Source organism: Paenibacillus sp. FSL R7-269 (assembly GCF_000517865.1).
In the GTDB taxonomy this organism is placed as follows: Bacteria; Bacillota; Bacilli; order Paenibacillales; family Paenibacillaceae; genus Paenibacillus_AQ.
In genome coordinates this window covers 1-57671 of record NZ_ASPS01000028.1, presented here as the reverse complement: position 1 = coordinate 57671, position 57671 = coordinate 1, and the positions used below count along the sequence as shown (strand labels likewise).

Here is a 57671-nt window from a genome sequence, read left to right as displayed (position 1 = left end):
AACACCGTACTGAATAAGCTTGCCGCTACAGGCCTGCCAATCTATGTCTCCGAGCTGGATATTACCGGTGATGACAACACCCAGCTTGCCAGATACCAACAGAAGTTCCCTGTGCTCTGGAACCATCCTTCCGTTAAGGGCGTAACCCTGTGGGGCTACATCCAGAATCAGACCTGGGCATCGGGTACCCATCTGGTGAATTCCAACGGCACAGAGCGCCCTGCCCTGAAGTGGCTGAAGCAATACTTGGGCGGCTCGTCAGCCCTGATGGAAACCACTGACGCCCAGGATATCACTGACAGTGTGATCCTGCCGGACAGTGTGGTTGAGCCAGACCCTCAACTGGATCTCCAACCGGTGCTGGAACCCGTTCCGGCTGAATAAGCTGAAGCAGGCACGCGGTATGTAACATTACTTAAGGGCTGCTCCCGTGGCACAATGCGCCGGGAGCAGCCTTTTTTTGACTAGGATTGTATTGTATGTGAAAAATCGAACACCTTGGGCATGCGAGCGGAAATGAGGTGCATTAGTGCACCTGAATCTAGCGAAAGTCGGCTGCGAGCGGAAATGAGGTGCATTAGTGCACCTGAATCTGGCGAAAGTCGGCTGTGAGCGGAAATAAGGAGCATTAGTGCACCTGAATCTAGCGAAAGTCGGCTGCGAGCGGAAATAAGGTGCATTAGTGCACCTGAATCCGGCGAAAGTCGGCTGTGAGCGGAAATAAGGTGCATTAGTGCACCTGAATCTGGCGAAAGTCGGCTGTGAGCGGAAATAAGGTGCATTAGTGCACCTTATTTAGTTGGATACAGCTCAAATGTGTTGGTGCAGAGGTCTGTTAGGCCAATCGTATGTGAAAAACCAAACACAAACACAAACACAAACACAAACACAAACACAAACACAAACACCACCAGCACCACTCACCCGCACAAGTAAGTTATCCCCGTACCCGCCAAGACATCCGCCAATCTCACCCCCCACCCCCATCCGCTGGAGGAAGGGACAAATGCCCCTCCCTATACACCTTCCTGTACTGTGAAGGCGTGTAGGAAGTAACCTTCTTGAATATCTTCGAGAAGTACAACGGGTCGTGGTAGCCGACCGAGTAAGACAACGACTTCACCGACAACCGCGACTCCGCCAGCAGTTCGCAGGCCCGCCGGATGCGCACGGTGGTCAGGTAGCCGGAGATGGAGGTGCCAGTCTCTTTTTTGAACAGCCGGAACAGGTAACTGCGCTCAATAGTCACATATTCCACCACATCCAGCACCGATAAGGAAGACTTCCAATAGTTACTCTCGATATAGGCCTTCGCTGACCCTACATAGTCCTTCTTGAGACTGGCCTGCTCGCTCGGATAATACTCCATGTAATACGACAGCAGCAGATGAAGCACCGCATCCGAGCGCTCCCGTGCATACGGCTCCAGTTCATTGGCCTTAATCTGATCGAACATGGCCCTGAAATCCTGCGGCGCGGTCGTTACAACGGGCTGGTCGGGTGAGATACGAAGCATAGCAAGTAAGCGTAAGGCCTCCGGCCCGCTAAATTCAATCCAGCAATACGCCCACGGGTCCTGCGGATCAGGATAGTAATACACCTCCGTCTGCGGAAAAATCATAAAGCTCTCGCCCGTCTCCACAGGGTGTACCGCCTGGCCGGTCTTCAAGTAACCTCTGCCGCTTACGATATAATGCAGCGCATATACATCACGGACGCCGGGTCCCCATCTATGCAGATTGGAGGGCTTGTACCCGTTCCCTTTTACCATTGGACCCTCATTGAGTCCGTATTCCATAGAATTCATAGTCAGCACCTGTATCTTTCAGCATGTTACTTATACTATATGACGAATACAACAAATAAACAAAGGAAGCGTATTCAAAAATGACAACGCTTTCTTAAGAATGTGAGCTTACGGCGCCCCGCCGCTTGCAGGTAAACTAAAGGTACGAGGGAGGAGCGCATATGGAATTGGAAACACAGCCAAAAAGTCCCGGAACCGGCGGCGGCCGGCGGTCGTTTTTATGGAAGCGGTTTAAAAAACAGAAAGTACTGCATTTGTTCGTCGGGCTAGGCATGATCTATCTGCTGATCTTCGCGTACACTCCGATGTTCGGCATCCTAATGGCGTTCAAGGATTACAGCATCTCCGGCGGCATCAAAGGAATCTTTACCAGCGATTGGGTCGGGTTGAGGTATTTCGATGAATTCGTCCATGACTATCAATTCGGCAAGCTGGTCCGCAACACGCTGGTCCTTAGTCTGCTGAAGGTCCTCTTCGCCTTCCCGGCGCCGATCCTGCTGGCGATCATGCTGAACGAAGTGAAGCACATGGCCTTCAAGCGGTTTGTGCAGACGATCAGCTATCTGCCGCATTTTATCTCCTGGGTGGTCGTGGTTGGCGTATCCTATGCCTTCCTATCCGCCGATGTCGGTGTGGTCAATAAGGCGCTGATGGCGATGGGCTTCACGGATGAGCCGCTAGCCTTCCTGACCAGTCCAAATTACTTTTGGGGGCTGGCGGTAGGGAGTGCGGTGTGGAAGGAGATGGGCTGGTGGACGATTATTTTTCTGGCGGCGATCTCGGGGATCAGTCCTTCGCTCTATGAGGCTGCTGAGATTGACGGTGCCGGAAGGCTGGCGCGTATCCGTTATATCACCCTGCCGGGAATGAAGGGAACCATCGTTGTTGTGCTGGTACTGACCATCGGGAGCATTCTCGGCGGCGGACTGGTTGGTTCAAACTTCGAGCAGGCCTACCTGCTCGGCAACAGTATCAATAATCCAACCTCAGAGATTGTCCAGACCTACGCATTCAGGGTGGGGTTAAGCGACGGGCGGTTCTCCTATGCAGCGGCGATCGATTTAATTCAATCGGTGATATCTGTAGCGCTGATTTTCTCCAGTAACTATATCGCTAAGCGGGTATCGGGCTCCAGTCTGTTTTAGAGAGAGGAGGGAAGGCTATGCTGAAGAGTCAGCGGCAGAAGGATTTTGTTTTTGACAGCGTGATCTATGTGGTATTGTTCATTATTATGCTCACGATGCTGTACCCGTTCTATTACGTGTTAATAGCTTCATTTAATAAAGGCTCAGACTCACTGCTGGGCGGGGTGTATCTGTGGCCCCGGAACTTTACCCTGGAGAATTACCGGGTGTTCATGGATGATCCCAAGTGGGTGAAGGCTTTCCTGGTCTCCGTACTGCGGACGGTGTCCGGCACCTTGCTCGGACTGCTGCTTACCAGCATCGTCGCTTACGGCTTGTCACATCGTGATCTGTTGTTTAGCAAGGTCTATTTCACAGTGATCGTATTCGCCATGTACTTCTCCGGCGGACTGATCCCTTATTATGTAGTCTTGCGTTCACTAGGCTTGTTAAATTCCTTTGCGGTGTACATCATCCCGTCCATGCTCAGCACGTTCTTCCTGCTCATTGCGATCTCATTCTTCCGTGAAATTCCCGCTGAGCTAAAAGAATCTGCGCATATAGACGGGGCCGGTGAGCTTACGATATTCTTCCGCATCATCCTGCCGGTCTCAACGCCGGTGCTGGCGACTATGGCCTTGTTCATGGGGGTCGGGCAATGGAATTCCTGGCTGGATTCGGCTTATTTCGTCCAGTCCGAGGAGCTGCGTACGCTGGCCTTCCGCATGATGGAGGTCATCAACAAGAGCAACTCTCCGATGGATTCGCTGGCGGTAGCCAACAGTGCCTCGGCGGGTGTGACCAGCTTCTCCTTACAGGTCACTTCAATGGTCGTTTCCATTGTTCCCATTATCTGTGTGTATCCGTTCCTGCAGAAGTATTTCGTTTCTGGAATCATGCTGGGTTCGGTAAAAGGCTAGGCCAGTGCTTCAGTGTTCAAATGTTCCATCGCTCATACAGCTCATTAATTCAATCATGGAGGGATTAGCTTGAACAAAAGCAGAAGCTTCAAGATCGTCGCAGCCGCACTCTCAATGGCCGTAGTGTTATCCGCCTGCGGCGGTAACGGGGGAAATACCGCCCAGCCCGCCCCGTCCGGCAGCCCGGACGCCGCAGCAGGCGGGAATGCACCTGCCAAGCCCGGACAGGTGAAGGAGTTAAGCCTCTTCATTGATGCGTCGTGGTACCCGGTTACGGAATGGAAGGGTCCGGTCGCCGACATGATTACCGAGAAGACGGGGGTGAAGCTGAAGGTTACGGTCGCTACCGATGACAAACAGCTCCCGCTGATGATTGCCTCCGGTGACCTGCCGGACCTGGTGTTCACCTCATCCAATGTAGACCGGTTATCCGACTCGAAGCTGTCGTATTCCTGGAATGAACTGATTGAGAAATATGCGCCGGATTTCAAGATTGACAAGACCCGGATTGCCATCCACACCATGGATGACGGCAATTTCTATACCGTGCGGAATTCCTTTGCAACCCAGGAGGAGATGAAGAATAGTAAATATTCGTTAGGCAGCGACGGCAACCCGGGCATCGCGGTCCGGGAGGATATTCTGAAGGAGCTGGGGAATCCGCCGATCAAGACCCTGGATGATTTCGTCAAGGTGCTGGGCATGGTCAAGGAGAAATATCCCGAGATGGTCCCGCTGATCATGGACAAGGACTGGATCGAGCAGTATTTCCTGGCCCAATTCGGTACGGAGACTCTGCTCGACGGCTGGTATGAACAGGACGGCAAGGTGGAATATGCGATCAGGCAGCCCAAGATGCTGGACTTCTTCAAGTTCATGAATAGCCTGTACCGTAACGGCTATATCCTGGCTGAGAATTTCGCACTGGCCAATGACCAGATTGATGATCAATATGCTACGGGCGGCAAAGCCTTCGCCCATAGCCACACCGTATCCACCGCAGATACCGATAACATCAAGATCAAGAGCAATCAGGGGAACTTCTCCTTCAAGATGCTGCCAAGCGTATTGTCGAAGGATGCCAAGGTAGTCAGCTCAGGACTCGGCTTCTCCGGAACCTTCATCACCAAGAAGAATAAGGACCCGGAGGCCTCCATCAAATTCATGCAGTATCTGGCCAGCGACGAGGGCAAGAAGCTGACGATGTTCGGGGTAGAGGGCGTGCACTGGACCTGGAATGAAGAAGGTCACCCCGATTTCAAATACAATCCGTCCGATGCCGATTTCGTGAACAGCAACGGAATTAAGTGGTGGTATCTGTATAACGATGGAGTTACGGAGGGCATGCTGTCCTATGTTCCTGAGCTGCAGAAAACTCAGGCGTTGATGGATCTGAAGTCGATCCGCATCTACAAGCCGGAGATCGGCCTGATCCAGACTCAGCCGGATTCACAGGAGAAGACCATTAAGACCAAGATCGATGAGATGGTCAAGAATGAGAAGGTCAAAATCTATCTGGCTGAATCGGAGGAAGCCGCAGTAGCAGCCTATGAGAATATGCTGAAGAACGCAGAGAACATCGGCCTGCAGAAGCTCACCGACTGGGCGAATACAACCTATCAGAAGAAAAAAGAATTGTTCAAGTAAGCGGATTCCTGCCGGTAGAGACCTGTCTCTACCGGGTTTTACATGTTCATGGTAGGATTAGAGAACATAAGTCGGGCACCGGAGGGACAGACTGCCGTGAGCATTGTACGCAAAATGATAGTAGGATATATCTTTCTGATTTTTATTCCAGTAGTTACGTTTGGCTACTATTATTATAGTAAGATCTATGACTCTGTAAGCGGCCAGTTTGTGGAGAGCCGTCAGAAGATTCTGGAGCAGGCCTATGCCAATATGAAGGCAGACCTGGCCCGGATTGATTCCACGCAGCGGATGCTGCAATACAATCCATATGTAACCGATTATCTGGACGGCAGCTATGAGACGGACGCAGAGAGTGTATATGCCTACAACCGTTATATTAATCCGGTGATTATACAATCGCTTAATATCAGTCCTGAAATTGAGACGTTCAGAATCTATCTGACCAAGCAGGGCGTGCTGCCCATTACTGACCGTCTGCTCGAACTATCGGCGTTGGTTGAACAGGGTGCCGAGGCTACCCGTATGCTGCGGCCGGGACAGGGCAAGTGGATGATTCCCGATCCCCAGGTGGAAGCTCCCCCGCTGGTGTTCTATCAGAATATATATAATAATGACTTTACCGAGATTGTGGGACTGCTGGAGCTGCGGGTCGGCAGTGAGCTGATCCGCAAGTTCTATCGGGCGACAGGCGGAGGGGATTGGACCGCGCTGCTTCTGCCCGCAGAGGGCAAGCCGCTGGAGCGGGAAGGCATTCCCGCAGCAGTGGACGATGCCACCTGGAGCAGACTGGCCTCGGGAGAAGCACAGACCTATTTTATCAACCGGGAAGTCATTGTTAATCAGTTATATATGAAGGAACTGGGCGTACGTGTTGCCGTAATCGGCAAGGTATCCGAGGTGTTTCGCTCGATCCGGAGCCAGGAGCTGGTGATGATAACGACATTCGCAGTACTGCTTGCGTTATTGTCGTTCGCGTATTACACTCTTGCTTCAACGATTACGAAGCGTGTTCTCCGGCTCGCCAGACATATGCGCAATCTGAACGACGACAACCTGAAGCAGTCGGTCAGCAAGGAGGATAAGCCGGGCCGCAAGGATGAGATCAGCTTCCTGACCGAGACCTATAATTCGATGCTTCTGCGCATGGATGAGCTGATCAACAATGTCCACCGGGCCGAGCTGCGCAATAAGGAAGCCGCTTACAAGGTGCTCCAGGCCCAGATCAAGCCGCATTTTCTCTATAATACGCTGGAGACTATCCGCATGCTGGCCGAATCGAACAATGACAAGGAAGTGGCGGAGATCTCTTACTGGTTCGGTAAGCTGATGCGTTACAGCCTGTCCGCCCAGGACGATCATACCGTGCTCTCCCAAGAGCTTGAGACCGTAGTTTTCTACCTCAATATTCACAAAATGCGGTTGCAAAAAAGACTCACCTATGAGGTCGATATCGCTGTGGCTGCCGAGGCCCTGATTTGTCCAAGATTCATCCTCCAGCCCCTGGTCGAGAATAGTATTATTCACGGAGCTGCCGTGACACTGCGGCCGGTCCATATCCTGATTCAGGCGAAGGAGACGGCGGAGGATATCCGAATCAGCGTGTCGGACAGCGGCATGGGTATTCCTGAAGAACAGGTGCGGCAGCTTCGCGCCCGGTTATCCCGCGGGGAGGAGCTGAACACTCAGGAAGAGACAGAGGGAGGCGTGGGCCTGTATAATGTCAGCGAGCGGATTAAATCATTTTATGGCGGGACCTCACGGCTGATTCTTGAGAGTGAGGAGGGCAAGGGGACCTGCCTGACCATCATCCTATCGAAAGGGGCGGCAGAGCAAGCATGAGAATTCTGATCGTAGACGATGAGCCGATTATCCTTGGAGGGCTGGTGAAGGTGATTGGCGGAGCCGCGCCGGCCGGAGCTGAGATCCGCGAGGCCGGCGACGCCTTCGAGGCGCTTCAGATCATGAAGGAATATATGCCGGATGTGACGGTAACGGACTTGCATATGCCGGAGAAGAACGGGTTCGAGATGATGGAGGAGGCGAAGGAGAACGGTTTATGTGAGCGCTTCATTATTCTTACCGGACATGATGACTTCGAATATGCCCGCCGGGCGCTCCGCTACGGGGTAGTGGATTATCTGCTGAAGCCGGTGGATAAGGAGGAGGTAGCCCGGCTGCTGAGTCAGGTGAAGCGGAATCTTCCCTCCGTGGACAGTACGGACTGTCCGCCGCATGCCAAGCGGATTCTTGCCTACACCCGGCTGAATTATATGAATGACCTGTCCCTGGATCATCTGGCCGAGCTGATGGACCTTCATCCGAATTACATCAGCAGCCTGTTCAAGAAGGTCACCGGCGATACGTTCGTCCATTACCTGAATACCACCAGGATCAAGGAAGCGCAGAAGCTGCTGAGCCTCCACCGGGATCTGCCGGTAGTCGAGATCGGACGCCGGGTCGGGTATGAGAACAAGCATTACTTCAACAAGGTGTTCAAAAAATACACCGGCAGCACCCCTGGGGCTTACCGGCAAGATCACTAAAGCTGCTTCTGCGTAATCATCCGCCAATGATTTTACACCCCATTAACATGCTTCATACGTTCGCGTGATATAACTGAAACAATCGGTTATAAGAGGAGAAGATGAGATGAAGCTAAGCAAAGAGGAGAGATCGTGGATTCTGTACGACTGCGGGAATTCCGCGTATTCGATGGCCGTGACTACGGCGCTGCTGCCGATTATCTTCGGGATGTTCGATAATGTGGGCAGCAGCATGGACCTGGGGTATTTCAACTCGATCGCCAGTATTCTGGTCGCGGTCCTCAGCCCGATTCTCGGCACGATTGCGGATTATAAGGACCGGAAGAAGCGGTTCTTTATTTTTTTCGCTGCGCTCGGTATCCTTTCAACCGCCTCATTGGCCTTTGTGTCCCCTGCCAGCGGGCAATGGCAGCTGCTTGTTGCCTTTTACATTCTGTCAGCGGTCGGCTTCGCCGGGTCTAATATCTTCTACGACTCCTTCCTGGTGGATATTACGGAGGATGAACGGATGGACAAGGTGTCAACGCGAGGGTTCGCCTACGGCTACATCTTCAGTTGTATTCCGTTCGGCATCAGTCTGCTGCTGATCTTCCTGCTGGGAATGGACAAGGCCATCGGCTACCAGATCGGGTTCATCATTACGGCGCTCTGGTGGGGACTGCTGACGGTGCCGATGATCCGGGATGTGAAGCAGAGATATTATATCGAGCCTGAGCCGAAGCCTGTGGCCCGGAGCTTCAAACGCATCGCTGCCACCTTCGGGAATATCCGCCAGCACCGAATCGTCTTTGTGTTCCTGCTTGCTTACTTCTTCTATATTGACGGAGTAGATACGATTATCAAAATGGTTGTGCCTTACGCAACCTCCGTCCTCGGCACAGAAGCCCTCGACACCTTCACACTGCTGGGAATTCTGCTCATCATCCAGATTATTGCCTTTCCCTGCGCGATTCTCTATGGCAATCTGGCCAAAACCTACTCCGCCCGGGCCCTGATTATTGCCGGGATATTCACCTACGTTATTTCCTGTATCGCAGCGTTCTTCATTACTTCGGTGTGGCATATCTTCCTGCTGGGTGCGCTGATCGGCTCGGCCCAGGGCGGCATTCAGGCACTCAGCAGGTCCTATTTCGCCAAAATCATCCCGAAGGAGAATTCCAATGAATTCTTCGGGTTCTATAATATTTTTGGCAAGTTCGCGGCGATTCTTGGCCCTGCCTTAATGTCTCTGACCACTACCTTGGTAGGAGATGCCCGCTATAGTATTTTGTCGATTATCCCGCTCTTTCTGATCGGCTTCTTCATCTTCATCACATTGCCAAAGGGGACATAGTATGGAATCCACTGGTTTGCCACCGCAACCACCCTCTGCAGCCAAGCATCTGATCGTCATCTCCTATGATGCCTTCTCTGAAGATCACTGGGAGATGGCCAGCCGCCTGCCCAATCTGTCGAAGCTGATCACCAGCGGTGCTTACAGCAACCGTCTCAGAAGTGTCTATCCCACGCTAACTTACGTTGTGCATACTACCATCGTTACCGGCGTCTACCCGGATAAACACGGTATCTATCACAACAATCCGCTGCAGCCGTTCGTGCCGGAGGAGGAGCAGCGCTGGTTCTGGTTCCGTGAGGCGGTTCAGGTGCCAACAATCTATGATGCCGCGCGTAAAGCGGGGCTGAGTACAGCGGGACTTCTGTGGCCGGTAAGCGGAAAGTCCTCGATTCAGTATAATATTCCAGAGATCCGTGCGTTAAAAGGGGAGAACCAGGCGCTTAAGGTACTGCGAAGCGGCAGTCCCCTGTACTGCGCCCGGCTGGAGCTGAAATACGGACGAATCAGGCAGGGCATCGCCCAGCCGCAGCTCGATAACTTCACCACGAAGTGCGCCGCCGATACGATCAAGCGGCATAAGCCGAACCTGCTGATGATGCATCTGATCGACCTGGATGACACCAAGCATCTGTGCGGCACGGACAGCGGGGAAGTAGACGATGTCATCCTGCGGATGGACAATCGGCTGGGTGACATCATGCAGGCTGTTGAGGATGCCGGAATCCGGGAGGAGACGGTGATGATGGTACTGGGCGACCATGGTCAGTTCAATGTGCGCTACAAGATGCATGTGAACAATCTTTTGCAGGCCAAAGGACTGATCTATGAGAAGGACGGCGTGATGCAGTGGCGGGCCTACTTCCAGAGCGGCGGCGGTTCAGCTTATCTGCATGTGCAGCCCGGAGATGAGGAAGCGCAGCAGCTGGCCTTGGCGGCGGTGGATGAATACAGGCGTGACGGAGCACCGGGAATTGAGAGTGTATACACGGAAGAGACGCTGAAGCAGCTCCATGCCAGCCCGGTGGCAAAAGTCATGCTTGAAGCACAGCGGGGCTACAGCTTCGATGAAGCGCTGGCGGACACGCTGGTCACCGATTTGCAGGCGGAGGGCATTCGCTATGCTACGCACGGCTACTCCCCGGATGCAAGCGGGTACCGCTGCAATCTCGTCATCGCAGGCGCAGGGATCAAGCAGAGCTATCCCATCGGTGATCTGGAGATGGTCGACATCGCCCCGACGATGGGACGGATGCTGGGGCTCCGGTTCGGGCCGGGGGACGGGCGTGTGCTGGAGGAGATTTTTGAGGAGTAGCGGGGGGATAGTAATGGTAGTGTGAGTGATGAATAGAGCAACTTCCATCGGTCCGATCAGGATGTCCGCACACGCGGCAGCCGGGTCGGGCTTTTTTTATCGTTGGTTGTATCGGCGAATAGGATGATAGCTTGCTCATGCGGTGTTGCGGGGTGGGGTGCGTGTACCCGTAGGCCAAACGTATGCGGAAAAGCAAATACAATCTGCTGGCGCTTAGTAGAGTAGCGTTAGCCTTAGGAAACAGGCGGATTTCCTCCACTTGCTGATGAACGAATGAGCGCTTCCCGGGTAACAGTTGTATAAACAACACTTAATTTCAGCCCATCCAGCCGCAGAAGCCCAAACAAACTATTTTAGTTGTAATATTTCCGCTTATTTCCTTATATTTGCCTAAAGCGGGCTGATTAAGATACGTTTTTCCACCTGTTTGCCGCTAAGAGGGGGGCGCCGCCCCTGAACATTAATCAACGGCACGACTGTAATTAAAATTTAAATTACCGTTGACATTTTGCCTATGATCAAATATATTATCCATAAGAATAAAAGTTTCCTTAGAGAAACAATTGTGTATATGAGAAACAATATACACAATAGATTCATTAATTTGCTATAGAGATTGAACTTGAAAATATACGTAAAGGGAAAAGTGGCGGAGGGGAATTTTAGAACTGGAGGAGCGGTAGCGTCCGCCTTTGTATTTGGATTTCTACCGCGAAGAGCGGTTTTAATCAGGAAATCCAAATTGGGCAGCGGCCTGAAGTCCAAAACTTCTCTGGAGTCACGGCCAATCCCAAACCAAAAAATCATTAGTTTATTTTAGTCAGTTAGGCTAAATAGGAGATGGGGTGCTGACATGATTCAGATTAAGGGTTTAAACGTTGATTATTTCGGCAACTCGGCGCTGGAGGGTGTGACGCTCGATATCCCCTTCGGGCATTCGGTAGGCATTATCGGGCCCAATGGCGCTGGGAAGTCCACTTTCATTAAGGCGCTGCTGGATGTGATCAAGAAGAGAAGCGGAACGGTAAAGGCAGAAGGGAAGGACATTGCCCTGTACAGACGGAATATTGCCTACGTGCCGCAGAAGAACGATATTGACCTGACTTTTCCCATTACAGTTAAGGATACGGTGCTGACCGGAACTTATCCGAACCTGAAGCTGTTCCGGCGTCCGGGTAAGAAGGAGAGGACTTTTGCGGAGCGCAGCATGGCGATGGTGGAGATCGGTGACCTTGCTGATAAGCAGATTAGCAATTTGTCCGGCGGGCAGCTGCAGCGGGTGTTTATCGCCCGGGCGCTGGCCCAGGAGGCCAGTGTGTTTTTCCTGGATGAGCCGTTTGTCGGCATTGATATGGTTAGTGAGCGTATCATTGTGAACCTGTTCAAGCAGCTCCGTGAGGAAGGCAAGACCATCCTGGTGGTGCACCATGATCTGCATGAAGTTGAAGAATATTTTGACAAAATCATTCTGCTTAACAAGCGGCTTATCGCCTTCGGAGATGTGCAGGATACCTTCACCACAGAGAATATCCGCAGAGCCTACGGTACATCCTTGGGCAACGTAATGATCCAGGGTGCAGGAGGTGCTTCTCATGATTGAGTCCTTATCCAGTCTGCTGAATATTCCAGTTTACGCCCTGAACGCCGGGTTATCTGCAATTATTCTCGGGATTGTCTCAGGGGCGTTGGGCAGCTTCATCGTTCTGCGCAAAATGTCGCTGATGGGCGATGCCTTATCTCACGCAGTGCTTCCGGGCGTCGCCCTGTCTTATATTCTGGGCATCAACATCCTGCTGGGCGCTTCGTTGTTCGGCCTGTTAGCCGCTATTCTCATTCAATTCATCACCAGCCGCAGCAATATCAAGAGCGATACCTCTATCGGTATCATTCTCAGCTCCTTCTTTGCACTCGGGATTGTCCTGATTACGTTCGCCCGAAGCGGGCTGGATCTCACTCATATTCTGTTCGGTAACATTCTGGCTGTCCCGCAATCCGAGCTGCTGCAATCCTTCATCATCATGCTGGCGGTGCTTGCCATTATTACACTGCTGTACAAAGAGCTGCTGATCAGCTCATTCGATCCAGTGGTAGCGAAGGCTTACGGGCTGAAGACCGGCTTCTATCATTATCTGCTGATGATGCTGCTCTCCGTAGTGACCGTCTCCTCCTTGTCTCAGGTTGGGATTGTACTGGTCATCGCGATGCTGGTCATCCCGGCAGCCACCTCGTATCTGTGGTCCAATTCCTTGCTGCATATGATCGTATTAGCCTCCTCAGTTGGGGCAGCCTCGGGGATCATCGGCGTATACGTGAGCTTCCGCTACAATCTGCCGACAAGTGCAACAATCGTGCTGGTAGGCGTCACCTTGTTCAGCATTTCATTCATCATATCGCCCAAGAATAATTTTCTGCGGAAAGGACTGAAGCAAGCATGAGACTGTTCAAAATAATATCGGCATCCTTACTCATTCTACTACTCGCCGCATGCTCCAACACCAGTAAGGGGGGAGCGGATGACGGCAAGCTGCAGATTGTGGCCACGTATTCGATCATTGCAGACATGACCCGGAATATCACCGGAGATAAGGCGGAGGTCTACAGCATGGTACCTATCGGCACAGACCCCCATATGTATGATCCGCTGCCTGCAGATACAGGCAAGGTTTCCAGCGCGGACCTTATTTTCTATAATGGATTGAATCTGGAGACCGGCAAGGGCTGGTTCCAGGATCTGCTCAAGGTGACAAAAAAGGAAGCTGCCGCGTTTGCCGTCTCCGAAGAGGTCACGCCGATGTACCTAACCGAGAAGGGGAAGGAGTCCCAGGTTGACCCTCATGCCTGGCTGGATATACAGAACGCGGTCAAGTATGTGGATGTCATTACCGCACGTGTGATCGAACAGGACCCGGACAACAAGCAATATTATCTGGATAACCAGACCGCGTACGTGAAGGAGCTGACGGAGCTGGATCAGTATGCCAAGGAAGCTGTGAGCAAGGTCCCGCAGGAGAAGCGCGTCCTGGTCACCAGTGAAGGAGCCTTCAAATACTTTTCCCAGGCCTATGGCTTCGAGTCTGCCTTCATCTGGGAGATCAACACTGACAGCCAGGGAACACCGGAGCAGATGAACCGGATCATCGGCATTATCAAGGAGAAGCAGATTCCGGCGTTATTCCTGGAGACGAGTGTCAATCCCAAGACGATGGAGACGATTTCCCGCGAGACCGGGGTGCCGGTCCATTCCAGGATTTTCACAGATTCTCTGGCTAAGGAAGGGGAAGACGGAGACACCTACCTGAAGATGATCAAGTGGAATATCGATCAGGTGATAGAGGGCTTGTCCCGATAGGCTGCAACAAATAACCCGCCAACGTGGATGGATTGCTTATCCAGTCTTGGCGGGTTATTTCCGATATTGTGCATAGTTCAAGCGCTGACAATCCCGAGCACGAATCCGTCATAGCCCTTGCTGCCTACCGTCTGTATAGCAGTAGCATCTATGCGCGGCTCCTCTGCGAGCAGCTTCATGAATTGCCGGATGCCTTGAACCCGGTCATCCGCACTGTCCGGGTCAATTACCTCGCCGTCACGCACTACATTATCCGCCACAATGACCGCACCCGGCCGGGCCAGCTTCAGCACCCACTTCAGGTAATGCGGATTATTCGGTTTGTCGGCATCAATGAAGATGAAGTCAAACGGCTCACATCCCCGGGCTTCCAGCAGTGCCAGCGAATCCAGCGCCGGACCTTCCAGTACTTCCGTCTTGTCTGCCAGCCCCGCCATTCTAAGGTTATCCTCAGCCACTACAACATGCTTGTGCTCGAATTCCAGTGTGACCAGTCTGCCCGTCTCCGGCAACGCCCGCGCCAGCCAGATGGTGCTATAACCGCCCAGCGTGTCGATCTCCAGAATGTTGGATGCTCCCTTCATTTTGGCCAGCAGATACAGCAGCTTCCCTTGATTCGGAGCGACATCAATCGCCGGTAAGCCGGCCCCTGTATTCGCATCCAGCACAGCGTCCAGGACCGGATCAGCCGTCAATAACCGGTCATTGAAATAAGCGTCTACGTTGCTCCATTTGTTCTGTTCTTCCATGTGAATCCCTCCATTAGTTGTTTTTTTGTATTGTTGTATTGGAACTGCTTTAAATATAAGGGATTATCATTCATAATACTAATATATGATAATGTCATAAACATAAGTATTGGTTATGAATATGACCTATGAATAGGAACGTATTTATTAACATTCATCCACTCAGGCTTTTCTATTATGCAGCCGGGCTACAGCGGTTTATTGATATCTGCCGGGAATGATGAACAATAATAATATATTTCTTTTCGATTAAAATATATTGATAAACGATAAATATTATGCTAAATTAAACTCACCATAACAAGTGAGGAGTATGTGTAATGAACCGTAAGCCAGGCTCAACCACGTTTCTGAAGGCGGTGCTTATTGTGTTCGCGCTGGCCGCGCTGGCCCTGTGTATCTTCGCGGTCCCGGCTATCGGTGACTTCGCAGCGGAGCTGTATCCCGGCCATTCGTATATCCAGGTGCTGGTGATGACAGATCTGTATGGGGCGGCTCTGCCGTTCTTCATAGCACTGTCTCAGGCATACAGACTGTTAGGCTTAATCGACCGCAATGAGGCTTTCTCGGAGGACTCGGTACGGGTGCTGAAGCATATCAAGCATGCGGCAGTGTCGATCAGCGGAATGTTCACCTTAGGGCTGCCGCTGTTCTATCTGATGGCGGAGAAGGACGATGCCCCGGGCATTATTGTGATCGGGCTGGTCCTTATTTTCGCCTCCATGGTGATTGCAGTATTCGCGGCGGTACTCCAGAAGCTCCTGAATGAAGCGATAGCATTGAAATCTGAGAATGATCTGACAGTCTGAGGTGGCGACCATGGCGATTATCGTTAATATTGATGTGATGCTGGCTAAGCGGAAAATGAGTGTAACAGAGCTTACAGAGCGGGTGGGAATTACGATGGCGAACCTGTCCATTCTTAAGAACGGCAAGGCCAAAGCGATCCGTTTCTCAACGCTTGAGGCAATATGTAAGGCGCTGGATTGCCAGCCGGGAGATATTCTGGAATACACACCGGAGGCTACAGAATAATGGGCGCCGGGAGTGGGGAGGGAACGGTATTGAGAGCCATGACACGGCTGCTGCACTTCGCGTACCATCAGGCGATGAGCTGTATCTTTCCTGTAGCGATCTTTGGAACGTTAATCCTGACCCGGACAGCAGAGCTGCCGTTCATCCACCGCTATGATCTGATTCTGCTGATCCTGCTTATTGTACAGTATCTGATGTACCGGAGCGGGCTGGAGACGCTGGATGAGATCAAGGTTATCTGTGTGTTTCATGTGATTGGACTGGTGCTGGAGATGTATAAAATAAGAATGGGCTCCTGGGCCTACCCGGAACCCGGCTATACGAAGCTGTTCGACGTTCCGCTGTACAGCGGATTCATGTACGCCAGCGTGGCCAGCTTCATGTGCCAGATCTGGCGCAGGCTGCAGATGGAGTTGACCGGCTGGCCGGGTCTGGCTTCGGCGGGACTGCTGGGCGGCGCGATCTATCTGAACTTCTTCACCCACCACTTCATTCCCGATTTCCGCTGGTGGCTGACAGCCCTGGTAGTAGTGGTATTCTGGAGAACCTGGATCATTTACCGGGTGCAAGGCAAGACGTACCGGATGCCGCTTGTGCTGGCTTTTGCCATTGTGGGGTTCTTCATCTGGCTGGCCGAGAATATCGCGACCTTCCTGGGGGCATGGCAATACCCGGACCAGCACGAGAGCTGGCACCTGGTAGGCTTCGGCAAGATCAGCTCATGGTTCCTGCTGGTGATTATCAGTGTGATTATTGTTGCCCAGCTTAAGCATGTGAAGGCCGGCCGGAGCGGGTCCAGATAGCCAGTCCGTCCAGCGGATAACGGAAGGATGGTCCAGTTCCTCCGGTAACCGACGGGATTAGCGAACATTGTTCCCCGTTGGAATCAAGGGAGAATAGCTGCTCAATGTGATAGACACCGGGAGACGGAGCTGACTCATAGAGTCTCAAGGCGATCCCGGCCGCCGCTTGAGCCGTGATGGAGGCTTCATGCAAGCCTGTAATGCCGTATTCTCTGGAGGCGGGTCGGCCGTCCTTCGTCCCGTAGGCATCGACTTTGACCGCATAGCGCTCGGAGCCGAAGCGGAAGCGGGTGAATGCCTGGACCGCGAGATTGCGGAGCGTCCGGTTACGCAGCAGACGGGAGAGTCCGGTGCGGCGCAGCAGCGCTGCGGCTGAGGTCATGCTCCGTGAATCGAAGCAGAGCCGGGTCGAGACAGAAGGGACATTAAGGGTCTGAGGCAGAGTGATCTGATCCGAAAAAGGAAAACGGTAGGCTCTATGCGTCCGCAGTGCAAAGCCGAAATCCGCTGCTTTAGCCTCTGTGAAGCTTGAGGTGGTGCGCGGTCTGCCGTGCTCGGTGATCTCGAAGTCGGCTCCGAGGTTGTCCACCGTCCACTCCATAGCTGCCTGTCCATGGCTGTCACCCAGTCCCAGCATGATTGAGATGTCGATCTGCTCCGTATGGTCCAGCTCCTGGGCGGCCCGTGCCGCAAGCAGGTTCGTTAGCCCCGGCGCGAGGCCGACACTTAGCACTGCCGCCCCCTTGAGCTTATGCTTCACAGGGTCGAGCCTTTGCAGCATGGTCAGGAAGTCTCCGCTTGCCGAGACATCTACATATTGGGTGCCGCTCTGGAGGCAGGCTTCGGCCAGCCGGGTGTCCTGCTGATCCAGACACATAACGACCAGCTTAACCTTCTCCAGCAGCTCTGGGGAAAGCGGCATCTCCGCCGACAAGCGCAGCGGTTTCACGTATCCGCCCGTACTGCGGGAGAATTCCTCGGCCCGGTGCAGGTTTCTTCCTGCTGCGTAGACCTTGCCGGGGTGCTGTGCCCCGAGAATCCGGCATATCTGTGATCCGACATGTCCGTAACCGCCGATTACTACTATATCTGTTTTCATGATTATTCCCGTCCTTCGTGGTGGATTGCAGGATCTGCGGTATAATTAACGTTATGTATCATTATCCTGCTAAGGCGGGCAGCGGACTATCCCACATTTGTGGGATTTCGGGGAGGACAGAAGATGAACAAGGGAGTACATAGCCTATTACAGCTTGACCCTGCCCGGGGCGGCCCGGTGCTGAATTCACAGCAGTACCGCGAAGCAGTGATTGCCAGGCTCCGCCTGCTGGTTCCATTCGCTGCAGCCTGTTGTACGACAGTAGACCCGCATACACTTTTAACGACAGGGTCGGTTACGGAGCAGGGACTTGAAGAGGTTCATCCGCTATTGTTCGAATATGAATATCTGCATGAGGATTATATGAAGTATGAGCAGTTAGCGGCGTCGGATATTCCGGCAGTCTGCTTAAGCGGAGTGACCGGGGGAAGCCTGGAGAAAAGCGCGCGTTACCGCAAGGTGCTGCAGCCCGCCGGATTCGGGGATGAGCTGCGCGTGGCGCTGCGCACAGGCGGGGTCTGCTGGGGGTTCCTGACCCTATTCCGTCCGCTGGGTCAGCCGCCGTTTGAGGAGCAGGAATGCGCCTTGCTGGCTTCGGCAGCTCCACTGATTGCTGAACGTCTGCGCGCGTATGCCTCTGTCCTGCCGGTATCCGGAGCGGAGCGGGCAGTGCCGGAGGATAACGGTATTCTGGTGCTGAGTGAGCGGCTGGTCCCGGTTAGTGCGAATGCAGCAGCCCGTTATTGGCTGAAGCAGATCTGGAACCTGGATCAGCTGGAGGAAGGCCGGCTTCCCGGACCGGTGCATGCCGTTTGCCTGCGGGTGCTAGGCGCGGAGAAGCCCGCCGGAACCGGGATTTCTCAGGCAAGAATAAGTCTCCAGGCCGGAGACGGGGCGTATCTGACGGTTACCGCAAGTCTGCTTGGCGGTCCCCAGAGACAGCTCGCCGTATCCTTGGTGAGTGCCCGCTCCGGGGATGTCTTCCGGCTGCTGGCCGAAGCCTTCGCCCTGACCGCACGGGAGAAGGAGCTTGCGGAGCTGCTGGCGCTGGGGTTATCGACCAAGGAACTGGCAGAATCGCTGCACATCTCTGCCTACACTGTACAGGATCATTTGAAATCCATCTTCGCCAAGACAGGCGTGTCCAGCCGCAGAGAGCTGATCAGCCGGTTGCTTCCGCGATAACAAATAAGGGGAATCTCCACAGCCGCCTGGCTGGAGATTCCCCTTGCTTCATGTTTAGACTTTTACAGATCTGGAACTGCTTCGAATGAACTCTTACTGGCGTAGTGTCTTCAGCGCACCGCTCCAGGCCAAGACCTGATCCAGCATAGCGTTGACATTGGCAGCATGCAGGTCAGCCGGCTTGAACACCGAGCCGTTCTCGAAGTCGGTGAACAGTGAGAGCAGCGGGTGAACACGAACGTCGGCGACAGACAATTCGCCGAGGATTCCGCGCAGATGCTCAGCGGCGCGTGCGCCTCCGGCGGATCCGTAGCTGACGATCCCGGCAGCCTTATTGTTCCATTCTTCACGGGCAGAATCCAGTGCGTTCTTCAGTGCTCCGGATAGACTGTGGTTATATTCCTGAACGATGAATACAAATCCGTCCAAGGTAGCCAGCTTAGCTGCCCAAGCCTGGGCTTCGGCGTAGCTGTCGCTTTCCCCAAACATCGGCAGCTTGAAGTCGGCAATATCAACGATTTCGTAATTAGCATCTCCACGGGCATCAGCGATCCCCTTCACCCATTCGCCTACCTGCGGGCTAACGCGGCCCTGGCGTGTGCTTCCAAGAATAATTCCGATATTAAGTGTTGTCATTGTAATTCCTCCTCGAATTTGTTTTCCGTAATTTGTTTTGCTTAATATTCTTTTATTATAGCTGATAACTTTAATAAAGCAAGTGAAATTTTGAAACCTAGTTAAATTTTTAGCTAAAAATTAAAGCGGCCTAATTACCGTCCCGAATCAAGGGGGAGGTAATGGACCGCTATAGGTGTTATATCTCTGTTCCAGCCAAGGTTAATATGTCACTTTGCATAACATTATATAGTTGTTTCTAGGCTCAAAAACAAAATTTTCAGCTAAATAATTGATTGCCATGATGAAAATAGCTTAAAATACACTCAACAAGTTAGTTATTCTGACATATAATTAAGGAATCTTAAGTATCTATAATAGATGGAGAGGTGGGGCAGCCATGATAGAGGAAAAGAAACGGCAGGCAGAGCTTGAACTCCCGCGTGATTGCACCTTCTCGCCTGAAGACTGGCGTATTCTGGCCCAGTACTGGTATCCCGTGGCTACGGCAGCAGAGGTACAGGATCAGCCGGTGGCAGTGAAGCTGCTGGATATGAAGCTGGTATGCTACCGCAGCGGAGGCAAGGTGGTTATTGCCCGGGATTTGTGTTTTCACCGGGGAGCGCCGCTGAGTAAGGGCTGGGTGGAGAACGGGGAGATTGTCTGCCCGTATCACGGGTTCCGCTATAACTGTGAGGGGAAATGTACTGCGGTACCGGCGCATCCAAGCGCCAAAATCTCGCCCAAATTGAAATTGATCGTCTATCCGGCCATCGAACGCTACGGTCTGATCTGGACCTGCCTTGCAGATGCGCCGGAGCAGATTCCCGCCTTCCCGGCCTGGGATGATCCCGACTATATTAATATTCTGATCCCGAGCTTCGATATTGCCGGTTCCTCCGGGCGGCAGATGGAGGGCTTCCTGGACGTATCCCATTTCGCCTACGTGCATACAGCAACCTTCGGTGACCGCAATAATACAGAAGTCCCGCAGTACAAGGTGTGGCGTGAAGGAGAGACGGAGCTGGTGGCTGAATACTGGAGCACAGTCAGTAACTATGGCAAAGGGCAGGAGAATCCCGCGCCGGAAGGCTTCCAGTGGCTGCGGGAGTTCCGGGTATTCGCCCCGTTCGCCGCTTCGCTGACTGTCTACTTCCCGGATGAGGGCAGGCTTAAGATTCTGAACTGTGCTTCTCCGGTGTCGGCCCGTTATACCCGGCTGTTCTGTCCGATCTCGCGCAACTTCGACAAGAACGCCCCGATCGAGGATACCATCAAGTTCAATCTCCAGGTGTTCCAGGAGGATGCAGAAATGGTGGAGTCGCAGACACCGGAGGATCTGCCGCTGGATCTGCAGGCTGAAGCCCATATTCCGGCAGACCGCACATCCATTGCCTACAGACAGCTGCTAAGCAGCCTTGGACTGGGGCAGAATTATACGTCCTGATTCATTATTTCAATTACTTAGGCATTATGAACGAACACGCCCGGCAGCAGAGAGCAGAATCTCGGCAGCCGGGCGTGTTCTGTTGTGTCGATTGGGTGGAGGCTGCCTGCGTAACGTAGTGTTAGCGGCAGCAGCTAGACCGTATAATTTTCCAGCGAAAGGCTCCAGCTTCCGTCCACAAGCTCAATTCTGTGCAGGCTGGCATAGGAAGCCGGGAATTTACTGTCGCGGTTATTCCAGTCGATCCCTTTGATTATGTGATAGATGATATTTATGACACCACCGTGTGTAACAATAATTAGGTTATCATCAGAGCCGCTATCCGCATGCTCTTCGCAGAGCCGGGTGAAGGTCTCTTGAATCCGAGTGAAGAATTCTAGCGGACTCTCTCCGCCGGGGTAACGCTCGTCCATCCGCAGTCCTGAGAAGTACAAGCCGGGGTATCGTTCATTCACGATTTCGTTCGGCATACCGGCAATCACGCCATTGTTCATCTCCCGCCAATCTATACTGCGCTCTAAGGGTAACTCCAGCTCTCTTGCCAGCTCGCCGGCTGTATCCAGCGCCCGCTGCAGATCACTGCTGACTATACGATGTATAGGGAATGAAGCCGAATTCTCTCTCAAAAAACAGCCCAGTTTCTCGGCCTGTCTGTAGCCTTGGGTCATCAGCCCCCGCTGACTCCATCCGCCGCGATATCCTTCGTCATCCTTGCCGTGTCTTACCAGATAAATCGCCAACTGCTCCTCGGCCTCCTGTTCTATGATGCGTTAGTATAATTCCTTTGAAGATTCCTTCAAGAAGGATATCCTGCTAAGTCTATCACTTACTTTCCAGAATGTTCAAGAACAGAAGTTACAACCGAAGCAACGCAGCTTGACAATACCCGGACATAGCTTGCTTGGAAGGTTCGGAAACTACTTGCGGTGCGGCACGAAGACAACACGCTGCTGACTGCCCGGCGGAGTCTTCCATACTTCTTCAATCTGAGATAGCGGGTAAGCGATAGGGTTCGCTGTGAGCTGGCCCTCTGCAATGGCATGGATCAACGCCGGGAATTCCGCCAGATATCCGGCTGGCGTGACGGACCCCTGGCCGCTGCCGATGATCTGGAAGTTGGCAGAGCGGAGTGCAGCGGAAGGAATTGCAGCGTCCGCGCCAGCCATGGAACCGATCTGAATCCAGGTTAACAGCCGGCTGCGGTCGGAACGGCGGGTTAATATCGGGAGCATAGCGAGTGCAGCAGGCTCACCCCACAGATAGTCGAGAACGATATCAACTTCGGCTGAGGCTTCGCCGAGGCTCCGGGCCACTGTCCCGGGATCTCCGGCAAGCGATATGACTACGTCCGCACCCTGCTGTGCAAGCGAACGGAGAAGTTCGGGGTTCCGCCCGGCAGCGATGATCTGACTGGCTCCCATAAGCTTGGCGATCTGAACGGCCATTTGCCCGGAGTTGCCGGTAGCGCCAAGAATGAGGACCTTGAACCCGGACTTAGCCTGAATCCGGCGGCGGAGAGTCACCCAGGAGGACATGGCCGGATTCATTGCGGCGGCGATGAGCACGGGATCAGCATCTGCGGGTAGCGGGACAGCGCGGCGAAGATCGATGAGGGTCTGGTCTGCGAACGACCCCAGGGCATTATCGGTGGCTACAAAATAGACCAGCTTGCCATCCGGGAGCCGTCCCACCCCGTCGATACCTGGGATTAGCGGAAGTTCATCCGTACTTGTGTAGTGAGATCCATTGGCTTGTGCCCGGACCCTGAGATGCAATCCGGCAGCGAGCACATCCACCAAAGCTTCGTGTTCTCCTGAAGGTACGGGAGCAGCAATCTTTTCGTATTTCGGACCTGAATCGAATGATCTTACAATAGCAGCGTACATAAATAGGCCTCCAATTTACCAGGATATTTATCCAGGTGAGTAATTTTTGTTTGTGAAACAAACTAAAAAGTTTGCAATACAAACAATATAGTTTGTATTACGTACAAAGTCAACGGCTGTTGTGGTACAATAGGAGCAAACAGGTCTGAAATATACAAAAGTGCGGAGTGAAATCAATGAGCAGTTATGATAATTCTTTTGATAAGCTGGATGATCTGTCGATGGTAGACAGCCTTGTGCAGCTATCCTTCCTGGTGCAAAATATCCTTGCCCGAATAGGAACGGAGCATGATCTGTCGATTATCCAGATCCGTCTGCTGGGGATACTGCGCGACCGGGAGCCGGGTATGCTGCAGCTGGCCAAGCATCTGGGCCTCGATAAATCCAGCATTACAGGGCTCGTTGACCGGGCACAGCGCCGCGGACTGGTAGAACGTACCGTATCACAGAGTGACCGGCGGGCATTCAATGTTAGGGCTACTCCGGCAGGCTGGAAGATCATTCACGAGGTCGGGGAGCAGATCGAGCGTCAGATTACGGCGATAACCGATGGTCTTACCGGGGAGGAGCAGGCGCAGATGATTGCCCTGGCCAGCAAGATTCTGGTCACTGCTCCAGGGGTGAGCCGCTGACAAACGGTAGGGTTCGTGACGATGAAGCACATAGGAGGGATTTCCATGGACCAGGAACTGATGGATGAACTGGCGTCTCAATTCAGGAATTCGCTGAAGGTGCTGAACGCGGTCGGTGCTGAGACCCGGCAAGCCATCCTGATGGCCTTGCTGCAAGGGCCGCAAGATCCGGGTATGCGTGTAGGCGAGATAAGAGGGGCCACCCACTTTTCCCGTCCGGTCGTGTCCCATCATCTTAGAATCTTGATAGAGGCCGGAATCGTTAGCGTCCGCAAAGACGGCACCCGCAACTATTACCGGCTGGACTCTGGAAGCAAGCTGATGGTGCTCAAAAGCTTGGTGAACGGGCTGGAGAAGGTTCTGGCACAATGCGAGCCCGAAGCAGGGATTCTCTGATCATGGAGAATCCCTGCTTTGTGGTATGCGAAAAACCGAATACATTTACTGCTGTGGGGGCGGGAGGGCCAAACGTATGCGGAATATTTAAGCTACCTTGTTCCAGTAAAGCATGCTATGCTATAATCACCCACCGACAGACAGTCGGTCGGTGAAATGATCTATTACAAATAGAGTTACGGTTACACCCAAAGTTAGTATCATCCCAGCTTCACCATAAGGAGACATGACCATGAGAGTTGTCAAAGAAGCGGAAGCCCGCAGAAATGAGATTCTGGATGCAGCCGGGGAGCTGTTCGGACAGAAGGGCTTCGACGGTACGAGCACCGGCGATATTCTGGGCAAGGTTGGTATTGCACGCGGGACGTTATATTATCACTTCAAGTCGAAGGAGGATATTATGGACGCGCTGATTGAGCGGACGAATGCCACGATCCTTCATGCCGCGCAGCAGGTTGCTGAAGATAAGAGCATACCCGTCATTGAACGGATTCTCCGTGCAGTTATGGCACTGAACATCAGCAGCGGAGTCGGCAGCAGCACGGAGATTATGGAGCATATCCATAAGCCGCAGAATGCGCTGATGCATCAAAAGGTTCAGAAGGCGGTCATCCGCAGCGTTCCGCCCATTCTGGCCTCCATCATCAGCGAGGGAATAGAGCAGGGGATATTCAGTACTCCCTATCCGTATGAATGTATGGAGATGGTTGTAGTCTATGCCACCACCATTTTTGATAATGACATGGTTGACATGACGGAGGAAGAGCGGATGTCACGCATTCTGGCCTTCATTGCCAATGTGGAGCGGCTGCTTGGTGCTGCGGACGGAAGTCTGATGAGCGTGATGCAGATGTTCGGCGGGGGTGGAGCGGAAGAAGGCAATGGAGGTGAATAGAGCCGGGACAGGATTCGGCAGATTTCTGTTTCTCTGGTCAGGGCAACTGATCTCAGCCATCGGCAGCGGGCTTACCGCGTTCGGGCTGGGGATCTATACCTTACAGCAGACCGGGCAGGCATCGGCTATGGCGCTGGTGACCCTGCTGGCATTCATGCCTTCCCTGCTGCTAAGTCCTGTCGCAGGCGTGCTGGCGGACCGCTATGACCGCAGGCTGCTGATGGTAATTGGGGACAGTCTCTCTGCCTTAGGTCTGATCTATATTCTGGTCTGCCTGCTGAATGGAGAAGCGCAGCTGTGGCAGATCTGCTTAGGCGTGACCGTCAGCTCGGTGTTCTCCTCTCTGCTTGATCCCGCCTATAAGGCTACGGTAACGGATCTGCTCACCGAAGAGCAGTATACGAAGGCCAGCGGGTTTGTGCAGATTGCCGGCTCCGCCAAATATCTGATTTCGCCGCTCATTGCCGGACTGCTGCTTACAGTGTCTGATGTGAAGCTGCTGCTGATCATCGATATCTGTACATTTTTCTTAACCGTACCGACTACCCTTGCCGTCCGCAGCGGTCTAGCCTCCAAGCAGGCGGAACAGGCACAGGCCTTTATCCGGGAATTCAAAGAAGGCTGGAGAGCAGTCTCCGGGAACCGGGGTGTGCTGGTGCTAGTGATTATGACCTCGGTCATGACCTTCTTCATCGGGTTCATTGAGACCTTGTCCATGCCGATGATTCTGGCGTTCTCCAGCAGTGCGGTCTTGGGGACGCTGGAGACGGTCATGGCCTCGGGAATGCTGGTGTCGAGTGTCATTATAGGGATGCTGCATATACAAAAGAATTTTGTGCGCATGCTGGCAGTGTCACTTTTTTGCTCAGGGATCAGTATCGCCGTCTTCGGACTGCGTGAGAACATCTTGCTGATCGGCGCTGCGGGCTTTATGTTTTTTGCCATGCTGCCCTTTACGAACACTGCCCTGGATTATCTGGTCCGCACCAACATCGACAATTCCGTTCAAGGGAGAGCCTGGTCATTGATCGGACTGCTCTCACAGCTCGGATTCGTCGCGGCCTATATGCTGGCGGGTGTGCTGGCAGATTACGTATTTACTCCCTTGCTGGTGAGCGGCGGAGTTCTGGCGGATAGTGTGGGACGGATTATCGGCACGGGCAGCGGGCGGGGGATGGGACTTCTCATTATTATTGCCGGGCTGCTGTTAAGCGCCGCTTCGGTCATGATCTATCGGCTCAAATCCATTACAAGTCTTGAGAGCAGGGGGTAACTTATGTTTTACCGAATCATCCGCAGAGATATCCGCGCAAGTAAGGGAATTACACTCACGACTATGCTGTTCGTAGCTGCTGCAGCCATGCTAGTCTCTTTGTCAGCCATTCTGGTCGTCAATCTGAGCGGGGCCATCGGTCATCTGATGACACAGGCGAAGACGCCGCATTTCCTGCAGATGCATTCCGGCCAGCTGGATCAAGCCCGGCTCAAGGCCTTTGCAGAGCAGAACAATAAGGTTGAAGATCATCAGGTGCTTGACTTCCTGAATGTAGAGGGCGCGAGAATTGTCATGGACGGCCATACGCTTGCGGACAGTGTTCAGGATAACGGCTTCAGCACACAGAGCGGGAAGTTTGATTATCTGCTTGATCTGGACGGGAAGGTGATTGATGTACGGGGCGGCGAGGTGTATGTCCCGATCAGTTATATGAAGGATGGCTCCGTCAAAGCTGGAGGGACGGTTACAGTGGGGGACACCACTCTCACTGTAGCGGGGTTCCTGCGGGATTCACAGATGAACTCGCTGCTTGCTTCGTCGAAGCGGTTCCTCGTCAGCCCGGCGGATTATGCGGAGCTGGCGGACTACGGAACCACGGAATATCTGATCGAATTCAGACTGAAGGACCTGTCGATGCTGGGGGCCTTTGAGACCGACTATACCGCAGCAGGACTTGAAGGCAACGGCCCGGTGATTACATATCCCCTGTTCAGAGTGCTTAATGCGATCTCCGACGGGCTGATGATTGCGGTGATCCTGCTGGCGAGCGTGCTGGTCGTTATTATTGCTTTTCTATGTATACGGTTCACCCTCATGGCTACCATCGAGAGCGATTACCGGGAGATCGGCGTCATGAAGGCCATCGGTCTGCGTGTCTCGGATCTCAAAAGAATCTATCTGGCCAAATACGCAGCAATAGCGGCTATGGGCAGCATACTCGGTCTCACGTTAGCGTTCAGCTTCCGGGGTCTGCTGCTTGAGAATATCAGGCTGTATATGGGTGAAAGTGCGCATCCGGCGCTTGCTCTGGCCTGCGGCATCCTTGGCGTACTGCTCGTATTCCTCATTATTGTTGCCTATGTGAACAGGGTGCTGAAGCGTTTCCGGAAGATTTCAGCTGTCGAAGCCATCCGGTTCGGGACAGCTCAGGAGAGCCGGAGGAGCTCCAGACGTTTTACCTTGAGCGGCAACCGGCTGCTGAACACGAATGTCTACCTGGGCGTTAAGGATGTCTTGTCCAGAAAAAGTCTATACGCAACCATGCTTGCGGTACTCGTCATCTCTTCCTTCCTGATGATTGTGCCCCAGAATCTCTATCATACGATCTCCTCTCCGAGCTTCATTACATACATGGGTATCGGTGAGAGTGATCTGCGCCTGGATATCCAGCAGACAGACCATATTGCAGAGAAGGCCGCAGATATTGCGCGGGTGATGGAGCAGGATGTGATGATCTTCCGTTTTGCCGTGCTGACCACTCAGGCGCTGAACGTGAAGCTGGACAATGGTGTCGTTGAGCGGATAAAGGTTGAGCTGGGCGACCATTCCATTTTTCCGGTTGCCTATGATGAAGGACATGGCCCGGTTGCAGCGAATGAGATTGCCCTCTCCGCCGCGAATGCCAAGGAGTTGGGCAAGCAAGCCGGTGATTCCCTGACCTTGCTCGTAGACGGAGAAGCGAAGGAGCTTACGGTGTCCGGGATTTATTCGGATGTGACCAACGGCGGGAAAACAGCCAAGGCCACCTTCACCACGACTTCTGATCAGGCCATGTGGGCCGTGATTTATGCGGAGCTTGCAGATTCCATGCTAATCAGCAGCAAGGTGAGCGAATATGCAGAGCGGTTCAGTTATGCGAAGGTGTCCGATATCGGGGAATATGTGACGCAGACCTTTGGCTCCACCATTCGCTCAGTCGGTAAGGCCGCATGGGCTGCTCTAGCCGTGATGCTGGTCCTGAATGTACTGATTACACTCTTGTTCATGCGGATGCTGGTAGCTAAGGACCGTTACCCTATTGCCGTGATGAAATCGCTGGGCTTCCGGAATTCCGATCTGACTGTACAGTATTATGCGCGTTCTATATTTGTACTGGTGGCCGGGATGGTTCTGGGCACCCTGCTGGCGAACACCCTGGGGCAGACTCTTGCCGGGGCCGTGATCTCCTCCTTCGGGGCTTCGTCCTTCAAGTTCGTGGTCCATCCGCTCTCCGCGTATCTGCTGTGCCCGCTGATTATGACCGGTTCTGTGCTGATAGGGGCGGTTATCGGCACATCGGGCATCGGCCGAATTCAAATATCCGGCAATATTAAGGAGTAGATCAAGAAGATGAAGAAGATTATTTCGGGTGAAAATATAACCAAACAATACGGTACCGGCGATGAGCGCCGCAAGGTGCTGGATGAAGTATCCGTAGATATTCACGAAGGTGAATTCGTCTCGGTGATGGGACCTTCAGGCTCCGGGAAATCCACGCTGCTGTTTGCACTGAGCGGAATGGACCGGATCGACTGGGGTCTGGTTACCTTTGAGGGCAGGGATCTGGGGATACTTGCCGAGGATGAGCTTGCGGATCTCCGCAGAACGGGAATGGGCTTCGTATTCCAGCAGCCGACGCTGATGAAGAATCTGAACATTCTGGATAATATCATTCTGCCATCGATGCGCGGCAACCGGCGGAAGGTTGCGGCGATTACGGATAAGGCGCAGCAGCTTATGCAGAAAGTGGGCATCGCTGAGCTGGCGAAGCGTGATATTACGGAGGCTTCGGGCGGGCAGCTGCAGCGGGCCGGCATCTGCCGGGCGCTGATGGGCAGTCCGCGGATTATTTTTGGGGATGAGCCGACCGGTGCGCTGAATCTGAAGGCTGCCGGGGAGATCATGGACCTGCTGTCCGGGATCAATGAAGAAGGGACGGCCATCATGCTGGTCACCCATGATGCCACTGTGGCGGCCAGGACGCAGCGGATTATGTTCATGTGTGACGGCCGGATCGTCGATGAGATACGCCTGCCTAGATACAGCGGAGGGACGCTTGAGCCCCGCATGAAATTAATCACGGCAAAAATGCGGGAGAATGGGATTTAATAGAAATGAACGATCTGCCCGGATGGTTCGTATTATAGTTATTTGCTAACACCAAGGAAGAGGTGAAAGGAAATGCTGACCATCAAGAATTTTACGAAGAGCTATAAAGGCGGGGCTAAGGCGGTAGATGATCTCAGCCTTGAGGTTGAACGGGGTGACATCTACGGCTTCATCGGCCATAACGGCGCAGGCAAGACCACGACCATCCGCGCTGTGGTGGGCGTGCTTGATTTTGAACAAGGGGAGATTGAGATTGACGGCATCTCGATCCGCAAGAATCCGGTAGCCTGCAAGGCGAGTATTGCCTACATCCCGGATAATCCGGACCTGTACGATCACCTGACGGGGATTCAGTACCTGAACTTCATCGGCGATCTCTTTAGTGTACCGGGGTCCACCCGGGAGCGGCTGATCGGGCAATACGGCGATGCCTTTCAGCTCACAGCGAGTCTGGGCGATCTGATCTCCTCGTATTCCCACGGTATGAAGCAGAAGCTGGCCATTATCTCTGCGCTTATTCATGAGCCGAAGCTTTTAGTGCTGGATGAGCCTTTTGTGGGCCTTGATCCGAAGGCAGCGCATACGCTGAAGACCATCATGACGGATCTGTGCAGCAAGGGCAGCGCCATCTTTTTCTCCACACATGTACTGGACACGGCAGAGAAGCTCTGCAACAAGATTGCGATCATCAAGGGCGGACGGCTGATTGCCCACGGCTTAACGGAAGCGGTAAGGGGCGAGAACAGCCTGGAGGACGTATTCATGGAGCTGATCGATAATGATTAATGTCTGGAGATTAACGAAGCTGCAGCTGTTGTCCTCCTTCGGCCTCAATCAGGCGCTCCATACGAAAGACCCTGCACAGAGGCGCAAGGCGCTGCTGATCAGCCTCTTGGTGATAGCCGGTATACTCATGATCGGGGCCGTGTCATTCGGCTACAGCTTCATGATGGCACAGTCATTCGAGCAGCTCGGGCGGATGGAGCTATTGCTGGCCGTGATGATGGCGGTTACTTCGCTGGTAAGCTTCTTCACTACGGTCTATAAGGCAAGCGGGGTATTATTCAGTTATAAGGATTACGATATGATCATGTCCCTCCCGGTGAAGACCAGCCATGTTGTGGCAAGCCGGGTGCTTCAGCTCTATGTGATGAATCTGTTCTTCACGCTGCTGATCATGCTTCCAGCGGGAGCGGTGTATGCGATACATGTGAAGCCGGGTGTGCTCTATTATCTGTTTTTTCTAATGACGCTCTTCTTCATTACCCTGCTGCCGATTATAGCGGCTACGCTGGTGGGCTCCCTCATTAGCTGGGTCTCTTCACGGTTCCGGGCGAGCAAAATCCTGAATATGATCCTCACGTTCGCCTTCATCATTGTACTGATGCTGGGCTCGTTCACGCTCAATCAAGGGCAGCAGGCGATTGCAGATGTTGGAGCCGCCTTAGGTGATATGATCTTCAAGGTGTATCCTCCGGCTTCTGTGTATGTTGCAGCGGTCTGCTCGTACCGGGTAAGCGCCTTGCTCTTCTTCATCGCGGTGTCTGTGTTGGTCTTCATGCTGTTCTCGGTCCTGCTGGCGACCCGGTACAAGGCGATTCATACAGGGCTTATGACCAGCCGCGCTAGCCGTGGATATAAGATGAAGCCGTTACAGTCTAATTCAGCATTCAAGGCCTTGTATCTTAAGGAGCTGCGGCGTTATTTCAGCTCGGTCAATTATGTGCTGAACACAGGGATCGGGATGGTGCTGCTCCTGATGATGTCCATTTCCTTATTATTCGTCAGCTCAGAGCAGCTGGGAACTATACTAGACATCCCGCAGTTGTCAGACTCCCTCAGTACGCTGAGTCCGCTGGTTATTTCTCTATTCGTTGTTCTGAGCTGTACGACAGCCTGCTCTATTTCGCTGGAAGGCAATCATCTGTGGATCTTGACCAGCTCCCCCGTGCCCAAACCGGCGATTATATTCAGCAAGGTGGCGGTGAATCTCACCATTACGTTACCGCTGATTGCCATAAGCTGGGTGCTACTGACGTATACCCTGCATGCCGGGTGGATGGAGAGTCTATTCATGCTGGCCGTTCCGGTAATCTATGCCTGCTATTCAGCCCTGCTGGGCGTTCTTGTGAACCTGAAGCTGCCTAAGCTCGACTGGACAAGTGAAGTTGCGGCGATCAAGCAGAGTGCGTCGGTGCTGGTATCGATGCTAATCGGTGTCCTAACGCTGGCTGTTCCCGCCGTACTGTTCATGCTTCTTCCTGGGGTGGGCGGAAACCTCATCCTGCTGGGATACGGCGTGCTTCTAGTAGCGGTCTGCGCCGGAATGTACAGATATATCCAGATTAACGGGGAACGGTTGTTTCAGAAGCTGTAGTCCTGGTTGTTGTGAGCGCATCAAGTAGTCCCAATTAAGTTAGGAGATGAAAATGTGCAGACCCAACGTGAGAAGCTGGAGCATTATGTGAATGAGTACTTGAAGCTGTGGGATATGTTCGGCGTGATTCAGGTCATCAGGAAGGGCGAGGTGCTCTTCGAGCGGGCCTGCGGATATGCAAGCATGGAGTTTCGAATTAAAAATACGCTGGCGTCACGCTTCTCGCTCGCCTCTATGTCGAAGCAGTTTACGGCCTTTGCTGTCATGCTGCTGCATGACAAGGGCCTGCTGGATGTTGACCAGCCTGCACGCCTGTATCTCCCGGCAGAGTTGGCCATTGACGAGTCCATCACTGTCCATCATTTGCTGTCACATACCTCCGGTCTATATAACTTTTATAATTTTGAGAACGATTTCTTCGGCGGAGACTACCGGCTGGACTATTCCCGGACAAGGTTCTTCCGGCAATACATTAACAAGAAGCCAACCAAGCCAGCTGGAGCAGCGTACGATTATAATAACTCCAACTACAATCTTCTGGCCTGGATCATCGAGCATGTCTCGGGGGAGAGGTACGGGGAGTTTCTGCATCATCATATTTTTTTGCCTCTAGGGATGAGCAGAAGCACAGTGGATGACGGCTGCGCCGTGATTGAGAATAGGTCCAGCAATTACATCAAAGACTTCGCGGAAACCGTAAAATGCCCGTATTATAACGAGAAGTTCAGCATCGGTGCTGCTGCGGTTGTTTCGGACTGCGGGGATTTGTACAAGTGGTATGTCTGTCTTCGTGATCGGCAGCTCTTGTCGCCTGCGGCCTATGAACGATTCTTCCATGAGAACGAGAACAACTACTGCTACGGCCTCGAGCATCACCTAATATGCGGGCAAGACCGGTATTCCCATGGGGGCGATCAGCTGGGGATCTGCACGTATATGCAGAATTTTTTCGCGGAAGATCTGTGCATTATCATTCTCTCGAACAATGAGGGCATCAATCAGTACAGACTGGGTAATGCGCTCGCGGATATTATGCATGATGTGGAGGTGGAGGCTCCGGCCCGGCATCCTGAGCTTCAGCTCAGTGAGGAATGTTTAAGGGCGTACTGCGGAACCTATCTCGCAGACAAAATTGAGATCGAGCTGACCGGCGGGAAGCTGTACTTCACCAGATTCACCGGCAACGTTCATATCGAGCTCTACCCGGTAGGCGAGGGAGAATTTGTCCAGCGCCATTATGACCAGCTCCAGCCCTACAGGATCACTGAGAATGCGCAGGGGGAGAAAATTTTTCTCGGATATGCACGATTTGCCCCTTGAAGTTACCGCGGCGTCAAGTGATAGGATAGGGATGAGATCACAGGAAGGAGGCATAAATGAACAGGACTGTTGTTAGCATACAGCAATTGTCGGAGCAACTGGGGCTGACGAGCCGCACCTTGCGGCATTGGGAAGCGGTAGGATTGTTTCAGAGTAAGAGAGAGGTATCTTCCGGCTGGCGTACATATGATGAACATGCGCTTAAGTGTATCAGGATCACAGCGCTGCTGCGGAGAATGGATATTCCGATCAGAGAAATACAGCCTATTCTAGATAAGGATTCTGTATCTGCACTTAAGCAGGTTATACAGAACAGGATAATGGCTCTACAGGTACACCAGGAAGAACTCGGACGGATGGGACAGCAATTACATCAGGTACTCGATTACCTGAATACTTCCAATAAGAGGACCTCCATTCAGGAGGAACTGCTTAGCGAAATGGAGAGGGTATTTATGAGTAATGTAACGGGACAGTCAACTTTCAAAGTGATTACATTGCCGGCGATGAGAGTAGCTTATCATATCGTGGTGGACCAATCTCCGGAAGACAAAGCGATGGGTCCTATCATGGATTGGCTGGAATCTGCTAATCTTCTGGGTACGGCCCGGTTATTCGGCGGGAATATGAAGCCTATGCCAAGCAGTGCAGGTAAACCCTATGGCTATGGAATGTGTGCGACAATTCCTGAAGGAATCAGCGTCCCTGAGCCTTTCAAGGAAATGCTCCTGCCCGGCGGACTCTATGCCCGATTGGATAGCAGTGACGACATTGGAGGCTCCTGGGAAATACTGATGGATCAGTTAGAGCATAGTCAAAAGTACCGCTCTGACCGCAGCAGACTCTGTCTGGAAGAGCATATCCGCAATGACAGCCCTGCGGGCAGTGGCAATCTATACGATTTGAGTCTGCTGGAACCTGTAGTGTTGAAATCATTGTAGCCAAATCCAGTAAAAGAAGGGAAGTAAATGAGCATTGAGTTCAGTAAGATCAGCCTGTTTGAACGTGGAACACTCCTGGAGCTGTTACAAGATGCCTATTCCTTTGACGGCAGGTATGAGCAGAGCTGTCTGGAGGATTGGCAGGAGTTCGACAACTTTTTCTTTGACAATCTGCAAATTGCGGATAACTATGGGTTCATGACTACGCTGCATGGTAAGGCGATTGGTTTTGTATCCTGGGACCCGAGGCAGATGCCCCGATACGCTGAAATCGGACATAACTGTATTGCGGCTGCCCACAAAGGCAAAGGCTACAGTACCATGCAGCTGCAAGAAGCGGTCAAGCGTATCCTGCGGAATGAAGTCGGGCAGATTCGGGTGACCACGAATGATGACCTGATCCCTGCCCAACGGATGTATGAGCGCGTCGGGTTTATTTTGCAGCAGAAGCGGGACATGGGGCCTGAGTCAGTGCTTAAGGGTGAACATTGGGATTACGTCTATAAGGTATAACGTCAGGAGGTACATACTTTGAAAAAGTCAGAGGTTACACTAAGTAAAGCTACGGTGGAGGATGCGGCGGATATTCATGCTATGCAGCTTCAGGCCTTTCTTCCGCTCTTGGAGAAATATCAGGATTATGAGACAAATCCGGCTAATGAGACGCTGGAGAGAACTATAGAACGGATGAATCAGGAATTTGTTGATTACTATATCATCCGAAACGCCGGAAATGCTGTAGGCAGCATGAGAGTCAAGAAGATAGATGAGCATCATTACTGGCTCGGTCAGATATGCGTATTGCCGCAAAGTCAAGGCCTGGGCATAGCCCAGCAGGCCTTCTCCCTAATTGAAAAGATCTATGCGGATGCGAAAACCTGGGGGCTGGCTACCGTCGTGCAGGAGGAGCGTAACTGCTATTTGTATGAGAAGTTGGGCTATAGAAGGACCCATGAAACCCGGGAAATCAATGATAAGATGACCTTGTGCTTTTATGAAAAAAGGTTAAATAAAGGTTAGCGCTCCAGAGCTATGAAATGCTGCATAAATTGCAACTCCGATTCATTGATATAGTAGGTTTTGCGAGGATTGTTGTATAAAAAGCAGGAATAATCCGCTCAGAAGCTTGGTAGATGCGGGAAAACTGCCTTTTGTACAACAATTTTGGTTTTCGGACTTTACAAAGAGATGAAAGTTGCAATATGTGCAGGATTGTGAATGGTAATCTGGGATGTCCGGGGGATGAGAACCCTGCGCGTCAGCGACTAAGCACGAACCTCACGGACTGGAAATCCGTTATTTCGGCGGATTACAGCAATTCCGCAGATGATGCGGACAGAGAATCCGTTAAGTAACCAGAATTGGCCTGATTTCAGCTCCCAAGGGTGGGATAAGGTCCTCTGAGTCCGCAGCGTGAAGAAAATCAGGCTTTTTCGGCGAATAAGGTCCTCTGTGTCCCCATAACACACTATTATTGTCTACATCCGCCCCGGCTTTGGCAGACCGGGCACATTGAGCGCTTCGCCCAGCGTATCGGTGAAACTCCGGGTCAGCTACATGTACTTGCCCTCCTGATGGCATCGTGTGTAACTAAGATGCTGATTTCAACAAGTGCTTGACAACTGAAACATTAAAAAGTAGAGTGAGGATATAAAATATCTTAACTTAAAGATAATATTTAGCCAAATATCTTAAAGTAAAGATATAATCTGAATGAATCAACTTAGGAGGCAATTCAAATGAACAAGCAAACCATGGGTATTCATCATATCACCGCTATTGCCCAGCATCCGCAGGAGAATATGGACTTTTATGCAGGAGTACTGGGGCTGCGGCTGGTGAAGCAAACGGTTAATTTCGATGATCCGGGAACGTATCACTTCTACTTCGGCAATGATGGCGGGAAGCCGGGGACGATTATTACCTTCTTCCCGTGGGCGGATGCGTATCAAGGTAAGATCGGCGGGGGCCAGGTTGGCGTTACCTCGTATGTGATTCCGGTCGGGGCGCTGGCGTTCTGGAGAACGCGGCTCACGGCGTTCAAGGTGGCTTACACAGAGATGGAGCGGTTCGGGGAGCAGTACCTGGAATTCGATGATCCGCACGGCCTGCATCTGGAGCTGGTGGAACGGGAGGCGGGTGAGCGTAATGAATGGACCTTCAGCGGAGTAACACCGGAGGTGGCAATCAAGGGCTTCGGCGGCGCAACATTGCTGTCCACGCATCCTGAACAAACGGCTGAGCTGCTGGAGAAGGTGATGGGACTTACATTCGAGGGGCAGGAAGACGATATCGCCCGCTACCGTTCGTCTGCGGATCTGGGCAATGTGGTTGAGCTGAAGGTAACGGCTGTACCGCGCGGTGAAATGGGGGTCGGCACTGTCCATCATATCGCCTGGAGAGCAAAGGATGATCAGGATCAGCTTGAATGGCAGGAAGTTGTGCATGATAATGGATATGGGGTAACGCCGGTGCAGGACCGGAATTATTTCAACGCCATCTATTTCAGAGAGCATGGGGAGATTCTGTTCGAGATCGCTACCGATCCTCCGGGCTTCGCTCATGACGAGACACCGGAGACGATGGGAAGCAGCCTGATGCTGCCTGCACAATACGAGCCGCACAGAGCACAGATTGAACAAGTTCTGCTGCCGGTTACTGTAAGAGAGCTTAACTAATCTGATCTGACAATACAAAGGAGGCACGAGCATGATCACTATAGATCCGCAGCAGGGCACCGAACGGGATAATTATAAGCTTTTGGTCGGGACGATTATTCCGCGTCCGATTGCCTTTGTAACCACCTTGTCGGAGGATGGGATCTTGAACGGTGCGCCATTCAGTTACTTCAATATCGTATCCTCCAACCCGCCAATGATCTCCGTTTCTATTCAGCATGCCGGGGGTCAGTCCAAGGATACTGCACGCAACATCAAGCAAATGAAGGAGTTTGTAGTTCATATTGTGGATCAACAGAATGTCGGACAAGTGAATATGACTGCTACGCCGTTGCCGCCTGATCAGAGTGAGGTCACCTTAGCCGGAATGACGCCTGTAGATAGTCTGCGCATTAAGGTTCCCGGCGTTCAGGAAGCGAAGGTACGGATGGAATGTGTCCTTGAGCATAGTCTTGAATTGCCTAACAATGATCTGATGATTGGCAGGATCGTGCAGTTTCATCTGGACGAGGCGATCTACGAGCAGGGGAGAATTAATCCGGTGGCATTAGGGGCGGTCAGCCGTCTGGCCGGGAATAGCTATGCGGGGATTGGGGAGATTTTTGAGATTGAGCGGCCGGTGTAACTGTACCCAGCCATTCTAATCCGGCTAGGACATCTGAACACTTAAGTCAGTGAGCTACTATAGTCTCTAATACACACAATAAAACCCTGGCGGAAGCGCCAGGGTTATCTGTGTCATATAAAAGGATTGCATCGTGTCAGGGAATATGTTAATGTTAATAAACTGTCGGCCATTTTATTATAAATGGTCAGAATTAATACATCTTATTTATATCTTAAGTATAGCAAATGGACATCCAGTTTGTCAAGCCGCCAGTGTGGGACTATTTCAGCAAGAAAAAGGAGTGTTCAGAGGATGGAAGAGACAAAGGTCTGGAAGCAGGAGCAGGAGTGGCTGGAGCAGGTGAAGGAGAAGCTGATCGCGGGGATCGCGGAGCTTATGCCTGAGGTCGGGCAGCTGAAGGAACAGGCCACGGATATCCGCCGGGGATTCTGGGAAGAGGTCACGGTCGATACGAACTCGCAGGAGGATTTCGAGGAGAGCTTCTTCACCATTACCCAGCAAGAAGCGGTTTTGTCTGAACGGGAACGCAGTCATGCGCGCAAGCTCCGGCAATGGAAAAACATGCAGCGGCTGCTGCCGTCACCTTATTTCGGGCGGATTGATTTTCGGGAGGAGGGACAGCAGACAGTAGAACAGGTCTATATCGGGGTCTCCTCCTTCGTAGGTGCGGACGGTCTGAGCTTCATCATCTATGACTGGCGTACCCCGATTGCGAGCTTGTACTACGACTATCCGCCGGGCCAGGCGGCCTTCGACACACCGGGAGGAGTAATCACCGGCACGATGGAGCTGAAGCGGCAGTACCAGATCCGCGGAGGCCGGCTCCAGCATCTGTTCGATTCGAGCGTGACGATCGGAGATGAGCTGCTGCAGCAGGTGCTGGGTCAGGGCGCTGACTCCCAAATGAAGAGCATCGTAGCTACGATTCAGGCGGAGCAGAATGCCATTATCCGTAACGATACGAGCCGGATGCTGATTGTACAGGGAGCGGCGGGCAGCGGCAAAACCTCGGCAGCGCTCCAGCGCGTAGCCTATCTGCTGTACAAACACCGCGTGCGGCTGACGGCCGATCAGATTGTACTCTTTTCGCCCAATCCGATGTTCAACAGTTATGTATCCACTGTGCTCCCGGAGCTGGGGGAAGAGAATATGCAGCAGACCACCTTTCAGGAGTATCTGGACAAATGGCTGGGAGCGGCGTTCCGTCTTGAGGATCCGTTCGATCAGATGGAATATGTGCTCACCGCCCAGCAGCAGTTGGGTTATGACGCCCGCCTTAAGGCTATGGAGTACAAAGCATCGGAATCGTTCCTCCATGCGCTTCAAGGGTATGCCTACTTCCTGAAGCAGGAGGGGATGCTGTTCAAGGATATTTGCTTTCGGGATCGTATACTCATATCGGGTGAACAGATCCGGACCAAGTTATATAGCTACGATCCTTCCATTCGTCTGCCGAACCGGGTGGAGCTGGTGCAGAAATGGCTGCTCACCGAGCTGGCGGCACTACAGAAGGAGGAGCAGGGGGCGGCGTGGGTAGAGGAGGAGATGAATTACCTCGACAATGAGCAATACGCTGCAATCCACCGTAAGCTGCACAGAGAGAAGGGCGTGTTCGACTTCGCGGAGAAATACCTCCGCCTGCAGGAGCTGCTGGTGCATAAGCGGGAGCAGGATGAAGGGGACTTCGATTATGCCGAGCGGGAAGAGGGATTGCTAAGCGAAATGATCGTGAAGGAGCAGTTCAGACCGCTGAGACGGGGGATCAGGAAGTTCACCTTCATCGACATGGCCGGGCTCTACCGCCAATTGTTCAGCGATGAAACGGCTTACAGGAAGATGACAGGTGAAGCGGAGGTTCCGGAGCTATGGACGGAGATCTGTGCGCAGACCCGGGAGATGCTGGACAGCGGGACACTCTATTATGAAGATGCGACCCCGCACTTGTACATGCAGGAGCTGATTGAAGGCGTGCGGACGAATACGCAGGTGCGGCATATTTTCGTGGATGAAGGCCAGGATTATTCGATGTTCCAATACGAGTTCCTCCGCAAGCTCTTCCCCCGCGCCCGCATGACCGTTCTGGGAGACTTCAGCCAGGCGATCTTCACACAGGCAACGAATCTGTATGGGGACCATTCACCGCTGCTTCATCTGTACGGGGAAGAGGAGACTAGCCAGTTCCTGCTGGTCCGCAGCTACCGCTCGACCTTCGAGATTGTGGAGTTCACCAAGCCGTTGCTGCCTGGAAGTGAAGGGATTGTGGCTTTTGAGCGGAGGGGCAGTAAGCCTGTATTATCTAAGCTGGCAAGTAAGGAAATGAAGGCAGAGCGCATCCTGGAGGATCTTGCTGGGCTTCAGGCTGAAGGCTATAGCTCTATCGCTATCATTACGAAGACGGCCGCCGAGAGCAGAGAAGCGTATGAGAGTCTGGCTGCTAGTAGAGGGGCGCATGAGCTGAAGCTGATCACGAAGAACACGCCAACTTTTGAAAAAGGAATACAGGTGATCCCCGCCTATCTCGCCAAAGGCGTCGAATTCGACGCGGTGCTAATCTACGATGCTTCTGCGCAGACGTACCATAGAGAGAGCGAGCGGAAGCTTTTTTATACGGCATGTACTCGGGCTATGCACCGGCTGCAGTTGTATACTTCGGGGGAGTGGACGCCGTTTGTGGGTGGGGTGGACGAGGAGTTGTATGAGCAGACAGTAGTTACGCTATAGATCTAAGAGAGCCTCTCCAGGTGCTGGAGGGGCCTTTGCATGTTGAGCCTGGTTCAACTATGAGAACGAAGCGAATGGCTCTGTGATATTTATTTCGTATCAAAAGGCTTACTTAAAGATATTTCACCTATTAATAGTGATTTGTTACGCTTAAATGAAGCTCTTCCGCAACCGCAATGAAGTATTGTAATTTTCGGATATCCATTGTTGTGGCCCTCTTTTCCTGCAGATAAAGGTAGTATAGCATAAGGGGTAGGATCGGCATGTATACTGCGAAGCAATTAGCTGAAGCGCTTAAGATTGAAACGCCCAGACGCGCCCCAATACGCGGAGTAATGTTGACTTTTGACTTTTGTTACACTAAACTGTAACCAATACAGCAAACTGTAACTATATTCCGCAAGGAAGGAGAGTCACATGAATACCTACACTGCGAAGCAAGTGGCTGAGGTGCTGCAACGTGAAGATCCGCAGATGAATCTGCGGACGGTCAGGTACTATACGCAGATCGGGATGCTGCCGCCGCTTGCGCTGGCCGGGAATAAAAGGGTGTACACCGACAATCATCTGCACTATCTGCGAGCCATTCTTGTATTATCCAAGAGCGGGGAGACACTGGCTTCGGCACAGGAGAAATTGGCGGGGCTGCCACTGGATGATGTGATCAAGCTCGGGGATAATCTGCGGCTGTACCAGTCGGATCAGATGCTCCACAGTGAGCTGCATGTCATCAGTGAAGAAGTAATTCTCTCGGTAAGTCCAAGGATCTCACCATCATTGAAAGAGAAGATGATCGCAGCCGTTACCCGGTTGCTTCAAGAGGAGGAACAGGAATGATTCAGGTCCGTCCAGCCAAATCTGCACTGGAGAACGAAGAAGGGATGAATCATCTCTGGCTTCAGATCGTGCCGCCCGGCGTTGCACAGAATATCAGCTTACAATTAATTCTTCCGGCAGGACTTCACCGGTCCCCTAATCTGAATGGTGCTGTTGAAGACAGCAGCGGGAGAATATGGATTAACCATACGCAGTCAGTAACTGACCTGTACATTGAAATCTTCACACGGGAGCCGATCCCCTGCGGTGAGTATAGCCTGGCGGCTGAATTGTCTTACACGTACGACAATGGCGTGTTCACTACTGAGAGGGAGGACATTCCGCTGCTAGTGGTGTCCGAGGAAGAAGCGGCTCAGATCCGTACGGATGAAGAGGTTGTACGCAGAATTAAAGAGCTGCGCTTCCTGCCGGACGGCGGCGGAGCCAATTCGTCTACGTCTATCGAATATACTCCGGCAAAGTTGATTCGCTTGGACTCCAGCCATATATCGGAATGGGAGAAGAAATACCGCGTGGAAGGCGCACTAGAATTGTAATTGATCTACAGGCAGGTGAACCTATGAACTACGAGAATGCCGGGGAGCTTTTACCGGAGAAGCTGCTTAAGGAAGTGAAGAAATATGCGGCGGGCAAGCTGCTGTATATTCCGCAGGACGATGAGAAGAAGGCGTGGGGTGAGGCTTCGGGCTACCGCCAGGTTCTCGTCAGACGCAACCAGCTGATCTACAATAAGTATCTTCACGGAACCCCAATCGCTGAGCTGTCGAAGGAATACTATCTGTCCCAGGAGACCATTAAACGTATTGTATACTCCAAAAAGGACACCAACAAACTGGATTACGATCCCACAGCACCATCCGCCGCTGCATACGCAGAAGCAGGGATGCTGGAGGAGTGGGTGCATACCTATGTGCTGTTCGGCCGCCGCAACAAGAATTTCTCGGAAGGCCTTGCACTGATGAACAGAACGTATGAGGGTCCGCTGTGGATCCCGCTCTCCTTGCTGGACAGAACGAGCGGACCGGAGAGCGGGATGAAGTGGAGGGTGGACCGGGAGGATTTTGAGCAAACGGTGATGCACTGGACCAAACAGATTCAAGCGGGTGAAGCCACTCCGCCCCTCATCGCGAAGGTTGCGCAAGGGAGAATGGAACTGAACTGCGGTAATCCGTTACTGGAAGCGCTCCATCGTGCTGGTGTAAGCGAATATCCTGTCATTGTCTGGATGACGGAATTAGCCGGTGACGAGCAATATCTGAAGCAGTATGCGATGTACACACCGTACTGAGCGGCTATGGCGGGAATAGCTTAAATTATTCTCGATATAGGAGGACTGCTGCTCTCACGGCTATAATGAAGACATCCCACAAGGAAAGGCAGACATTCAGGATGATATACGGAACGGCTGGTTGTGCAATGGAGTATGCCCGGCGGGGGGCTATCCACGAGTGGCTGCAGTTTTTTTTGCGGAATGACGGGAAGAATGTAGTGTTGGCAGACGGATTATTGCTGGAACCTCGAGTCTACACAGGTCCGGTGGCTGTGGATATCACGAGGTTCGGAATAGAGGAAGGCGCACCCTCGTATCTGACTGAATTAGATGAAAAAGCCCGTTTCTTCAGTATTGTAGAGACGATGACAGCCTATTACAGCAAGTGGGATATGCCTCCGTTAATTGTAAATTATGCTGACGGGAAGTTTGCTATCAATGACGGACGCCACAGGAATGTGGCCTTGCGCCGGATGAACATTACACATGCACCCGTGGTGTTCTGGACAAGCTCGGAGGCTGATCAGCGGTACATATCGGAATATTTGAGTGAAGAGGGGATGGAGGACATATGACTACCAAGTTGCCATTATTCATTATCACCGGAGCAAGCGGAGTAGGTAAAACCACGGTCATGCACGAGTTGAGGGAGCAGATGCCGGAATTTGTGCTGTTCAGTACAGATGACGATAATTTCGGGACGACAGGGAAGAAGCTGGAGTATCAGGACCGGTATAATGTGCTGCTGCATTGCGCGCGTGCGGTTGCGTTATCCGGGAGAGGAACGGTTATTTGCGGGACGATGATGCCTTGGGACGCCAAAAAATGTGATGTTTATGATGCGTTTAGTGAAGTACACTTTATTAACCTGCATTGTGACGATTCCACCCGAAATGCCCGCCTGCGGGGCCGGGAGGATAGAGCGATCTGGACCGAGGATATGCTCAGGCAGCACGAGGAATTCGCGCAGTGGCTGCTGGACCATGCCGATACGGAGTATGATCCGCCTATGCCTACTTATGACTCCACTTCTACACCTCCGCCAGCGCTGGCAGAACAGATTAAGGTGTATATCGGGTCGAAATGGAAGGGTATGTAAAAGCTTGAGGCCATCCCGGCAGGGATGGCCTTTGAACTATTTTAGGTTATCCCACAGTGCCTTGAAGGCACCGGGCTCAACCTCGAAGAATACAGGAGCGTTGCTGTAACGCACGAGTCCCTGGCCGAACAGGGTCAGCTCCACCCGGGTTTTGTCCTCCAGCTGGAGGTAGACCAGCTTGCGGTCTCCTTGGTCATAGATGCCTTGTTCCATGAGCGGATCAGCGGCTAGGGGCTTGGCGGTCATGAGGGCGCTCAGGAAGCCGTCAAGCGCTGCGCCTTCGGGCAGCGGCAGGTATTGCTGCTTGCCGTTATTCCAGCTGTCGAAGCTCTCCCACTGGGCGGAGGCGATGCGCCCGTCCAGGTTCAGCTTGCCAATGAGATCGGCACCGCTATGGACCGTAATTCCGTTCGTGTGTTCGTACAGCTCTGCGAACACCTGGCCGTCCACCACTGTATAGGACATGACCAGGAAGCCGGAATCATATCCTTTGACCGCATAGATATCCGTCTCCCCGATATTCGAGGCCAGTTCCGTATAAGCATCCTTGCCGCTCCATTCATCAATCCCGCTGGTCGTGCGTCCCAGCTTCTCTCCGCGCAGTGCAGCCGCATCGGCCGCTTCCATGCGGATCGCCGCCTGGGTATAGATATTGCCCTGGTAGATGACCAGGCCGATCATATCGGCCGCAGCACCGGAGCTTTTATCCGGCAGCTCGATCTTGGGAATAACGACTCCGGCAGAATTCCCTGCCGCCGGTGTGCCCGGATCTACCTGGGCTACTTGATTCGGGGAAGCCGTTCCACCCAGCTGCTTCATCATGCTTGGTCCAGCCAGCCCGATTCCGGCAGCAACCAGCACGCTTGCTGCAATATAGACTATTTTGCGCGGACGGCGTTTTTGTTCCATTTTACCTTCTAAGCCTTGCTTCATTTCGCTGCTTGAACTCATAGTATCCACCGCTTTCTTATATTGGGTTCGAAACTGATCTTCCTTCATTCCGCTTCTGCTCCTTCCAGTTCCAGTCTTAACAGCTGACGGCCGCGCTGAAGTCTCATCTTCACGGCCGACTCGCTGATCTGCAGAATTCTGCTGATCTCCTGGACGGGATAATCCTCGTAATAGTACAGATGAATCACAGCCTTATACTTCACCGGCAGGGCAAGCACAAGCTGCAAGACCGCCAGCTCCTCGGGGTTATCGGCCGTAACCGGCTCCACCCCTTCGAGCTTGACCTCGCGCTTGCGCCAGCCTCTGCCCAGCAGATTCTTGCAATGATTGGTGATGACCCGGATCAGCCAGGCCTTCTGGTGCTCGTCATCCTTGAATAAGGGAGCCTTCTCCATCAGCTTGATGAAGGTGTCCTGCGTAGCCTCTTCGGCATCCTGGCGGCTGCCCAGATGAACCAGGGCAATCCGGTACAGCATATCTGCATATTGTTCGTAGCTCTTCATCACAGGATGGCCCGGCCGGGTCATGGGTTGCTGCATGAGGTTATGCCCTCCTTTATCTATAACACCCTTTAGGACGGCATCCGGTCACATTTTGTTTCCGGGAATTTATGCTGCCTGCGATAATCATCCTGATACAGCAAAAAAAAGGCCATGATTAATGGCCCTATCCCAATTCTTTAGATTCCTCAGATCCCGGCGAACATATCATTCAAGCGGTCCCAGTTAGCCGCGACCCACTGATTCTCCTGACGGAAGCGGACGAGCGGCGGGAATTCATCCTGCCCGGGTACCGCAATCCATTCGGCTTCCTTCCACCAGGTTAATTTCAGCGACCGGATGAGTGTACTTGCAGGTAAGGGGGTATATTCACGGTAGCCCGTCACAAAGGCTCTTACCCGATCCAACCTGATCCCTCCCTCAGACAACGCACAGGATAGGATTGGCCGGGCTACATCGTACTCGGGGTAGACGAAATGCAGCCTGTCGAAATCCAGGATCGCCGCCACCTGATCCGTGCTGAACAGTATATTATCTACGAACAGATCCCGGTGACCCCAGCCCCGTTCGCAATCCGCGAAAATGCCGGTGTCCATCCGGTCGATGATCTTCCGCTGCAGCTCAAGCGCCGATATCGTATCCTCGCTCTGCCGGGCGGTTGCCTGAAGATAGCGTGCCTCCCAGTTTCTCACCATAGAGGCTTGGCTGCGGACCTCCCAGTACAGCTGCAACGAAGCAGGCTGCGTATTAAGCAGCTTGTGCATCTGACCGACTACTCTGCCCAGCGCATACATCTGCCGCTCTGTGGCCGAGCCGGGGGCAATATTGTGCCCGTCACACAGGGTCATCAGCACATACCGTTCCTGTGAAGGCGTTCTCAAGACATAATTCCCCGCGTGTGAAAATAATTTCGGAACAGGAAGGCCTTCCAGGTATAGATGGTCCTGATGGCTTAAGGAGACCTCCAGTCCGCGGGTAAGCGCTTCAGGGTAACGGATCTTGCTGTATTGCTTCACGAACAGACGGCCCTGATCACTCTCCAGCCTCCACTTCAGATTCAGGAAGCCCTGATCAATCTGGACCGCTTCAGTGACATGCATCCCGAAATGTTCTGTCATGGAGTCCAGGATCTCCTCCCGGATTCTTGCGGCTGTATCTGACATACCTATATCTCCTTACCTGACCGAATAAGAGACTGATTATGACTCCATTCTCGCCGGATTTGGGGGGATTATCAAGATAAATCTGCACCAGCCTGTTCGCCCAAAAGAGGGCAGTCCCGCCAGCCAATTTACGGCTTGCGGGACTGCCCTCTATACAGAAAATCTTATGCTTGCTTACACAAGTGTCAGCTTGAACTTGAAGGTATACGGACGGCCCGCAAGCAGCGTGAACTGTTCATGGGTTGGTGCACCCCAGCTGTCGTCGCCGCCGACGCCCATTTGCTTGTAATTGACACGCAGCACGGTCTTGTCAGAGGCTGGCAGCTTGTAGCCGTGGTCGCTGGCTTCAAGCTCGGCCGGAGACCAAGGTAGTGCATTGACTTCGAGCGGCACTGCGCCTTCTACAGACAATCCGTGTCCTTCACGACCAGCGGTAACGGAAGCGAACCGGACATCCGTCTTGTTGCCGCATTCCTGAGGGCGGAGGTAATCCGTGAACTGCTCACTGACCTTGCCTGTGTAGAGTCCCAGCGGAGCTCCGGTCTGGCGGTCCCAATAGTTCTCATGCGGCCCGCGGCCATACCAGGAGATCGTGTCCAGACTGCTGTCCAGTTCGAAGACCATTCCGAATTCCGGGATCTCCGGCAGGCTGCTGCTGCCCGGGTTCAGCTCCTGGACAATCTCGACAGAACCATCTGTGCGAATCTCGTAATGCACACGCAGAGTGGACTGCGGCTGCGCACCCAGCAGATAGTCGGCGGTTACGAAGCCGAGATTGCCTTCCACACGGCAGCTGAACCGGGCCAGCTGACGCTCATAGGAGGCTTCCTTCCAGACGGCGCAGCGCTCGGGATGCTTGTTGCCGAGATCGTTGTCGGTTACGGCCCGCCAGAAGTTAGGTCTGGCCGATGTCAGCAGATACTCCTTCCCGGAGGACTTCAGAGAAGTAAGCGCGCCGGTTGCAGTCTCGAAGGAGAGCGCAAAGCCGTTGCCCTCAAAGGTCAGGAAGCCATCCTGCTCGTTGACCTGTAGCGTATTGCCTGAACTATCCGGGTTGCCGGATGGAATGTACGGGGTTAACACGAACTGTTCCCAGGCAATTTCATGCGCGGCCTCAGACCAGGCGGTTGCGTTCTCTTGAACAAATGACACCGTTAGCACTGCTTCCTTGTCCGATTCAAGCAGCGCTGAATCCAGAGGAACCGTGAAGCTGGCTGCTTCGCCAGGCGCTGCGGAGAGCGGCAATTGTCCTTCCTGGGCCGCCTTGCCGTTCAGAGCCAGCGACCATCTCAGCTGATAGTCTGCCAGATCTGTGAACAGGAAGTTGTTACGGGCTTCGAAGCTTCCGTTCTTCAGATCAAGGGCAGTGATGGTGATATTCTGATAGCATTTCTTCACCTCGTAGAGCTTAGGCGTCACGCTGCGGTCCGCGAACAGCAGGCCGTTGCCGCTGAAGTTGCCGTCATGCGGCTTTTCCCCGAAATCTCCGCCGTAAGCCAGATAAGACACACCTTCAGGAGTGGTTGTGCGGATGGCCTGATCCACCCAGTCCCAGATGAATCCGCCCTGGATGCTGTCATATTTGTCGAACAGCTCGGTGTACAGATGCAGGCCGCCGCAGGAGTTGCCCATGGCATGGCTGTATTCGCACAGAATGTACGGCTTCTTCGGATTGCTGAGTGCGTACTCCACGACTTCATCCGGCTTGATGTACATCGTTGATTCAATATCGCTGGCCGCGTCCGAAGGTCTGTAATGATAAGTACCTTCGTAATGCACCGGACGGGTCGGGTCTGCATGCTTCAAGTGGTCATACATGGCCAGGAAGTTATCGCCGCCGAAGGATTCGTTGCCAAGCGACCAGATGATGACTGACGTGTGGTTCTTGTCGCGCTGCATCATGGAGTTACAGCGGTCAATGACGTTCGCGCGCCATTCCGGGCGGCTGCCGGGAACGTTGCCCTCATGCAGTTCTTTCTGCCCGTATTGCCAGGAGCCATGAGTCTCCAGGTTCGTCTCGTCGATCACATATAGACCGTATTCGTCGCACAGCTCGTACCATACCGATTGATTCGGATAGTGGGAGGTACGCACGGCATTGATATTATGCAGCTTCATCAGCTTGATGTCGGTGATCATATCTTCCTTGGAGAGCGCACGGCCGGTATCGCAGGAGAATTCATGGCGGTTCGTTCCCTTGAATACGATCCGTTTGCCGTTGATCTTCATCAGGCCGTCCTGGATCTCGAAGGTCCGGAAGCCCGTCTTGCAGCTGAGCGCTTCCAGCAGTTGTCCCTGATCGTCCTTCACCGAAATCAGCAGGGTGTAGAGGTTAGGCTTCTCTGCGCTCCATTTCAGCGGGTTCTTCACGGCTGCAGACAGCTTAAGCAGCTGAGTTCCCTCTTGTTCAAAAGCAAATCCGGCTGATACGGGCGCTGCCCATACCGGCTGCTGCTTGCTGTCGTAGAGCTGTACTTCTACGGAGTGTGCGGAAGTGACCCGGTTATAATAGTTCTCCAGGGTAAGGTCGACTTGCAGCTCCGCATCGGTGAAGCTCTTGTCCAGCTCGGTGCGGACGAAGAAGTCGGCTACCCGTACTGGAGGCGCAGTGTAAAGATAGACATCGCGGAAAATTCCGCTCAGACGCCAGAAGTCCTGATCTTCCAGCCAGCTCGCATCACACCAGCGGTAGACTTCGACGGCCAGCTTGTTCTCGCCGGGAAGCAGGTAGGCAGTGATATCGAATTCTGACGGTGTGAAAGTATCCTCACAGTATCCGGCGAGTTCTCCGTTCACCCATACATAGAAGGCCGATTCCACACCCTGGAAGCTGAGGAATACAGGTTGTCCGTCCCAATCCTGCGGAACGCTGAAGGAACGGATATAGGAGCCTACCGGATTGTATACCGTCGGAGCGAAAGGAGGCTTCAGATCCGGCTCGGACACTTCCCAAGGGTAGCGTACATTGGTGTATTGGGGATAATCATATCCCTGGAACTGCCAGTGGGAAGGAACGGCGATATCTGCCCAGCCGGCAGCGTCGTATCCGGTCTTATAGAAGTCCTTGATCCGTGCATCCGGTGTCTCGGCAAAAGCGAATTTCCACGTACCGTTCAGCGTCTGGTAACGGGATGAGGAGACTTTATCCCCTTGCAGGGCGTCGGCCGCTGCCGGGAAGGACATCATGGAGGCATGGGCGTCTATACGGTTCAATTGAAAAATCTCAGGATTATTGTTCCATTCGGGATATCCGTTGGCAGGCTGCTGATATGAGAGTTTGTTGCGCAAGTTAACATCTCCTTATATTGTTATATTCATATTATAGGATGGAAAATGTTCTGGGTATATATAATGATTTTCTTCATATATAATAAAATATGAAACAACAGATCAAATCGAGATTGCATCTGGAAGGAGACCGCTATGGATAGCACGATGATCTTTTGCGAGATGGAAGATATGCTTCTGCTGCCGCTGTATGCCACGACCATCGGGTATTGGGAGCATCAGGTGGAGATGATCCGGCCTGCGGGCTTTCCAGATTATCAGCTGCACCAGGTTCTAGGCGGCAAGGGTGAAGTGAATATCAGGGGCAAGACCTATACGGCGGAGGCTGGTGATCTATTCTGCCTCTACCCGGATGTTCCTCATTCCTATACTCCGCTTAGCCGGGAATGGGAGCTGGCCTTCATCTCCTTCAACGGGAGGGAAGCGGCCCAGATGCTGCTCTACGCCGGAATCCGCGAGTCCGGGGTCGGGCGTCTGCGGGCTGAGCCCATTCTTGCACCGCTGGAAGAGATGCTGACCCTCTCCTCCGCAAGCGGGCTGCAGGACAATCTGGAGCGTTCCAAGCTGCTGTATGCTCTGCTGCTGGATCTGAAGCGCAGCCTGCTTCCGGCCTCGAATGAGGACAACGAGCTTGCACGGATGAAGCCGGTGCTGCAATATATCGAGCTTCACCTGCACCGCCCGCTGCTGCTGAAGGAGCTGGCCGAGGTGGCGTCTGTCTCGCCGCAGTATCTGTGCCGGCTGTTCCAGCGGACCGTCCGTGAACGGCCGGTGGCCTACATTAACAAGCAGCGCGTCAACCGGAGCAAGCAGCTGATGTTCAGCAGCCGGGGGCAGCGGATCTATGAAATCGCCCAGCGGGCAGGCTTCGAGAATGTCAGCTATTTCTGCGCTGTCTTCAAACGCATTACCGGCATGCAGCCGGAAGAGTGGAGAGGACTGCACGGATTGGACTAGAGACTGCTATAATTAGAGACAGCGCATTTATACATCTGGATTATCATCCGGGCTTACGCCCACCAAATTCAAAAAACAAGAGAGCGGAGGGATATTATAGTGATCCTAGGACAGAACAGAGCTTATCAGATCCGGTTAATGGATGAGCCGGCGGCCAGAGAGATCGTCAACTGGAGATATGAGCCGCCATATACCCTGTACAACATGCTGGATGCGGCTGATGCCGCAGAGGATATCGAGGAGCTGCTGGATGGCTCTTATTTCAGCGTAGCTGCTGCGGACGGAGCGTTGATCGGGTTCTTCTGTTACGGGCAGAACGCGCAGGTGGGGGAAGGGATAGAGAGCGGACTCTACCTCGATGGAACGGCCCTCGATATCGGCTTGGGGATAAGACCGGATCTGACGGGGCAGGGCCATGGACTGGCTTTCCTGCAGGCGGGGATGAGGTTTGCTGAGCAGACGTATGACGCGAAGCGATTCAGATTGTCGGTGGCAGCTTTTAACCTGAGGGCAGTCCGCTTGTATAAGAAGGCAGGCTTCGTCCTTTTACATAGCTTCGTGCATCAGCACGGGGAGAGCGAAATGGAGTTCCTGCTGATGGAGACACCGGACACGGCTGCCCGCCTATAGCGCGAGTGGAGAATACACGGTGAAGTCTGTTAATATAGAATTATGGCATCATCCATATCAAAGGAGAATTCAATGTGAACGAGAACCTGAAGCAAGCGTATGTGCAGTTAGGATTACCTGAAACCGTAACCAGAGAGGAACTGAACAAGCGGTTTGACCTGCTCCTGAAGCGAAGACGCGGACTGACCACAGAGGAAGAGATAGCAGCTTACGAAGCGGATTTCCGGGCGTACAAGCTGATTCTCGATACCTGGGATGAGCAGGAGATCCAGGAGGCCGAAGACGACCGGCTTGCCAAGTATGGACGTTTCTCCGGTACGGCGAGCAAGTGGGAGACCTTCATGCGGCTATACAAAACACATGTGATTCTCGGCATAATCGGGCTGCTGGTGGTGATTTTTGGCGGGAAGGCCCTCTATGACAATTACCAGCATCGACAATATCTAGCTTCCCTGCCGCCCGTGGATGCGAAGATTATGTTCATCGGCAGCTTCGGTGTCACGGATACGAGCGGCAAGACCGAGGAGCTGGAGAAGGCGATCATCGCGGCTTACCCGCAGTGGAAGCGGGTGGAGACGGTGATGACTTATCTGCCCAGAACGGGCGACGGCTCTGACTCGCTGGACATGAATTATATGCAAAAGGCAGTCGTGGAGCTGGCGGCGAACCGGCCGGATATCCTCGTGCTGGATGAGGCTACCGTCAAGTGGATCGGCGGACAGACCGGATTCCAGAATCTGGAGCCGATCACAGCGGACGGGAAGCTTGCCGCAGACGATACCCGCATGCAGTGGGGAGTCAATGAGGACACGGGCAAGAATGAACTGTACGGTGTGGATATTCTCAAGTCCCCTTTCATCTCGGAGCTGCCAATCAATTATAATGCGAAATCGATCATTATCGGTGTCCTGAATGACAAGGACAAGGATAAGATGCTGGAGTTCGTGAAGCATATTGCGGAGGAGCCGCCCGTTAAGTAAGCAGGATACGCAGTAAAAAGAAGGGGGTGTCCCAAAAGCCATGAAAAGGCTGCTAGGGACGCCCCTTTGGTTTGGAGAAGGATGTACGTGTTCACTTGGATGGACGCTCCGCGAACGGACCGTTGTTTAAGCGGGAATTGGATCTAAATTCTTTTTGAAAAAATAACAAAAACCTCTCTTCCATGGCTGGTTACAGCCACCTGGAAGAGAGGTTTTTGTCTGCTGGTTGTTAGCTTGTTTGATTATCCGTTCGGCCTTACCCGTTCGGCCTTACTGCTCCAGACGGTAGCCCCCGTGGAATACAGGACCGACATATTCATTGAACGCATATCCGTTACGGATGGCGGCGGATACGAAATCCTTCGCCTTCACCACAGCATCCTTCACCGACAAGCCGTTAGCCAGTCCGCCGGTAATCGCTGCGGCGAAGGTGCAGCCGGCGCCATGGTTATGGGCAGGCTCGATCTTCGCAGTCTCAAGGACCAGGTATTCGCTGCCGTCGAAGAAGATATCAATCGCCTTGTCGCCGCCCAGCGCCTTGCCGCCCTTAACGACAACATTCTGGGTGCCCAGCTGATGGATCAGGCGGGCAGCTTCCTTCATCTGATCAAGCGTAGTCAGCTTGCCGAGACCGGAGAGCACTCCGGCTTCGAACAAATTCGGAGTAGCCACCGTAGCCAGCGGCAGCAGCAGATCGCGGATGGCATCCGCACTCTCCGGGTTCAGTACTTCGTCCTCGCCTTTGCATACCATAACCGGATCGATCACGACATTGGTCTGCTTGTTGCTCTTCAGGGCCTGTTCAGCAACCTTAACAATCTCCACACTGCCGAGCATCCCGGTCTTCATGGCATCCACAGGACCGCCGGCGAAGATCGTCTTGAGCTGTTCGGCAACGATGGCAGCATCGACAGGGTATACATTATGATGCCAGCCCCGGTCAGGGTCCATCGTTACAATCGTAGTCAGGGCACTAAGGCCGTAAGTGCCGTATTCCTCAAAGGTTTTGAGGTCTGCCTGAATGCCTGCGCCTCCGCTGGAGTCACTGCCGGCAATGGTTAATGTCTTAATGATTTTTGACAAAGGTAACGTCCCCTTCTTGTATATGAATAGTATGCTGCTTATTATAACAAAAATCATCGGCTTAGTCCGCAAAAAAAGTATAAGCTCCAAAAACGCACCGCAGCCCTTGGGTGAGAGCAAGGGTTTGCCGGTTGCTGCACTGCATATCATGGTAGTCTAGTGGATTCTTTATTCAGGAGGCTGCCATGATTGAGATCAGTTTATGCATGATTGTCCGCAATGAGGAGAAGAGCCTGCCCCGCTGCCTGGCTTCTGTGGAAGGGCTGGTCGATGAGATCGTCCTTGTCGATACGGGATCGGCAGACCGCACCAAGGAGATTGCCGGTGCCTTCGGAGCTGCAATTTACGATTTTACCTGGATCGAGGATTTCTCCGCTGCCCGTAATTACGCCTTCAGCAAGGCGACCCGGGATTATATCTTCTGGCTGGATGCGGACGACTATCTGAGAGAAGAGGATCAGGCGCTGTTCAGGGAGCTGAAGTCTTCGCTGCCGGAACACGTGGACAGTGTGAATATGCAGTATAATCTCGCTTTTGACGGGGAGGGGAGGGTGACGACCTCCTTGCGGCGCAACCGGCTGGTCCGCCGGGCGTGCGGGTTCCGCTGGATCGGTCCGGTGCATGAATATCTGGAGGTCTACGGCCCGTCGCTGGCAAGTGCCGTCTGTGTTACCCATGAGAAGGATAAAGCGTACACAGACCGTAATCTGCGGATCTACCGCAAAAGGGAAGCGGAAGGGGAGAGCTTCTCTGCACGCGATCAATATTATTACGCCAATGAGCTGCGTGACCACGGAATTCACAGGGAGGCCTGCCGGTATTACGAGCTGTTCCTCAGCGGCGGGCAGGGCTGGATTGAAGACAATATTCAGGCCTGCCTGCGGCTGGCCGAATGCCTGGAAGCGCTGGGGGACAAGGAAGCGGCCTTCACTGCGGTCACCCGTACGCTGCAATATGATGCCCCGCGTGCCGAGGGCTGCTGCCGGCTGGGGACCTGGCATCTGGAGAAGGGCCAGCTTCACCCGGCAATCTACTGGTTTGAGCTTGCGCTTCAGCTGCCCGGACAGGCGGAATCCATGGCGATGAAGAATGAAGCCTTCTTCACCTGGATTCCGAATCTGCAGCTTGCGCTCTGCTATGACCGGCTGGGGCAGCATGAACGTGCCAACCGGTATAATGAGACTGCGCTGCTTCATTCCCCCAGCCATCCCAGCATGCTGTATAACCGGAATTACTTCCAGAAGCTTCTGGGCGACAAGTATGTCTCCTTGCAGCAGCTCTGAGCAATAATAAGCGCTCCCCCGCCGAGGCTGGGGAGCGCTTATTATTGTCTAAGGATGTCCAGGCATTGCCGCCGGCTCCAGCAGGAGCTGAGGTTCACTCGTGCGGATGAATTCCAGCACCTTGTCGTAGATAATCCGGTGGCCGTCCCGGTTAGGGTGGATGCCATCCCGGCAGATGAACTTGGTGTAATCCGGCTGTTGCAGGAAGGCGCCACGGACATCGATAATCTTGGTCTTGGTGCTCTCAGCGACCTTGATGATAGCGGAGTTGTAACGCTCCTGCCACCAGTAGATCTTGGTGACGCTGCCGAGGAATTTCATAATGTTCACTTCGGAATCGGGATTGTTGCCGCTGACCCACTTGAAGTAGTTGTCCGCATTCAGCGGAGGCAGACTCATCAGGATAGGCGTGATGCCCTGGTTCTTCAAGAAATGAATCATATCAACCAGCATCCGCTCGAAGGCCGGAAAATCTGTCTTAGGACTATGCTCTGCCTCAGGGTTGCTTGCAATCTCTCCCCAGTGGTAGTCACAGTCATTGCCGCCGTATTCAATCAGCACCACATCCGGCTTCTCCTTCAGTACATCCCGCTTCAGATTGCCGAAGCCCTTCATCAGCGTATTGCCGAATCTGGCAGTATTGCGCATAGCTCCCTTGAGCTTGCCCTGAAGCATAGATACATAATTATCCTCCAGAATGACATACTTGCTTCTGGTCTCGTCATACACAACGCCTTTGGAGATAGAATCGCCGCTGACCATATATTTGAACTGAGACCCAATGGGCTCTTGCTGCTCCTCATTCCTGTTCATGCTCCCGCCTCCGATAACCCTAGTGTATATACAATCAGTGTAAACCATACATGCAGCCGTGCCTATGTATAGATGTCATGGTTTCTTAGTCCAGTCAGCAGACTGAATTCATCATAGAATAATGGAGAAGGAATTTGTTACCAGGAGGCCACTTTGATGACGCAAATCATTGATTTCAGCAAAAGTGCAATTACCAGCTTCAGTCAATCGATCACGATACCTGTTCCCCTGTCCCCCTCCAGCTATACGCTGACCGAATTCGGGCTTGCCACCTTACTGGGCGGGAGTGTCCTGCTCAATGCCACGGTCGGTGTTCAGACTACGCTGGGCAATCCCAATCTGCTGCTCACCATTCTGCGTTCGGGAACCCCTGTGTTTACCCTGCTGGCAACGGCACCCGGCGGGAGCCAATATGCTCCGCTCAGTTTCTCTTATGTGGATTTTAACTTCCCGGCAGGATATTTCGCTTATACGTTGACGATTTCACAAGTGAATTCCTCTACACTGAACTCTGCCAATCTGATAGGGCCCGTAGATTTCTCGGGACTCTCCCTGGTGTAAGCGATGGCGGCTATCATTGATTTCGGTAAAAGTGTCCCGTCCAGCTTCAGCCAATCCGCTTCACTCCCCGTAAGGAGGCTGCCTAACAGTACGATTCTGGGACAGTTCGGGGTGTCTGTAGGGGCGAACGGTCTGGTTCTGCTTGAGGCGACAATTGGCCTCCAGAACAACACGGCCAGCGCCTCCAATCTGATTTTTACCATTGTACGGAATGCGGTGCAGATCTTTACGGCAAGATCCAGTCCCTGGAGCGGGGATAGCTATGAAGCCGTTCATTTATCCTTTACAGATAGCGGTATTCCGGAAGGCTATTACGGCTATGCTCTCGTTGTGTCCGCTATCGGTACCGGGAATCCGCCGGTGATCATCGGTCCGCTGGTATTCTCGGGCATATCTGTATCTTAACCTGACACCGGGGAGCGGCACTCCCCGGTTTTTTTGGCGCTTCCTCTAGAATTATTATTCGCTCATGGGACAAATAAAGCGATACATATACATGGAGGAGTGAGTCCGCGGCTTGGAAGGAGGAGAAGGCACCGATTAAGTAGGAAAATGGAGGGAGCACAGAATTTATGCCCTATACAACGGGAGCGGTCTATAATCCGCCTGCCGGAACGTCACATATCGACCGGATTCAAATTTCCTGCCTGAATGATTCTATTATCGTAGCGATTAATATTAATTTGCAGATTTTTCATTTTCTCGGCAGCAATTTCACGCGGGTAGCCGTAGGAGAAGCTTTATTTCAAGTGAACCCCCAACAGTTGTTGGTCCAGACGTATTCGGTAAACGCTGCGAACTACTATGAAGCCCAGATTAACTTTTACAGTGCGGTGAACACTATTGTAAATGTATTTCTACTAGACGCCGCAGGCAACAATATCGGGCAAATTCTTCAGCCAGAACTTACCTACATTGACCGCTTGACCATTACTAATACTTGAAACGGGGTGATGTCTGTTGGCGAACGTCAACATTACAGCCGGATTGCCAGGGAACCATATCGAGCCGTCTGTTGCGGTAAATGAGCTGGACCCCAACATTCTGTGTGCGGTAGCGGTGGATTCCAGTACCGGAACGGCTCTGACCGGATTCTACCGGTCGGTGGACGGAGGGGCCACTTGGTCTTCCACGATTTTGCCGCAGGCACCGGGCTTCATGAGCGCGGAAGCGCCGACCATTGACTATACCTTTCCCAATACCTTTATCGTTGCTGTCCACTTTTTCAATGAATTTGAAGACGGGACGATTGCAACGTACACCACCTTTGACAACGGATTGACGTTCAATCCCCCTGTTATCGTTCAGCGGGGTTATGGCCTGTACGTCCATAATGATGAACCCTTTCTTGCTGTAGACCGTTCACCGTCGAGCCCTTACCGAGGCAATGCATATATAGGCTATACCCCGCTGTTCTATTTGGGAACGAATGCTGCGATCTTTTTCCAGCGTTCTGTGGATCAGGGGCTTAGTTGGGAGCCGCCGCAGCGTATCTCTGATCCCCGGGGAGATCTGGAACGGGCGGCACTCATTGTCGGACTGGCGGGCGAGGTCTATGTGGGATATATCCAGCTTGGTCCTGGGCCAAAGTATGCCTATATCCGTGTCTCCCAGGACGGGGGAGTCAGCTTCAGTCCCCCGGTCACCCGGGGAGCGACTTTTCTTGCGAGTACTGTTCCCGTGCCCAGTCCGCTGCCTGTTCCGAATTATAACTTCCGCGTACAGACGAATTTAGCGCTTGGAGCAGATATCTCGGACGGCCCTCTTGCGGGTTTTGTCTATGCGGTGTGGAACGATTTCCGGCTTGGTTATGCTGATATTTTCTTCTCGCGTTCCCCGGACGGCTTGCTGTGGTCCCAGCCGGTGAGCATTACAGGGGCTCCGCCCGGATCACAGAATTTCTCACCTTCGATCACGGTATCGCCTTCCACGGGAACGGTGCGTGTAATCTACTATACGAACCGGCTGGACGGCTTCCTGCTGGATGTGTTTGTAGCGGAGTCTATCAACAGCGGCTTGTCCTTCGCGAACCGGAGAGTCTCGGATGTATCCACGAATCCGAACGGCAATTCTCCGATTCCGACTGAGCTGATTGGGGACTATATTACGGCGGCTACTATTTTCCCGGATACGCTGGCTGCGGTATGGAATGATACGCGGCTGAACAAACAGGATGTTATTTTCGGCAATTGAGAGGGAAGGGAGCGGTTTATATTCATAAAAACAGGTCCAGCTGGTTCCTCCAAGCCGGGCCTGTTTTGCCTTGCTATTCTACTTTGTCTATCATCTTCGTTCTTCGGAACTGCCTAACCGTTCTCTGCAAAAGGGCGTTTGAAGCGTGTTTTCCCCGCACTGTTCCCGCTTAAAAAGGCGGCAGCCGTCCGCTCCAGGATTTTGACACTGTTCTCCCAGGTCCATGATCTTGAATCGGTCTCACCGCGTGCG

The 57671-nt window shown here is 52.9% G+C and carries 56 protein-coding genes (1 of these 56 running past the window's edge); 44 read left to right on the top strand and 12 right to left on the bottom strand.

Features of this window, described 5'->3' with window-relative positions; all coding sequences use genetic code 11:
- Positions 1–384 carry the end of an endo-1,4-beta-xylanase gene (locus C162_RS14515; RefSeq protein ID WP_235218433.1) on the top strand. It extends 699 nt beyond the left edge of the window, so only the last 384 of its 1083 coding nucleotides appear in the window; its start codon lies off the left edge, out of view; it ends in the stop codon at positions 382–384.
- A 586-nt stretch (positions 385–970) separates the two neighbouring features.
- Here the strand turns inward: C162_RS14515 and C162_RS14510 are convergent.
- Complete coding sequence (locus tag C162_RS14510) at positions 971–1807, bottom strand: helix-turn-helix domain-containing protein (protein ID WP_051493501.1); 837 nt, start codon at positions 1805–1807, stop codon at positions 971–973.
- A gap of 161 nt (positions 1808–1968) precedes the next feature.
- Between C162_RS14510 and C162_RS14505 the strand changes: the two genes are divergently transcribed.
- The 10 genes from C162_RS14505 to C162_RS14460 all read left to right on the top strand — a co-directional run bounded on the left by C162_RS14505 (position 1969) and on the right by C162_RS14460 (position 14041).
- Complete coding sequence (locus C162_RS14505; RefSeq protein ID WP_036695199.1) at positions 1969–2952, top strand: ABC transporter permease; 984 nt, start codon at positions 1969–1971, stop codon at positions 2950–2952.
- A 17-nt stretch (positions 2953–2969) separates the two neighbouring features.
- Positions 2970–3851, top strand: a complete 882-nt coding sequence (locus tag C162_RS14500; RefSeq protein ID WP_036695198.1) for a carbohydrate ABC transporter permease — start codon at positions 2970–2972, stop codon at positions 3849–3851.
- A gap of 69 nt (positions 3852–3920) precedes the next feature.
- Positions 3921–5498: an extracellular solute-binding protein gene (locus C162_RS14495; protein WP_235218432.1), complete on the top strand. Its 1578-nt coding sequence runs from the start codon at positions 3921–3923 to the stop codon at positions 5496–5498.
- 96 nt (positions 5499–5594) lie between these two features.
- Positions 5595–7340, top strand: coding sequence for a sensor histidine kinase (locus C162_RS14490; RefSeq protein WP_036695196.1), 1746 nt, complete (start codon positions 5595–5597; stop codon positions 7338–7340).
- The gene (locus tag C162_RS14485) at positions 7337–8044 is read left to right on the top strand and encodes a response regulator transcription factor (RefSeq protein WP_036695195.1); all 708 of its coding nucleotides are present in this window, start codon (positions 7337–7339) and stop codon (positions 8042–8044) included. The genes C162_RS14490 and C162_RS14485 overlap by 4 nt, the downstream gene beginning before the upstream one ends.
- Positions 8045–8150: 106 nt before the next feature.
- Positions 8151–9377, top strand: a complete 1227-nt coding sequence (locus tag C162_RS14480) for an MFS transporter (RefSeq protein WP_036695194.1) — start codon at positions 8151–8153, stop codon at positions 9375–9377.
- A 1-nt stretch (position 9378) separates the two neighbouring features.
- Entirely contained in the window at positions 9379–10692 is a 1314-nt protein-coding gene (locus tag C162_RS14475; protein WP_051493500.1) for an alkaline phosphatase family protein, read from the top strand.
- A gap of 856 nt (positions 10693–11548) precedes the next feature.
- On the top strand, positions 11549–12292 hold the full coding sequence (locus C162_RS14470) for a metal ABC transporter ATP-binding protein (protein WP_200869207.1): 744 nt from the start codon (positions 11549–11551) through the stop codon (positions 12290–12292).
- The gene (locus C162_RS14465) at positions 12285–13127 is read left to right on the top strand and encodes a metal ABC transporter permease (protein WP_036695192.1); all 843 of its coding nucleotides are present in this window, start codon (positions 12285–12287) and stop codon (positions 13125–13127) included. The genes C162_RS14470 and C162_RS14465 overlap by 8 nt, the downstream gene beginning before the upstream one ends.
- A gap of 2 nt (positions 13128–13129) precedes the next feature.
- Positions 13130–14041 carry a metal ABC transporter substrate-binding protein gene (locus C162_RS14460; RefSeq protein WP_327196382.1) on the top strand — a complete coding sequence of 304 codons (912 nt, stop codon included), beginning with the start codon at positions 13130–13132 and terminating at the stop codon, positions 14039–14041.
- A 77-nt stretch (positions 14042–14118) separates the two neighbouring features.
- On the opposite strand, the gene C162_RS14455 is transcribed toward C162_RS14460, so the two are convergent.
- On the bottom strand, positions 14119–14790 hold the full coding sequence (locus tag C162_RS14455) for an O-methyltransferase (RefSeq protein WP_036695190.1): 672 nt from the start codon (positions 14788–14790) through the stop codon (positions 14119–14121).
- A gap of 320 nt (positions 14791–15110) precedes the next feature.
- Here C162_RS14455 and C162_RS14450 point away from each other — a divergent pair, with 320 nt between their 5' ends.
- Genes C162_RS14450 through C162_RS14440 form a run of 3 tightly spaced genes read left to right on the top strand, consistent with a single transcriptional unit; the run spans position 15111 to position 16628 of the window.
- Complete coding sequence (locus tag C162_RS14450; protein ID WP_036695188.1) at positions 15111–15599, top strand: DUF2975 domain-containing protein; 489 nt, start codon at positions 15111–15113, stop codon at positions 15597–15599.
- A 10-nt stretch (positions 15600–15609) separates the two neighbouring features.
- Positions 15610–15825, top strand: a complete 216-nt coding sequence (locus C162_RS14445) for a helix-turn-helix domain-containing protein (RefSeq protein ID WP_036695187.1) — start codon at positions 15610–15612, stop codon at positions 15823–15825.
- A 29-nt stretch (positions 15826–15854) separates the two neighbouring features.
- A complete protein-coding gene (locus C162_RS14440) occupies positions 15855–16628 on the top strand; it encodes a DUF817 domain-containing protein (protein WP_036695239.1) in 774 nt (257 codons plus the stop codon).
- Here the strand turns inward: C162_RS14440 and C162_RS14435 are convergent.
- Complete coding sequence (locus C162_RS14435; protein ID WP_063829019.1) at positions 16591–17727, bottom strand: saccharopine dehydrogenase family protein; 1137 nt, start codon at positions 17725–17727, stop codon at positions 16591–16593. The genes C162_RS14440 and C162_RS14435 overlap by 38 nt on opposite strands.
- A 123-nt stretch (positions 17728–17850) precedes the next feature.
- On the opposite strand from C162_RS14435, the gene C162_RS14430 reads away from it, so the two are divergent.
- Positions 17851–18912 (top strand): LuxR C-terminal-related transcriptional regulator, encoded by a 1062-nt coding sequence (locus tag C162_RS14430; RefSeq protein WP_036695186.1) that lies wholly within the window; start codon positions 17851–17853, stop codon positions 18910–18912.
- A gap of 93 nt (positions 18913–19005) precedes the next feature.
- Here C162_RS14430 and C162_RS14425 read toward each other — a convergent pair whose 3' ends face one another.
- The gene (locus C162_RS14425; RefSeq protein WP_036695185.1) at positions 19006–19548 is read right to left on the bottom strand and encodes an NADPH-dependent FMN reductase; all 543 of its coding nucleotides are present in this window, start codon (positions 19546–19548) and stop codon (positions 19006–19008) included.
- Positions 19549–19927: 379 nt separating this feature from the next.
- Between C162_RS14425 and C162_RS14420 the strand changes: the two genes are divergently transcribed.
- Positions 19928–20974 carry an aromatic ring-hydroxylating oxygenase subunit alpha gene (locus C162_RS14420; RefSeq protein WP_036695184.1) on the top strand — a complete coding sequence of 349 codons (1047 nt, stop codon included), beginning with the start codon at positions 19928–19930 and terminating at the stop codon, positions 20972–20974.
- Between the two features lie 134 nt (positions 20975–21108).
- Here the strand turns inward: C162_RS14420 and C162_RS14415 are convergent, their stop codons facing one another.
- Both C162_RS14415 and C162_RS14410 read right to left on the bottom strand, forming a co-directional pair.
- Complete coding sequence (locus tag C162_RS14415; protein ID WP_036695183.1) at positions 21109–21714, bottom strand: histidine phosphatase family protein; 606 nt, start codon at positions 21712–21714, stop codon at positions 21109–21111.
- Between the two features lie 177 nt (positions 21715–21891).
- Positions 21892–22860 carry a quinone oxidoreductase family protein gene (locus C162_RS14410; RefSeq protein ID WP_036695182.1) on the bottom strand — a complete coding sequence of 323 codons (969 nt, stop codon included), beginning with the start codon at positions 22858–22860 and terminating at the stop codon, positions 21892–21894.
- 176 nt (positions 22861–23036) lie between these two features.
- Between C162_RS14410 and C162_RS14405 the strand changes: the two genes are divergently transcribed.
- The 20 genes from C162_RS14405 (at position 23037) to C162_RS14310 (ending at position 43017) form a co-directional block, all read left to right on the top strand.
- The gene (locus tag C162_RS14405) at positions 23037–23492 is read left to right on the top strand and encodes a MarR family winged helix-turn-helix transcriptional regulator (RefSeq protein WP_036695181.1); all 456 of its coding nucleotides are present in this window, start codon (positions 23037–23039) and stop codon (positions 23490–23492) included.
- 45 nt (positions 23493–23537) lie between these two features.
- A complete protein-coding gene (locus tag C162_RS14400; protein WP_235218431.1) occupies positions 23538–23888 on the top strand; it encodes an ArsR/SmtB family transcription factor in 351 nt (116 codons plus the stop codon).
- A 232-nt stretch (positions 23889–24120) separates the two neighbouring features.
- Positions 24121–24783: a TetR/AcrR family transcriptional regulator gene (locus C162_RS14395; protein ID WP_036695179.1), complete on the top strand. Its 663-nt coding sequence runs from the start codon at positions 24121–24123 to the stop codon at positions 24781–24783.
- Positions 24770–26056 (top strand): MFS transporter, encoded by a 1287-nt coding sequence (locus tag C162_RS14390; RefSeq protein ID WP_156949631.1) that lies wholly within the window; start codon positions 24770–24772, stop codon positions 26054–26056. Before C162_RS14395 ends, C162_RS14390 begins: the two co-directional genes overlap by 14 nt.
- A gap of 3 nt (positions 26057–26059) precedes the next feature.
- Complete coding sequence (locus C162_RS14385; RefSeq protein ID WP_036695178.1) at positions 26060–28378, top strand: ABC transporter permease; 2319 nt, start codon at positions 26060–26062, stop codon at positions 28376–28378.
- Between the two features lie 9 nt (positions 28379–28387).
- Positions 28388–29146 carry an ABC transporter ATP-binding protein gene (locus tag C162_RS14380; protein ID WP_036695177.1) on the top strand — a complete coding sequence of 253 codons (759 nt, stop codon included), beginning with the start codon at positions 28388–28390 and terminating at the stop codon, positions 29144–29146.
- 72 nt (positions 29147–29218) lie between these two features.
- Positions 29219–29932, top strand: a complete 714-nt coding sequence (locus C162_RS14375) for an ABC transporter ATP-binding protein (protein WP_036695176.1) — start codon at positions 29219–29221, stop codon at positions 29930–29932.
- Positions 29925–31523, top strand: a complete 1599-nt coding sequence (locus C162_RS14370) for a hypothetical protein (RefSeq protein ID WP_036695174.1) — start codon at positions 29925–29927, stop codon at positions 31521–31523. Before C162_RS14375 ends, C162_RS14370 begins: the two co-directional genes overlap by 8 nt.
- Before the next feature lie 54 nt (positions 31524–31577).
- Entirely contained in the window at positions 31578–32843 is a 1266-nt protein-coding gene (locus C162_RS14365) for a serine hydrolase domain-containing protein (RefSeq protein WP_036695173.1), read from the top strand.
- Between the two features lie 56 nt (positions 32844–32899).
- Complete coding sequence (locus tag C162_RS14360; RefSeq protein WP_036695172.1) at positions 32900–33784, top strand: MerR family transcriptional regulator; 885 nt, start codon at positions 32900–32902, stop codon at positions 33782–33784.
- 27 nt (positions 33785–33811) lie between these two features.
- Positions 33812–34297, top strand: a complete 486-nt coding sequence (locus C162_RS14355) for a GNAT family N-acetyltransferase (RefSeq protein WP_036695171.1) — start codon at positions 33812–33814, stop codon at positions 34295–34297.
- Positions 34298–34315: 18 nt separating this feature from the next.
- Positions 34316–34804, top strand: a complete 489-nt coding sequence (locus C162_RS14350) for a GNAT family N-acetyltransferase (RefSeq protein WP_036695170.1) — start codon at positions 34316–34318, stop codon at positions 34802–34804.
- A 719-nt stretch (positions 34805–35523) separates the two neighbouring features.
- Positions 35524–36462 carry a ring-cleaving dioxygenase gene (locus C162_RS14345; protein WP_036695169.1) on the top strand — a complete coding sequence of 313 codons (939 nt, stop codon included), beginning with the start codon at positions 35524–35526 and terminating at the stop codon, positions 36460–36462.
- 31 nt (positions 36463–36493) lie between these two features.
- Positions 36494–37087: a flavin reductase family protein gene (locus tag C162_RS14340; RefSeq protein WP_036695168.1), complete on the top strand. Its 594-nt coding sequence runs from the start codon at positions 36494–36496 to the stop codon at positions 37085–37087.
- Positions 37088–37381: 294 nt separating this feature from the next.
- On the top strand, positions 37382–39811 hold the full coding sequence (gene helD, locus C162_RS14335; RefSeq protein ID WP_036695167.1) for an RNA polymerase recycling motor HelD: 2430 nt from the start codon (positions 37382–37384) through the stop codon (positions 39809–39811).
- Positions 39812–40228: 417 nt separating this feature from the next.
- Positions 40229–40648, top strand: coding sequence for a MerR family transcriptional regulator (locus tag C162_RS14330; RefSeq protein WP_036695166.1), 420 nt, complete (start codon positions 40229–40231; stop codon positions 40646–40648).
- Entirely contained in the window at positions 40645–41184 is a 540-nt protein-coding gene (locus C162_RS14325) for a hypothetical protein (protein ID WP_036695165.1), read from the top strand. Before C162_RS14330 ends, C162_RS14325 begins: the two co-directional genes overlap by 4 nt.
- A gap of 23 nt (positions 41185–41207) precedes the next feature.
- Positions 41208–41936 carry a CD3324 family protein gene (locus tag C162_RS36620; protein ID WP_063829018.1) on the top strand — a complete coding sequence of 243 codons (729 nt, stop codon included), beginning with the start codon at positions 41208–41210 and terminating at the stop codon, positions 41934–41936.
- Between the two features lie 101 nt (positions 41937–42037).
- A complete protein-coding gene (locus tag C162_RS14315) occupies positions 42038–42493 on the top strand; it encodes a hypothetical protein (RefSeq protein ID WP_143804223.1) in 456 nt (151 codons plus the stop codon).
- Complete coding sequence (locus C162_RS14310) at positions 42490–43017, top strand: AAA family ATPase (RefSeq protein ID WP_036695163.1); 528 nt, start codon at positions 42490–42492, stop codon at positions 43015–43017. The genes C162_RS14315 and C162_RS14310 overlap by 4 nt, the downstream gene beginning before the upstream one ends.
- Positions 43018–43053: 36 nt before the next feature.
- Here the strand turns inward: C162_RS14310 and C162_RS14305 are convergent, their stop codons facing one another.
- The 4 genes from C162_RS14305 to C162_RS14290 form a co-directional block, all read right to left on the bottom strand.
- Positions 43054–44016, bottom strand: a complete 963-nt coding sequence (locus tag C162_RS14305) for a hypothetical protein (RefSeq protein ID WP_036695162.1) — start codon at positions 44014–44016, stop codon at positions 43054–43056.
- Positions 44013–44507, bottom strand: a complete 495-nt coding sequence (locus C162_RS14300) for an RNA polymerase sigma factor (protein ID WP_036695161.1) — start codon at positions 44505–44507, stop codon at positions 44013–44015. The genes C162_RS14305 and C162_RS14300 overlap by 4 nt, the downstream gene beginning before the upstream one ends.
- A gap of 149 nt (positions 44508–44656) precedes the next feature.
- Positions 44657–45631, bottom strand: coding sequence for a phosphotransferase (locus C162_RS14295; RefSeq protein WP_036695160.1), 975 nt, complete (start codon positions 45629–45631; stop codon positions 44657–44659).
- A gap of 174 nt (positions 45632–45805) precedes the next feature.
- Positions 45806–48919 (bottom strand): glycoside hydrolase family 2 TIM barrel-domain containing protein, encoded by a 3114-nt coding sequence (locus tag C162_RS14290; RefSeq protein ID WP_036695159.1) that lies wholly within the window; start codon positions 48917–48919, stop codon positions 45806–45808.
- Positions 48920–49054: 135 nt separating this feature from the next.
- Here C162_RS14290 and C162_RS14285 point away from each other — a divergent pair, with 135 nt between their 5' ends.
- From C162_RS14285 to C162_RS14275, 3 genes are all read left to right on the top strand, one after another.
- Entirely contained in the window at positions 49055–49876 is an 822-nt protein-coding gene (locus C162_RS14285; protein WP_036695158.1) for an AraC family transcriptional regulator, read from the top strand.
- Between the two features lie 99 nt (positions 49877–49975).
- Entirely contained in the window at positions 49976–50506 is a 531-nt protein-coding gene (locus tag C162_RS14280; protein WP_235218430.1) for a GNAT family N-acetyltransferase, read from the top strand.
- A 74-nt stretch (positions 50507–50580) separates the two neighbouring features.
- On the top strand, positions 50581–51486 hold the full coding sequence (locus C162_RS14275; RefSeq protein ID WP_036695157.1) for a hypothetical protein: 906 nt from the start codon (positions 50581–50583) through the stop codon (positions 51484–51486).
- A gap of 270 nt (positions 51487–51756) precedes the next feature.
- Here the strand turns inward: C162_RS14275 and thiD are convergent, their stop codons facing one another.
- Positions 51757–52569, bottom strand: a complete 813-nt coding sequence (gene thiD, locus C162_RS14270; protein ID WP_036695156.1) for a bifunctional hydroxymethylpyrimidine kinase/phosphomethylpyrimidine kinase — start codon at positions 52567–52569, stop codon at positions 51757–51759.
- A 185-nt stretch (positions 52570–52754) separates the two neighbouring features.
- Between thiD and C162_RS14265 the strand changes: the two genes are divergently transcribed.
- Positions 52755–53852, top strand: coding sequence for a glycosyltransferase family 2 protein (locus tag C162_RS14265; protein WP_036695155.1), 1098 nt, complete (start codon positions 52755–52757; stop codon positions 53850–53852).
- Between the two features lie 48 nt (positions 53853–53900).
- Here C162_RS14265 and C162_RS14260 read toward each other — a convergent pair whose 3' ends face one another.
- Positions 53901–54665 (bottom strand): SGNH/GDSL hydrolase family protein, encoded by a 765-nt coding sequence (locus tag C162_RS14260; protein WP_051493498.1) that lies wholly within the window; start codon positions 54663–54665, stop codon positions 53901–53903.
- Positions 54666–54821: 156 nt separating this feature from the next.
- Between C162_RS14260 and C162_RS14255 the strand changes: the two genes are divergently transcribed.
- From C162_RS14255 to C162_RS14240, 4 genes are all read left to right on the top strand, one after another.
- The gene (locus C162_RS14255; RefSeq protein WP_036695154.1) at positions 54822–55226 is read left to right on the top strand and encodes a hypothetical protein; all 405 of its coding nucleotides are present in this window, start codon (positions 54822–54824) and stop codon (positions 55224–55226) included.
- A 3-nt stretch (positions 55227–55229) separates the two neighbouring features.
- Entirely contained in the window at positions 55230–55631 is a 402-nt protein-coding gene (locus C162_RS14250; protein ID WP_036695153.1) for a hypothetical protein, read from the top strand.
- 167 nt (positions 55632–55798) lie between these two features.
- A complete protein-coding gene (locus C162_RS14245; protein ID WP_036695152.1) occupies positions 55799–56170 on the top strand; it encodes a hypothetical protein in 372 nt (123 codons plus the stop codon).
- 16 nt (positions 56171–56186) lie between these two features.
- Positions 56187–57419 carry a hypothetical protein gene (locus tag C162_RS14240; protein ID WP_036695151.1) on the top strand — a complete coding sequence of 411 codons (1233 nt, stop codon included), beginning with the start codon at positions 56187–56189 and terminating at the stop codon, positions 57417–57419.
- Positions 57420–57671 lie beyond the last annotated feature (252 nt).

Excerpts from the sequence above, each read along its gene's own strand:
- C162_RS14510 (WP_051493501.1), bottom strand. The coding sequence starts at position 1,807 with ATGAATTCTATGGAATACGGACTCAATGAGGGTCCAATGGTAAAAGGG.
- C162_RS14505 (WP_036695199.1), top strand. The coding sequence starts at position 1,969 with ATGGAATTGGAAACACAGCCAAAAAGTCCCGGAACCGGCGGCGGCCGG.
- C162_RS14500 (WP_036695198.1), top strand. The coding sequence starts at position 2,970 with ATGCTGAAGAGTCAGCGGCAGAAGGATTTTGTTTTTGACAGCGTGATC.
- C162_RS14485 (WP_036695195.1), top strand. The coding sequence starts at position 7,337 with ATGAGAATTCTGATCGTAGACGATGAGCCGATTATCCTTGGAGGGCTG.
- C162_RS14480 (WP_036695194.1), top strand. The coding sequence starts at position 8,151 with ATGAAGCTAAGCAAAGAGGAGAGATCGTGGATTCTGTACGACTGCGGG.
- C162_RS14475 (WP_051493500.1), top strand. The coding sequence starts at position 9,379 with ATGGAATCCACTGGTTTGCCACCGCAACCACCCTCTGCAGCCAAGCAT.
- C162_RS14465 (WP_036695192.1), top strand. The coding sequence starts at position 12,285 with ATGATTGAGTCCTTATCCAGTCTGCTGAATATTCCAGTTTACGCCCTG.
- C162_RS14455 (WP_036695190.1), bottom strand. The coding sequence starts at position 14,790 with ATGGAAGAACAGAACAAATGGAGCAACGTAGACGCTTATTTCAATGAC.
- C162_RS14450 (WP_036695188.1), top strand. The coding sequence starts at position 15,111 with ATGAACCGTAAGCCAGGCTCAACCACGTTTCTGAAGGCGGTGCTTATT.
- C162_RS14445 (WP_036695187.1), top strand. The coding sequence starts at position 15,610 with ATGGCGATTATCGTTAATATTGATGTGATGCTGGCTAAGCGGAAAATG.
- C162_RS14435 (WP_063829019.1), bottom strand. The coding sequence starts at position 17,727 with ATGAAAACAGATATAGTAGTAATCGGCGGTTACGGACATGTCGGATCA.
- C162_RS14430 (WP_036695186.1), top strand. The coding sequence starts at position 17,851 with ATGAACAAGGGAGTACATAGCCTATTACAGCTTGACCCTGCCCGGGGC.
- C162_RS14425 (WP_036695185.1), bottom strand. The coding sequence starts at position 19,548 with ATGACAACACTTAATATCGGAATTATTCTTGGAAGCACACGCCAGGGC.
- C162_RS14420 (WP_036695184.1), top strand. The coding sequence starts at position 19,928 with ATGATAGAGGAAAAGAAACGGCAGGCAGAGCTTGAACTCCCGCGTGAT.
- C162_RS14410 (WP_036695182.1), bottom strand. The coding sequence starts at position 22,860 with ATGTACGCTGCTATTGTAAGATCATTCGATTCAGGTCCGAAATACGAA.
- C162_RS14405 (WP_036695181.1), top strand. The coding sequence starts at position 23,037 with ATGAGCAGTTATGATAATTCTTTTGATAAGCTGGATGATCTGTCGATG.
- C162_RS14400 (WP_235218431.1), top strand. The coding sequence starts at position 23,538 with ATGGACCAGGAACTGATGGATGAACTGGCGTCTCAATTCAGGAATTCG.
- C162_RS14395 (WP_036695179.1), top strand. The coding sequence starts at position 24,121 with ATGAGAGTTGTCAAAGAAGCGGAAGCCCGCAGAAATGAGATTCTGGAT.
- C162_RS14390 (WP_156949631.1), top strand. The coding sequence starts at position 24,770 with ATGGAGGTGAATAGAGCCGGGACAGGATTCGGCAGATTTCTGTTTCTC.
- C162_RS14385 (WP_036695178.1), top strand. The coding sequence starts at position 26,060 with ATGTTTTACCGAATCATCCGCAGAGATATCCGCGCAAGTAAGGGAATT.
- C162_RS14380 (WP_036695177.1), top strand. The coding sequence starts at position 28,388 with ATGAAGAAGATTATTTCGGGTGAAAATATAACCAAACAATACGGTACC.
- C162_RS14375 (WP_036695176.1), top strand. The coding sequence starts at position 29,219 with ATGCTGACCATCAAGAATTTTACGAAGAGCTATAAAGGCGGGGCTAAG.
- C162_RS14370 (WP_036695174.1), top strand. The coding sequence starts at position 29,925 with ATGATTAATGTCTGGAGATTAACGAAGCTGCAGCTGTTGTCCTCCTTC.
- C162_RS14360 (WP_036695172.1), top strand. The coding sequence starts at position 32,900 with ATGAACAGGACTGTTGTTAGCATACAGCAATTGTCGGAGCAACTGGGG.
- C162_RS14355 (WP_036695171.1), top strand. The coding sequence starts at position 33,812 with ATGAGCATTGAGTTCAGTAAGATCAGCCTGTTTGAACGTGGAACACTC.
- C162_RS14345 (WP_036695169.1), top strand. The coding sequence starts at position 35,524 with ATGAACAAGCAAACCATGGGTATTCATCATATCACCGCTATTGCCCAG.
- C162_RS14340 (WP_036695168.1), top strand. The coding sequence starts at position 36,494 with ATGATCACTATAGATCCGCAGCAGGGCACCGAACGGGATAATTATAAG.
- helD (WP_036695167.1), top strand. The coding sequence starts at position 37,382 with ATGGAAGAGACAAAGGTCTGGAAGCAGGAGCAGGAGTGGCTGGAGCAG.
- C162_RS14330 (WP_036695166.1), top strand. The coding sequence starts at position 40,229 with ATGAATACCTACACTGCGAAGCAAGTGGCTGAGGTGCTGCAACGTGAA.
- C162_RS14325 (WP_036695165.1), top strand. The coding sequence starts at position 40,645 with ATGATTCAGGTCCGTCCAGCCAAATCTGCACTGGAGAACGAAGAAGGG.
- C162_RS36620 (WP_063829018.1), top strand. The coding sequence starts at position 41,208 with ATGAACTACGAGAATGCCGGGGAGCTTTTACCGGAGAAGCTGCTTAAG.
- C162_RS14315 (WP_143804223.1), top strand. The coding sequence starts at position 42,038 with ATGATATACGGAACGGCTGGTTGTGCAATGGAGTATGCCCGGCGGGGG.
- C162_RS14310 (WP_036695163.1), top strand. The coding sequence starts at position 42,490 with ATGACTACCAAGTTGCCATTATTCATTATCACCGGAGCAAGCGGAGTA.
- C162_RS14305 (WP_036695162.1), bottom strand. The coding sequence starts at position 44,016 with ATGAAGGAAGATCAGTTTCGAACCCAATATAAGAAAGCGGTGGATACT.
- C162_RS14300 (WP_036695161.1), bottom strand. The coding sequence starts at position 44,507 with ATGCAGCAACCCATGACCCGGCCGGGCCATCCTGTGATGAAGAGCTAC.
- C162_RS14295 (WP_036695160.1), bottom strand. The coding sequence starts at position 45,631 with ATGTCAGATACAGCCGCAAGAATCCGGGAGGAGATCCTGGACTCCATG.
- C162_RS14285 (WP_036695158.1), top strand. The coding sequence starts at position 49,055 with ATGGATAGCACGATGATCTTTTGCGAGATGGAAGATATGCTTCTGCTG.
- C162_RS14265 (WP_036695155.1), top strand. The coding sequence starts at position 52,755 with ATGATTGAGATCAGTTTATGCATGATTGTCCGCAATGAGGAGAAGAGC.
- C162_RS14260 (WP_051493498.1), bottom strand. The coding sequence starts at position 54,665 with ATGAACAGGAATGAGGAGCAGCAAGAGCCCATTGGGTCTCAGTTCAAA.
- C162_RS14255 (WP_036695154.1), top strand. The coding sequence starts at position 54,822 with ATGACGCAAATCATTGATTTCAGCAAAAGTGCAATTACCAGCTTCAGT.
- C162_RS14250 (WP_036695153.1), top strand. The coding sequence starts at position 55,230 with ATGGCGGCTATCATTGATTTCGGTAAAAGTGTCCCGTCCAGCTTCAGC.
- C162_RS14245 (WP_036695152.1), top strand. The coding sequence starts at position 55,799 with ATGCCCTATACAACGGGAGCGGTCTATAATCCGCCTGCCGGAACGTCA.